Genomic DNA, 56,098 nt, shown 5'->3' on the forward strand with positions numbered 1-56,098 from the left:
CACTCCCGTGCGGCTTCCATCCCTTCCACTCGCCGGCGCAAAAGCGGCCGTCCACTTTTCAGTTCCAGGGCCTGCACCAGGACTTCCGCCCCGGGTTCTGCCTCTACCAGGAGGGCATATTTTTGTTGGCCGGCTTCGGAAAAACTGTAGGAGAGCAGACTGCCGCTGTACCAGGTGGGAACGCCGTGGCGACCGACTTGGTGCATGCGGTGAAGGTGACCCAGGGCGGCGTATTGCACCTGGGGCGGAATGTTTTCGGTATAAATGGCCTGCGCGCCTCCGACATGCAGAATGGGTTTTTCGTCCAGGGGCTCATCGGGCAGCGGAGTGCCTTTTTCTACGACAAAGAGGTGACTCAACAGGATGTTGACCCCGGCAGCATCGCAGTATTGGTCGACCAGTCCGGCCCAATGGGCTTGCAGCACTTGGCGAAGCTCTTCCTCTTGCTGCTGGCCCAAATAGGTCTTTAAGCGGTATTCGTTGGCGTAGGGGGTGAGCAGCAGGCGAAGGGGGGCGGACTGCCGGGGCAGGCGCAGCTCTAAAAAGCCGGGGGCACTCTGGAGGACTTCCAAACCGCTGTCGAGTTTAAAGGGCTGGGGCTGCGAATGGGGATAGCCGGCGAAAACGATGCCACACTCCCGGGCTAAGGGGTCGGGGGCCTCAATGCGGTCGGGCGAATCGTGGTTGCCCGCAATGGCTATGACGGGCCGGCGTCCGTCGCCGCTCAGCTTTTTCAGGGACTTATAAAACAATTCGACCGCCTCGGCGGGCGGATTAAAAGTATCGAACAAATCGCCGGCGACCAGCACGGCGTCTACATCGTGTGCTTCAACCAGACCAATAAGTTCTTCCAAGACCGCTTGCTGCTCCTCCAAACGTGAATAGTCGTCGAGCCGCTTCCCAAGGTGCCAGTCTCCCGTATGCAATAACCTCATCTGCAAAACTTTTTACATCCAACTCAGGCGGGACAACCCTCAGTCGTCCGCCAATTCAGCTTTAAAGATAGCACAAAACTACGGCCGAGGGGCGACAAAAAACGGCACAGCTGCAATGATGCAACTGTGCCGTTTCTATAAAGGGGATAGTTAAGCTTGTTGGTGTGGTGCCAGATGATAGTGTACGCCAATTTCTTGCAGCGACAGGGTGCTGTTGGGCAGGAGTTCTCCGGGACAGCAGCCGTAATACTCTTTAGCCATATAGCGCTTGCAGGCGGAGTATTTCTCATACCCGGCCTCGCAATACAAACGGCGGTACGACTTGGCCGTGATTTCTTTGCCGGCCAAAACACCATTAAAAATGGGGCATTTTTCGTGATTGGGACAGGTCATTTCCATAAGACTTGTTTTATTAATCCGAAGCTAAAAATAGACAACTAATGAGAATATGCTCAAAATAATTGACCGAGACCCGAAAACTTTTGACCAACAGCGACATCTCGTCGAATAAGGATTTTTAGCATTAGGAACTGCGGCCTCAGCGAAAGCTTTAGTAAATTTGCGGCATGAAATTTCAACTCGCCATTTTTGACTTAGACGGCACCTTGCTCGACTCGGTGGCAGACATTGCATCCAGCACCAATTATGCCCTGCAACATTTGGGTTTTCCCACGCACCCGGTTGCGGCCTACAAAAACTTTGTGGGCAATGGCATTGCCAAGCTCTTTGAGCGGGCCTTGCCTGAGCAGCACCGAAATACTGAAAATACAGCGCGGATGCGCCCGCTCTTCAAGGCCTGGTACGCCGACCACATGACCGAAGACACCCGCCCTTTTGAGGGACTCCCGGAGCTGCTGCGCGATTTGCACCGGAAAGGCATTAAGCTGGCCGTGGCTTCCAACAAATACCACGAGGCCACTTGTGCCTTGGTGACCCACTTTTTTCCGGAGCTGCCCTTTGTGGCTGTACTGGGCCATCGCGAGGGATACGCCCCCAAGCCCGACCCTTCGATTGTTAACGAAATTTTAGCGCTCAGCAAAGTGGCTGCCCGGGACACCCTCTACATTGGAGATTCCGGGGTAGATATGCAAACGGCGCTGAACAGCGGCACCACAGCATGCGGCGTAAGCTGGGGCTTACGCCCCCGCAGCGAACTCGAGAGTTTCCAACCTCAATTTCTGGTCGACACCATCGACCAGCTTCGGGAGGTGCTGGTGAACGAATAGGCCTCAGATACAGTGAGCTCGACCTACAATGGCGTCTGCTCCAAGGGCTCACTACCTGGTAAAACCGCCTTCGGAATGAATAATCTATCCGGTAATCCATTGGGCTTTTTCGCTGGCCAAAAATGCAATAAGTCATGCTGTGTCACGTGGCGTCCCCACCCTTCCCATCGGAGATTTACTGAGAATTAACGCGGTCAAATCTTCGTCCATCCAACCGGTGTCGGTTGGACCGGGGTTAACCGCTATGATCGTAATTCCCTTTTTTGCAATTTCCTGAGAGATGGTTTTTGTTAGGGTTTCAACTGCAGCCTTTGTAAGGGCATAAACTATTTCCTGGCTCATCTCCCCCAACGATTGACCCGAAGTCAAATTGATAATTCTTCCGCCCTCCCTATACTTAAATCTCCTAATAAACTCCATCGTCAGCATGGTGGTTCCCTTAAGGTTGACTGCATAATGTCGGTCCAGCTCATCCGCCGACAGATCGAATTCCATACGCTCACAACCGACGCCCAGTCGAACAATTTCCTCTTGAATTTGCTTGGGCTCGTCAGGTGCAACCTCCCAGGGCATTTGTCGGTCGCAGGGGGCTGGTTTCGTCATAATAAAATCAGACAAACCCTCAAATCCACTACTTGTGGCATAATTTAAAGCGTTTTAACCAGAGCATTATCATCCATTTTTTTGGAAATATCCATTGCTTCATCAATCAAATCCGATGGATAATCATTAATCTGGAGAATTCGAATGGCATTTCTACTTGCTAGTTTGCCTTTCTTTAATCTATAATCAAAATCGACCTTGCGGTCAATAACAACCTCGCTGAAATGGTATAAGTCATATTCATCGGTCAACATCTCTGTTAATTCAAGATCGTGGGTTGAAACAAAAACCCGATTTCCATTTTTTGAAAGTTTTGATAGCACCGCTTTACCGGCCGAAATCCGCTCAATGGTATTGGTCCCTTTAAACAACTCATCCAATAAAAATAAGCATGGCGCTCCCAGAGAACTGCTGTCAATCATTTCTTTGATGGTCAACACTTCTTCAAAATAGTAGCTTTTATCATTCATCAAATCATCACTGATTCTGATGGCTGAGTGGATCCGTAATCTGGGTATTGATATGGCCTCTGCAAAACAGGTGTTAATGGTCAACCCGGTAATCACATTTATTCCTATAGCGCGAATAAATGTGGTTTTACCTGACATATTGGAACCGGTCAATAAAACTGATTTATCAGAAACAGTGATAGAATTAGGAACACAATTAGATATTAATGGATGATAAACCTTCTGTGCGGAGAATTCCGAATCACCAATTTCTGGCAGACAATACATCGCCACCCCTTTCCTAAGCGAGGCGATGGAAATCAACAAGTCAATTTCTCCAACGAAACGGAAAACCCTTTCTATTTCTTTTCTCTTTGAATCCAATCGCTTTAATACACCGAATAAAAGCAGGGGCTCTAATAAAAAGGTGATTTTCAGCAACTCCAGAATGCCCCACAATACAGCTTCCGCGTCTCCTTGAATCCGGGCCTCCAGCCGAAAAAAAGACATTCTGTTTCGCACCTGATTAATCATTCGAATAGCTATTGGCAGCTCTGGATCTATAGGCTGGAACAATTCCTCTTTGAAAAGATGCTGAGCGATACTATTTAGTTGCAAAAGCTGCGGGATGGAACCAACATATCGATACAGATTTTTTTTATTCCAATAATGAATGCCCATATTCAGGAGCATTACACCAAGAAAAACCAAAAACAACTGAGGATAGAGGGGCAGCATTAATAGGGATAACAAACCAGCGGCTGAAAGTAAATAGACAAGAAAGAACCATCTTGGGGGCTTTTGATGCTCTTCCTGAAATAGCGATGCGATATAATACGCATCACCTTTATCAAGTTTCTTAAGAAGCAACTGAGTCTTGATTCTGAGGTCAATATCGGTTGTCAGTCTCTCAACTAAGTGTTCTTTTTGATCTATTCTGACCAAGGCATTAGGGATGACTCTTAGGTGATTGTACAGATATTGTTGCCCTACTTTTGAGCATGTTTTATCGAGAAACATGAACAATTCTTCAAAATCAATATCGTGGCAAGTTTTGTCAGAAAGAACTTGAAATGAATCAGAATTTTCCTTGTTCAGAAAATATCTCTCTATCAAATCGAATTGGAATCCTTCACGCTTAACCTGCCCAAAGGATGCTTTTAATTGCTCAACGACTTTTCTCTTTCGCATTAGGGTGGTATTTGTTGCAAACACGGACTCCCAACTTTCAAAAGTCCCTTTTTAGATAAACCATATCAACCAGTTGTACATCCCCTTCAAACATTGGGTGGTCGTAATTATCGGTAAAGAAATCTTCCTGCTCATCGGCCAACAACAATAAGTCAAGAAACCGTTTCTTGTCATTTGCGATTTTTTCAATTCGAACCATGGCAGGGGTGATTTATAAAATAAGACTTCACTTAATACATAGGAATAATCGCTGGGTTCCCGAAAAGCGGGACAAGTCGTGCCGACCTCGAATATTTCTATATATTTTTTAGTAATCTAAAAGGGAGTTAATTTCTTGCTGAAGTTGCCCAAGGTCTCTTGTCACAATGGCCCAGATTATATCCTCGGATACGGAGTCATAGCCATGAATTATTCGGTTACGAGTATCAACAATTTTTCGAGCATGGCTTATTTGTATCTCAGGGTCAAATTGCAATATCCTATTTACCGCTTCCCCAATTATTTCGATGTTTCTTTCAATAGCTTTTCTTGTTTTCAAATCTTTCCGGAACTCGAAGAAATTTCTTGTTTCGGGCAGAAAGCTCTCAATTTCTTCAATTGACTGCTTTATGTCTTCAAGCCAGGTTTGGATTTCTTTCTGCATAGATCTGAATTTTGGTTCTTTCAATTTCGCTCTTCAGGTATTTGTTTCTAATTGCCTTTTGTTCTAACAGGTCGATTTCTCTCCTTAGAATTTCCTTTAGTTGAAACTTCAGGTTAAAGTACTTATCAGCATAAGATACAGGATCATTATCATCAATGTCTACCAATAAATCGATATCGCTGTCGGAATTAAAGCTGTCATTCGTTACAGAGCCAAATGCAAACAGAGCTCGGACTTTGTTTATTTCACAAAGCCTGTTGATCTGCTCAATATGTTGATCTATTATTTTCATCATAAACCAAAAATACAACTTTTTTCAGTATAATGCTTTAGAGGGAAATTGGCTTCTCTTATTTTTGCATTCGCTGCAATACAAATATTTCGATCACAAACTGCAGTTTTCTTAACCAACCTCCTGCACTCCATAAAAAATTGCTTAGGTAGACCAAAAGATTAACACCCAGAGGAGATCAATGCTTCAATATAAGTACGGGATTTTTGTGCTTTTATAAACTGCTCACGGGAGTAGGCGGCAGATTTTTCAAGAAAGACTTCGGAATAGCACAATTCCCAGGGAATACCTCTATCGGTAAACTTTCCTTTGGGGCGATTATGCTCTGACAATCGGCGTTCTAAATCATTGGTATAGCCAACATAGTAGCGGTCAACACGCTGACTGTATAAGATGTAAACGGTGTACATTTCAGCAGGCAGGATTTGGGTTAAGGGCAAAAAAAAAGAGACCATCGCTTTGATGATCTCTTTGGTGGTGACTCAGCTGGGGTTCGAACCCAGGACCCCATCCTTAAAAGGGATGTGCTCTACCAACTGAGCTACTGAGTCATCCTATTGTACTTTCCGTACCTTTGTACGTTTAATTCTTTCTGTGAGGACCCAGGACCACTCCCGCAAGGCGGGATGCTCTACCAACTGAGCTACTGAGTCATCCTATTGTACTTTCCGTACCTTTGTACGTTTAATTCTTTCTGTGAGGACCCAGGACCACTCCCGCAAGGCGGGATGCTCTACCAACTGAGCTACTGAGTCATCCTATTTACGCGGCTTTTCGCGTGTTTGCCTGAGTGGTGTGTTTTCCTCTCAAATGCGTTGCAAAAATAGGGGCTTATTTTTAAACCTGCAACAAAACAAAACTAAAAAAATGACTTTTTTTCTTTCTCCCTGCCTCCTTTCAGAGATAACCGGATAAAAACCAGAAAATTGAAGGAATGCATTTTTTTCGCCATTCGCTCCAATATTTTGTACATTTAAGTTTGAACCCCTGAAAAAGGAGGAAAAATGGATGCAATTAGACCACCAGCCGTAGCCGGAATGTTCTACGAAACCAACCCTGCCGCCCTTCAGGAGCAATTACGCGGGCTCTTTGAAGATGCACTGAAACGACAAATACCGGAAGAACGAGACACGCGGGCCATAATTCTACCACACGCAGCTTATGTTTTCAGTGGAAAAGTTGCGGCATCTGGGGTTAAACAGGTTCCAGCTGATGCCAGGTTCTCAACCATCTTTTTAATTGGCGCCAGTCACCGCTACAGTTTTGAGGGAGCGGCACTGTACCGGGGCAAGGGATTTGAAACCCCACTGGGCGTGGTTGAAACAGATCATGAGGTATGTGATCAACTGTTAGAAGCTTCGTCCCTATTCACAGCCAATGAAGATGTGCACGAAAAGGAGCACGGGCTGGAGGTGCAGCTGCCCTTATTGCAACATCACCTAAAACAGTCCTTCAAAATAGTGCCGCTATTGCTTGGTGCCCGCCAGGCGGCCACCTGTCGTGAGCTCGCAAAGGTTTTGCAGCCATGGTTCCATCACGACAACCTTTTTGTAGTGAGTACCGACTTCTCGCACTATCCGGATGATGTGAGCGCGCGAAGAATAGATGCCGCCACCACAGGGGCTATTCTAAGCAAACAGCCTACGCAACTGCTTAGCACCTTACAGCAGAACCAACACGACTGTAACAACCGACTGGGGACTTCGCTGTGTGGCTGGCCTGCTGTTCTTACACTCATGTACATGTGCGAGCACAACGACGATTGTCGGTTTCATCAAATACTCTATGAAAACTCGGGGGACTCCCCACTGGGCGACAAGAAAAAAGTGGTGGGTTACGACGCCATTGCCGTCAGCAGCTCGCCAAAATTGTCCTTTCAGCTGAACCAAAAAGAAAAAGATTTACTGCTAGAAGTAGCCAGAGAGAGCATAGCATCCATTTTCAGCAGTCGAAAAAGGCCTTTGGATCCCGCCGACCTCCCTATGGTGCTTAAAGTCCACACCGGCGCCTTTGTTTCCATCTATCGAAAAGGACACCTGGCCGGTTGCATTGGACATATTGGTCAGGATGAACCCCTGTGGCAGGTGGTTCAGCGGGTGGCCAGGGCTGCGGCAACCGAAGACACGCGCTTTAGCCCCTTGGAGCACCACGAACAGAGGGACATTCGAATAGAAATATCGGTACTTACGCCTGCGCATAAAATCGAAGACATAGGCGAAATTGAACCTGGAAGGCATGGAATTATTATTAAACAGGGCGACCGACAGGGCACATTCTTGCCGCAAGTAGCGGCGCGCATGAATTGGAACGCCCTGGAAATGTTGGAGCATTGCGCTCGTGACAAGGCCAAAATTGGGAAAGATGGCTGGAAGGATGCGGAACTGTACATATACGAAGCCTTGGTTTTCGCCAGTGCGCCGGAAAAAGAATGACGGCATGCCTCACGATGCGCTATGTCACCTGTCTCCCACTCCGCTTACACTCATCCGAACGGCCCTTACTCTGGCCCATCAAAACAGCCTCCGCTTTGTTTATCCTGGTAATGTGCCCCCATCCTTTTAAATCCATTTTGTATCCAGGGGTTTGACTTTTAGAATATTTAGGTATTTTAGTGCCAACCTAAATACTAAAATTATGATCAACCTGGACCTTTGCAAGAAATGCAAAAAACGAGGCTTTGATCCCCATAAGGGAATCATTTGTAGCCTGACCAATGAAAGACCGGCTTATGAGGGCGATGTATGCCCCGACTTCGACAACGACGAAAAAGCCAAACCCAATCGAATTTTCTCTCAGAAACTTCGTCCGAACAGCGACCGGTCCACAACCGCTGTGGTCCTTATTTGGGCTGTTCTGTTTATGGAGGGGGTCACCCTCTTGTCCAGCATCATGCAATACAATCTCCTGAAGACCATACAGTCGGGAGGCGAGTATTCTGCAAACGCTCTGACAACAAACGACATGCGCGAAGGCCTTGTAGCCATTCTGTATCTCCTGGTTTACATCATTTCAGGCATCACCTTTATCCGCTGGTTCCGACGGGCTTACTTTAATCTGCATTTAAGGACCTCACCGCTGACGTACGATGAAGGCTGGGCGGCAGGCAGCTGGTTTGTACCCATTATCAATTTGTACCGCCCCTTTCAAATTATGCAGGAGCTTTACGAGGAGACAAAAAAAATCTTGCGTAATGGTACGGAAGCCCCCGGCTGTAATTTGGAAACGAGCTCTCTCGGCATTTGGTGGGCACTTTGGCTGATCAACGGCGTCCTCGGCAACATCGTCTTCCGAGTGTTTAAAGATGCCGACACGGTAGACCAGCTGCTTACAAGCACTGTCCTGGAAATGATAACCTCCATTATTGGTATCCCACTGGCACTGTTAACCATTAAAGTCATCAGAGATTACGCCAAGGCCGAAAAGCAGCTTAAGTAAACAGGGATATCCGAATAAAACAAACCCCTTCATTCCTGAATTTTCACTAATTTTAGGGCTTTGTATTATTTGAATTGACCAACCTTGCGACAACGACTGCGCGTCTTTTTTATGAGCCTTGTACTCTTAACTGTCCCCGGGCTTGCCCGGGGACAGACCAGTGATCCTGTGCTCAACAGCAGGGCAGCCGACAAACAAATACGCAGGCTCAGGTTTGAGGGCAACGATTATTTTTCCGACAAGGAACTGACCGAGGCCATTTCTTTTTCGTCCAACCGCTGGTTGGGCCAAAAACTCCTGGGGAAGGAGGCGGTTTGGTTTTCAAGGGACGCCTACCAAATGAACGTGCGCGAACTGCAGCACTTTTACCAATCGGAGGGCTTTCTGAATGTGGAGATTGGCGAACCCCAAATTCGCCTTAAACGTAAGGGGCGCAAGATCGAACTCACTTTTCGCCTTACTGAAAATGAAGCCGTTCGCATCGACTCCCTTCGTTTCGTGGGGCCCAATGCCGCCATCAATGAGGAGGAGCAAAACCTGCTTCAAGATGGCCAAAAAAGTCTGGAAGCCCTCCCCGGATCTCGATTTAGGGATGCTTTGATATGGAACGATCAGGAAACCCTGACGATGGACCTCATCAACAAAGGCCACGCTTATGCCGCCGCCAGGCCACTTATTGAACTCGACACCGCTCACCACCAGGCAAATATCGACTGGGAACTGGAACCGGGACCCTTGTGCTATTTTGGTGACATCAGCATTGAGGGACAAGAGCGCACCCCGGAACATTTGATAAGGAAACAGTTGGCTTTGGAGAAAGGGCAAGTGTACAGTCGCGCTGCGCTGAATCGCTCCCAGCAGCAGATTTACCAGTTGGGCACCTTCCGTATAGCCTCCATTAAAGCCCAACTCAGTCGCAACCAAAAAGACAGCATTCCGGTGCGCATCAGTCTGACCGAAGCTCCGCGCACCTCCACACGTGTGGGCGTGGGCTATGGACGGGAGGACAAATTCCGGACTTTTGTGGATTTCCGAATTTTAAATTTCCCGGGAGGCGCCCGTCGCCTGAACCTCTACGCCAAACATTCGGCGCTGGAACCCTACCGTTTTGAAGCCCGCCTGACCCAACCGGCCGTCTTCAGTCCCAATTCCACACTGGAGCTGGCACCTTCGGTAAAGAAACAGAAGGAAGCCGGTTACGAACTCTTTGCCTACGGCAGCACCCTGGGGCTGCTGCAGCGCTTAAGTAATCAACTGAATGTTTCTCTAAGCCTTTACTACGAAAACGTAAATCTGGACACAACGTCGGTTGCCCGAACAGTGGAAGATGCTGAGGTACTGAAGAACTACTCAAAAGGAGGTTTGGCGGGGGGACTGCTTTTCGATTCGAGTCAACCCCGCTTTGATCCGGCACGGGGATGGGTCGTAGCCTTGAATGCCAAATCGAACAGTCAACTCTTGCCGGGAAAATATTCCTTTTTCAAGTACCAACTGGAAGTAAAACACTACCAGCAAATAGCGGAGCCCTTAATTATGGCCATGCGCGCCAGATATGGCGGCATCAGGCCCGGCCAAAGCAGAGGCCCTGTTCCGGTAGAGGAGCGTTTTTTTGCCGGAGGGAGTCGCTCCGTCAGGGGCTGGGCACGACAGCAACTGGGTCCGATTGACGACGAGGGGGTCCCGCTGGGAGGCAACACCCTCATCGAAGTCAGCCTGGAGCCGCGCCTCCGACTCTTTGGTCCCCTTAGTCTGGTCGTTTTTGCCGATGCGGGCAATGTATGGCCGCAGCTCAGCAATTTCAGCCTTCAGGACTTGCGCTTTTCTGCGGGTGGGGGACTCCGTTTCTCAACGCCCATTGGTCCGGTAGGCATCGACCTGGCACGACCGGTGGCCGACAGCGACAGCAAATGGCAATTGCATTTTAATATTGGTCACGCCTTTTAATATGAAGCGAGCAGCAAAAATAATCGGATGGATTTTCACCTGCCTGGCACTGCTGGTGTTGCTGCTGCTGACCCTCAGCCAAACGGACTGGTTCCGCTCATGGGTAAAGGACAAGGCCATACAAGTGGCCAATGAGCAGCTCGAAGGCGAGCTGCTCATTGGCCAGCTGAAGGGCAATTTTTTTACGCACCTGGACCTGCGGCACGTGGTGGTCTTGCTGGAAGATGGGGACACCTTGCTGGCGGCAGACCGCCTGCAAGTGCGTTACGACCTCTTGGCCCTGCTCAACAAGGAGATTTTCGTTGAGCACATTCGTCTGCAGCGACCCCATGTGTGGTTGGAGCAATTCAGCGACAGCACCTGGAATTTTGAAAGTCTTTTGTCGCCGTCCGACACCCCGGCCCCAGACGAGCCGGAAGATGACACGCCCTTCGGATTTAAGGTTTGGCTGCCCGAATTGTCGCTGCAAGACGGCAGTATTCAAATAGAAAGTCCCGACACCCTCCTGCCTGCCTATGTGGGCGACCTGCAATTGCTGTTGAGTGCAAGCTACCGTGCAAAAAAAGCGAAAGTCTCCGTGAAAAAGTTCGGCTTTTACACCAGGCAGCCCGACTTCCGCCTGAACAATATAGAATTATTGGCCCAAACCGATTTTGTTCTTCACCAGCTCGAAAAGCTGGAACTCAAAACCGAACATAACCAAATCAATGCCGAAGGACACTGGATGAATCTCGACCATTTTAGTTTGAAACTGGATTGGCCGAAGGTCCACCTCGACGAGTTTGCTTTTATTGTGCCCGAAACAGGTTGGCTGGCACAACCTAAATTGCACCTGAACAGCCAGTCGGAAAATGGCCATCTACAGCTTGATTTTTCAGCCGATTACGCCGGCGAAACCATCCGTCTTCAAGGCCAGGTGCCCGACTTTCAGAACTGGCTGAGCGACAGCCTTCGTCATTTGGGCAATATGGACCTGCATCTCAGCACTGTCGGACTGGAACCTCAGCACTGGCTGGCTATGGACACCTTGCCACTGGTGCTCAACACCTCCTTTCAAATCCAGGGCAACGGACTCTCTGCCGAAGCACGCCCCCTGAAAATAACAGGCCGTTTTGTTGACAGTCGTTTTGAATCCCATCAGCTGGAGGCTGGCCAAATGGTATTGGCGCTGCAACATCCTTTGGTAAGCACCCAGGTGGAGCTGGGGGGGACTTTTGGGCAGCTTGATGCAGCCGGTCGAATCGATTTGAGCGATGAGGGGCCGTTTGCCCTGGAAGCACAGCTGCGCCGACTGGCCCTTCACCAGCTGCTGCCCCAACAGGTAGACAGCACCCTCCTCAACTTCAACATTAAGGCAGCAGGAAAAGGGACACTGTCCGAACACCCCGAGGCCACCTTCTCAGGCATATTGCAAGCTTCCGTTCTCGAAAGCGTCCCCATCGACTCTATGGAATTCCGGGGCTTTTACCGCGACCAGGCCCTCCAGCTCGACACATTGTTTGTAAAAAACATTTCGTTGGAGGCGGGACTCTGGGCCCGGTATTTAAACAGCGGTAAGCTCGAAGCGAAATTGGCTGGCGAACTGTTCAACACAAAGGCTTTTACAGCCTATACGGACGAAGCGGTAGAGTGGGAGCAACTGGATTTTGGTGCTTCGGCCAGGGGCAGTGTCGACTCCCTGCTTTTCCAATTCAACACACAACTTGCCGCCCTGGAGTTTGACACCCTTCTTAATCTGAACCGGATGGACCTTTGGACAGACGGCCAACTTGTGAAAGGAGCTCCCACACTGGAAACCCAGCTCCGGGCCAGTGGCCTCAGCAGCGGGGACTACCTGGTGGACAGCTTGTCTCTGGATGCCGCCCTGCACGACGCCCTTTGGCAGGCAAAACTGGGCGTGCTACCGAGGGACTTGCCGGAGCTTCAACTGGCCGCCAGAGGCAACACCAGTGATTCGCTTTGGGTGGTACTCGAGCAACTCGACCTGAACGCTCAGGTGGCCCAATTGTATTTGCTCAACGATTCGGCCAAACTGCACTACCACGAGGGCAGGACCAGTCTGTCCCATTTTAAAATGGGCGATCGCCTGGACTCCCTGTTTTTAATGGAAGCAGATGCGCGTGCCGACCTGCCCGACAGTCTGGGTGCACAAATCAAGCTTCAAGGGTTTAACCTGGCCCTACTCTCAAAGTTAAAGCTCAGTCCCCAGGCAATAACCGGCAGGGCCCATCTGCAACTTAAGGCAGCAGGCAACTCCAAATCTTTTCGATTGACCGCAGGTACGCAGCTCGAACAACTCGAAATGGACCCGCTGACCATTGAACAAATCCGGGCCGACATCTCTTATGCGGGCGACACCCTGCACTTCAAATCTTCCTTACTCAGCCAACTGGGCGACGCCTTGGTCTTAGAGGGCAGCAGTCCACTCGACATCCGGCTCAGCGACAGCCTGCTGGTGCACTGGCCTGGCCTACTGGATGCCCGATTGCATACCAGGGAAGCCCAACTGCAAGGCTTCCTGGCCGAACAGGAAGGCCTGCCCAGTCCCCAAGCCCTGATGACCGTTGATCTCCAGTTGCAGGGACAAGCCCGGGATCCGCAGGTAAAAGGCTACATCGACCTGAGTGAAGGCGCCCTGCCCCTACCGCGTTGGGGCATCGACTACACCGGACTGCGACTCAAAGCCAGCATTGCGGAAACACGAATTAGTCTCGACTCACTTTTTGCGCGACACGGCAGCGGAACCCTCCTGGCACAGGGCTATGTAGATATGGACAGCAGTCTGACCAGCGGCCGCCTGTCCGACACCAACCTGAAATTAACAGCCCATGAATTTCACCTGTCGCGCCATCGCAACCACGAAATACAAATCAACGCCGACGCCTTTTTCCGGGACCAGAATCAACAACCGCGCTTTGGTGGAAACATTGAAGTGCTTCGTTCCAGTTTTAATTTACCGGCCCTGCTTGATATGACGGAGGAGGGCAGCGAACTCAACGACCCGCTTTTGGTACAGGCCCTCAAAAGCCAACAGACTGAATCGCTGCACACTGAAGAAGTGGCCCTTGCCGACAGCAGCCATAAACAGAGCATTGAGCAAAGGCCGACCTACAACCTTGTGGAACAGCTCACCGGTCGTATGCGTGTCGACATCCCCCGCAACACCTGGGTGCGCTCGCCCGATATGCAAATGGAGCTGTACGGACATTTGGATGTGGTAAAAAACAGTGATATTTTTGAACTCTTCGGTTCCCTTGGCATCCACCGGGGCTTTTATGCCCTGTACGGCAAAAAGTTGGTCATTCGTCGGGGCGAACTGACTTTTACGGGAGGGGAGGCCTTTAACCCTGCGGTTAACCTGGAGGCCGACTACACATTTAGAGATCCGGAACGCCGGAAAAGATTACTGACGCTGCTGGTGGGCGGAACAGCCATGGCGCCGGACATATCCTTTGACCTGGACGGCCAATCGGTCCCCGAAGCCGACGCGATGGCCTATCTGCTCTTTGGACAGTCCTTTGACCAACTCAGCTACGGCAACCAGGAAGGGGTTTCCAATGCCTTGCCCTCGCGCCTGATAAACAGCGTACTCTCGTCTCAGCTGAGCAAAACGCTGGGCTCGACCCTCAACCTGGATATGATTGAAATTGATGCCGGTGACGACTGGCAGAACACCAGCTTTATGGTAGGCAAATACATTACCAACGACTTGTTTGTCACCTACCAACGAAGTTTTGGCCAAACGGACGACGAATCCGTTTCGCCGCAAACCATCACCCTCGAATACGAAATCAGCCGCATCTTTTCGCTGCGGCTTTTGCAAGGCGCAGCCAAAGAATCGGGGGTTGATTTGATTATTAAATTTGAAACCGGACGAAAATCGACAGACTGATGCAAACAGCCCATTCACAACATAGCACAAACAGCATTAATGAATTGCTTCACCAAAAGCGGCTGAAAGAGGCGCTGGACGCCTTAAACACCATGGTGCGGGAAACTCAGAACAGCACACTCATCGACACACTCTACAACCTGGAGATGACCTACAAGAGCCTCTTGCGCTACACGGTAGAGGGCTTCAGCGATCCGGAGCGACAAAGGATCTACAACCATCTGGTGGCCGATCTGTTTCGGATAAGTGATCAGATTTTTCGTGAAAAAATGATGAGAACTGAGCAGGGACGCTTTGCGGAGCTGTTGAGAAAACATCAACACAGCGACCTCGCTGTGCTGAACAAACAGATTGAAATCTGCCAAAAGGCCCTGGACCGAAGTCGTTTGATGGCCGAGCCACTGCCGGGAGAGGACTTCAATGCGGCAGTGGGACAGCTCTTCGAAATACTGATGACCCAGGGCTTGGTGTATCAACAAAAAAATGAAATTCAGGCGCTCTTTTCTGAAAACACCCTGCCCTGGCCCCAGCAGTGCCAAATGGTTAGTGCCATAAGCATCCACCTCCTGCAGTTTTTTAATGAGGATGCCTTGCTGCTCCTTTTCCAACTGAGTCAACATGAGCACCTTGAACTGCGCCAACGCGCCCTTACCGGCCTGCTCCTGGTGTTGTTTCACCACGACCAGCGGCTGCACTATTTCCCCGAGGTGCTGCGCCAAGCGCAAAAGCTGGGCGAACGTTTCGCAGGCAAAGAGAGCCTCCAGAATATTGTTATACAACTGATGCGTACGCGGGAGACCGAAAAGCTGGCCCGTAAACTCACCGATGAAATTCTGCCCGAAGTGGCCCGCATTCACCCCAACCTACGCGACCGGCTCGACCTGGAAAACATCATTGGCGATAGTTTTAAGGAAGGCAAGAACCCCGACTGGGAGGATATTTTTTCCGACTCTCCGGAGTTAATGGGAAAACTCGAAGAGTTTTCACGACTGCAGATGGAAGGAGCCGATCTGTTTTTATCGACCTTTCGCATGCTCAAGCACTTCCCCTTCTTTAACCATCTTGAAAACTGGTTTCTGCCCTTTCCCTGGCCCAATCCCATTGCCGAGGACATCCTGAAAAACGAAAGTGGCCTGTTTAAAAACCCCGACCTTTTGCAAGGCGTTGCCCAATCGGGCATTATTTGCAACTCCGACAAATACTCGCTTTTGCTGAGCATCCCACAAATGCCCTCGGCACAAAAGGAAATGATGGGACAAATGTTTATGGCCGAACTCAGCGCCCTCAGCGAAGTAGAAAAAAGCGACCAGCTGGTTGATGCCCACAAAAAAGAACTGGCCATCTCCAACCAATACATCCAGGACCTGTACCGCTTTTACAAAGTACATCCGGCACACCAGGGATTCAGCGACCCCTTTGCCGGAAAAATGGATTTCCACCACCGCTCCTTCCTGGAGGTCTTGTTTCCCGAAGGCGACTTTCTCAAAAAGCTGAGCGCCTACCTTTTCGAGAAGGACCGTTACCAGGAGGCCTTAGAAGTCTTTGCCCTGCGCCTGAAACAAGAGGAACCCGACAGGCAGCTATTGCAAAAGCAGGCTTATTGCCTGCAACAACAGGGCGCCTACGAGGCCGCCTTGCAAAGCTATTTACAGGCCGATTTGTTCGACCATGAACAAGTATGGAATTTGAAGAAAATAGCCCTATGCTACCGCTACCTTAAGCAGCCCGAAAAGGCACTCGAATACTACCAGAAAGCTGAAAAGGTGCAACCCGACAATCTGCACACCCAGGTGAGCATCGGCCACTGTCTGCTGGAGCTGAAAGATTACGAACAGGCACTCAAATACTATTTTAAAGTAGAATACCTCGATCCGGGCAACCAAAAAGTCTGGCGCCCCATTGTATGGTGTGCCTTGGCACTGGGTAAATTTGAACAAGCCGAAAAGTATGCGCGACAATTGATCGATAAAAAGCCCACCCAGCACGATTACCTGAACATGGGACACCTGTTTTGGTGTATGGGCAAGCGCCAGGATGCCTTGCAATGGTACCAAAAGTGCGTCACCTTTCCGGGACAATCCGTGCAGGCCTTTTTAGAATCCTTCAACAACGACAAGGATATGCTGCTGAAGCATGGCGTTGATGAAACAGACATTCCCATTATGCTGGACCAGTTAAGATACCATTTAGAGTAAACCAAACATGCCCAAGAAGAGACCTGAAATTGAAATTTACAGTCACGGACTTTATGAACCCTGGGACAGAAAATCTAAAGAGCTGCCCCGCTTAAAGGCTATAACCACGCAAATTCCGGTTGAGCCCGATGTTGAATTTGGCTATGTGCTAAAAATCAAAAAGGCCAAGGGTGCCCGACTTACTTTCACCATATTTCATCCGCCCTTTTTAAACGATGCGGGAGAAACCGCTCCGCCCTTTGAAGGAAGCGAGGTGGTAGGCAGCAACGACTGGTCTTTTTTTCTGGGCGACACCGTTTGGCCGCCTTATGAAGACAAGGCCGGAGCCTGGGAGCTGGTTACCTGGTTAGATGGAAAAGAAATTGCCCGTAAACAATTTGAATTATTTATACGCTAACTTTTAACACAAAAAAAAGACATACAGAAACTGTGAATGACTCACAGACTGTATGTCAATATGATTGAAGACACCTAAGTGCCCAATACTTTTCAGGCTACGAAAGAGTGATACTGAACAAGAAGGTGCCAAACGCAATCAGCACCAGCACAATGATCACTTCCACCACCGAATAGATAAAAATCTTCCGCTTCAACCTTGCGATGGCCTCGGTCTCATTTTCCTCGGCTTTTAACACATTGAATCTCACTTTGCGCTTATTTTTTTTCAATTCTACTTACTTTTGTCTTTTTATCTAAGCACAAAGAAAACCATTAATTCCCAATCGACCAATGAAGAGTCCCGGCGCATTAGGAATATTTAACTATTTTTTTATAGCATTTAATTCCCTCTGCATCAAATGATACAAAACCGACAAAAACCGATACTATTATTTACACATTAAATCGGAAGTGCATGATATCGCCATCCTGAACCACATATTCCTTGCCTTCAACGCTCATTTTGCCGGCCTCTTTGCAAGCCTGTTCCGATTTATATTGCAGAAAATTAGCATACTTAATGACCTCTGCACGTATAAAACCCTTCTCAAAATCGGTATGAATAACCCCCGCAGCCTGCGGCGCCAAAGCTCCTTGCGGGAAAGTCCATGCACGCACTTCTTTTACACCTGCAGTGAAATAGGTTTGCAGATTCAACAAACGATAAGCGGAACGAATAAGTTTGGCCACGCCCGACTCCTTTAAACCCAAGTCCTCCAAAAACATCTGACGCTCCTCAAAAGACTCAAGTTCCGCAATCTCGGCCTCGGTTTGTGCAGCAATAACCAGCACCTCGGCCTGCTCCTCTTTCACGGCTTCTTTTACCGCTTCAACATGCTTATTGCCTTCAACCACCGAAGCCTCATCAACATTACACACATACATCACCGGTTTATTGGTAAGTAAAAACAAGTCCTTGGCTACTTTGGCTTCAGGTTCGGTCAGTTCCACAGTACGCGCCGACTTTCCTTCCATCAGGGCGTCCCGGTACTTCACCAAAACCTCAAACAATTTCTTCGAATCTGCATCCTTGGCAGTTTTAGCAATCTTTTCCACTTTAGGTAATCTTGCCTCAACCGTTTCCAAATCTTTCAACTGCAACTCTATATCGATAACCTCTTTATCCCGAACCGGGTCAACGCTCCCGTCCACATGGGTTACATTGTCGTCTTCAAAACAACGCAGCACATGAATAATGGCATCCGTCTCCCTGATATTGGCCAGGAACTTATTTCCCAATCCCTCTCCCTTACTGGCGCCCTTAACAAGACCTGCAATATCAACAATTTCAACGGTTGTAGGAACAACGCGCTGGGGCTTTACCAAACGCTCCAACTCGGTAAGCCGTTCGTCGGGCACAGTAATAACACCTACGTTGGGCTCAATGGTACAGAAGGGAAAATTGGCCGACTGCGCCTTGGCGTTCGACAAACAGTTAAACAGAGTAGATTTACCAACATTGGGCAAGCCCACGATACCACACTTTAATGCCATCTTTATGATTTAAATATTATTGTACTGTATTTTAGCAGTTAAAAGCTTATCTTTTAATTTTTTGCACTGCGCAAAATTAGCGGGTGCAAAAGTAAGCCTTTTTTTTGGAAAGGAGAATTATTTAACTTCACAGCCCCAAAACATTTTATGTCGGTTAGCGATCAGGAAATATTGGCCTTGGCGTGTATTCCGGAAGAAAAGGAGCAAGCCTTTAGCCTGTTGGTGAAAAAGCACCAACAGCGCCTGTATTGGCATTTACGCAAAATGCTCATTGTACACGAAGATGCCGATGACGTACTGCAAAACACCTTTGTAAAGGCGTGGCAAAACCTGGAGCAGTTCCGGGGCGATTCCTCGATTTACACTTGGTTGTACCGCATCGCCACCAACGAAGCGCTCAATTTTTTAAATAAGAAACGCGCCGAACTCATCAACAACCCCGAAGATCTTGAAGTATTACTGAGCAAGCAACTCGATAATGATCCTCTTTATACGGGCGATGAAATTGAAAAGAGACTTCAAAAAAGTGTACTCTCATTACCCGACAAGCAGCGCCTGGTTTTTAACATGAAATATTTCGACAATATGAAATACGAAGAAATGGCCCGCATTTTAGACACTTCTGTCGGCGCCCTTAAAGCCTCCTATTTTCATGCTGTACGAAAAATAGAAGCGCTAATTAATCAAGAGCTCTTTTAAACTGCATTATTCACAAATTGTCTCCTACGAAAACTTATGAATAAAAGCAGGTTAAAGGGAGAGCCTTAACCTTTAAACCTTTTACATGTTGGCGTGTCCAAAAGCCAAAGTGCGCCTGTCGCACCAGAACAAAATACTGTGGTATGAAAAAACTGAACAAAATAGATGAACAAGCCTCCTTTCAAGTCCCTGCCGGGTACTTTGAAGACTTTGAGCATCGGCTGACTCAGCGCATTAAAGGTACAAATGATGCAACGCTGCCCGTAAAAAAATCAAGTTTATTTAAACCATGGATGACCATGGCGGCCAGCTTTGCCCTTATTGCACTTATCTATACGCTTGTACCGGAAAAGTTCACGCAAAAACAAACCCAGGAAAGAACCAGCGAGCTCTTTCTTTTAGAACAACAAAGTGAACTCCTCAATGAATACGAGTTGATTGACTGGCTGACCACAATGAGTAGCGAAGAAATTGACTTGTATCCCGACAGTCTTCTTTTTCAGGATCTCAATGAAGAAGAGTTACTCTATTTGAGCTATATCGATTAAAACCTTTAATACCATAAGTCATGACACGCCTAACAACCATCCTCCTATTTTTCTTATTTACGCACTCACTTGTGGCTCAGGGAGACCGTGAAAAAGACAAGCGCATTGAGCAGCTCAAGGCCCAAAAAGCAGCCTTCTTTACCGAGAAAATAGGTCTTTCGTCGGCAGATGCCCAACACTTCTGGCCGGTGTACAACGAATTTTCTGCGCAAAAGGACAGCCTCAATCACTTACGCTGGAGAATAAGAAAAGATTTGCAACACAACATGGACGAGCTTTCGCAGAGTGAAAAAACAAAGCTGATGAACCAACAAATGGACATCAAATGGAAGGAGGCAGAATTGGATCGGCATTACCATCAGAAATTCATAAAAATACTTTCAATCGACCAGGTTATCAAGCTGTATGAAGCAGAGCATGAATTTAAGATGCGTATCATTCGCCAGATTCGCGAGATTAAAGCAGAAGCCAATCAAAAATCCGGCCCCTCAGAAGAGACCGGATTAACCAGTTGACAAGCGCATATAGTCAACGATATTACAGGTGGCTTAGCGCTGAAGCAGGCGCTGCACTTCTTCCGGCTTCACTGTTTTCTGCTCCCCACTCTGCATATCCTTTAAAGTCAGCACGCCCTCTTTCAATTCAGATTCACCCATAATGGCCACGTATCTGATGCCCTTTTTATCGGCATAGGTCATTTGCTTTTTCATTTTGGCGGTGTCCGGGTACAGCTCGCAACGAATGCCTTCTTTACGTAAACGCTTGGCCAATATCAGGGCGTGAGCCGCTTCCTGCTCCCCAAAATTGACAAAGAGCAACTGACTGGCTGTTTCCACTTCCTCGGGATAAAGCTCAAGCTGATTCAGCACATCAAAAATGCGATCGGCACCAAAGGAAATCCCCACCCCGGAAACGCCTTTGAGTCCAAAGATACCTGTCAAATCGTCGTAGCGCCCACCACCTGTGATGCTTCCGATGGCAACATCCAGGGCCTTCACTTCAAAAATAGCACCCGTATAGTAGTTAAGTCCTCGTGCTAAAGTCAAATCCAGCTCCACTTGGGACTGCAGGGCCAGGTCCTTGCAATGATCCAATACCGTTTTCACTTCTTCAATGCCCTTGCATCCAACTTCGGATTCGGCCAAAAGGCCCGAAAGCAATTCCAACTTTTCTTCATTGCTCCCCTGAAGGGCCAATACCGGCTGAAGCTTTTCAATGGCGGCGGCAGACAAACCGCGCTCGCTGAGCTCCATATTCACTTTTTCTGCGCCAATTTTATCCAGCTTGTCGATGGCTACAGTAATATCTACCAAACGATCTCCGGCACCAATGTACTCGGCAATACCAGCCAAAATTTTTCGGTTGTTCAGTTTCACAACAACCCGAATATTGAGTCTTTGGTAAACCTCATCAACAATCTGAATCAACTCTACCTCGTTGAGCAGACTGTCGCTGCCAACAACATCCACATCACACTGAAAAAACTCGCGATAACGACCACGCTGGGGCCGATCGGCCCGCCATACCGGCTGAATCTGATATCGCTTAAAGGGAAAATTCAATTCGCTTTGATGTTGCACCACAAAGCGGGCAAAGGGCACCGTCAGGTCGTAGCGCAAACCCTTCTCGCTGATTTGCCCGGTCAGTTTCGCAGAATCCCCGGCAGCCAGCATATCCGGCTGGGCCTTGGACAGGAAATCGCCCGAATTTAAAATCTTAAACAACAGCTTATCGCCCTCTTCCCCATACTTACCCAACAAGGTATCCAGGTTTTCCATAGCCGGTGTTTCAATGGGCAAATAGCCGTACAACTGAAACACCCCTTTAATGGTATCAAATATATAATTGCGTCGCAGCATTTCTGCTGGTGAAAAATCCCTTGTTCCCTTAGGAATGGATGGTTTCTGAGCCATGTAAATCTTAATTTGTGCGTAAGTAAGTCGCCGTTATCAAAGCTGCAAAGTTAAAAAAGAATCGCAAATTATCATCGCAGCACACGCCCTCCCCATTTATGGGGATATTACAAGGCATTTGTTTTTATTTAGAATGATTCTAATTAACTTTGCCGACACACAAAGCAACTACACATGAAAAACACAGTAATTATAGGTCTCTTTGCCTTTGGCGCGTTCATGACTGCCTGTAAGCCGACTGCCGAAGAAGTCAATGTATACTCAGCCCGACATTACCGGGCCGATGAACAACTGTTTGAAAAATTCACCGAAGCAACAGGCATACGGGTTAATGTGGTCAAGGCCAACGCCGACCAATTGATTAACCGCCTCGAAATGGAAGGGGATATGAGTCCCGCCGACCTCCTGATTGCAGCCGATGCAGGTCGCCTGGTGTTGGCCCGTGAAAAAGGCCTGCTTCAAAGTTTGCAATCGCCAATAATTAAGGAACGGGTGCCCGAACACTTGCGCGACCGCCAGGGGTACTGGACCGGATTTACGCGCCGTGCCAGGGTTATCGCCTACCACAAAGAACGGGTAAACCCCTCTGAACTATCGACCTACGAAGCCCTGGCTGAGCCAGCCTGGGAAGGCCGTGTTCTGGTGCGCTCGTCGCAGGCGCACTACAACCAAACGCTTATGGCCTCCATTGTAGCCGCTCTTGGCAAGGACGAGGCCAGCGCCTGGGCCGGTCAATTGGTAAAAAACATGGCCAGGAAGCCCAGCGGAAACGATCGCGACCAGGTAAAAGCCATTGTCGCTGGCGAAGGCGATGTGGCCATTATCAACACCTATTACATGGGTTTGCTGCTTAATTCTGCCAATGAAGAGGAACGCGCGGTGGCAAATGAAGTAGCCTTGTTCTTCCCCAACCAGAATGAGCGAGGAGCCCACGTTAATGTGAGTGCCATTGGTCTTACAGCCCACGCCCCCAACGCAAAAAATGCCCAAAAACTCATCGAATTCCTCCTGAGCGAAGAAGCCCAAAAAACAATTGCTGAAGTCAACCACGAATACCCGGTTAATCCGACCGTAGAATGGCCCGCTCTGCTAAAAAGCTGGGGACGTTTTGAAATGGACCTCTTGCCGCTCGACGAACTGGGCCAACACTTGGAGACTGCGCAAATAGTATTTCACGAAGCAGGCTGGGAATAAATCCCTTCTTATGCAACAAGGCAGAAAATCCACATCAATCGGTCCGGCCGTTCGTTTTTACCATTGGGTAAAACACGGATGGGCCGACTTCCGTTTCAACGCTTGGGTATCCTTTACCTGGATGCTGGCTCTTGTTGTGGCCTTTCCCCTACTCAGCATATTAACGGCCTTTCTTGGAGAAGCGGATGTTGCCTGGGCACACATCACAAAAAACCTCTTGTCGACCTATGTTGGCAACACGCTGTGGCTGCTGTTGGGGACGGGCACGCTTACCCTATTCATAGGCACGCTGAGTGCCTGGGTGGTGAGCGTATACGAATTCCCGGGACGCCGCCTTCTGGAAGGTGCCCTAACGCTGCCCATTGCCATACCTGGCTACATTCTGGGTTTTACCTGGGCCGGCATGCTCGATTACACCTCTCCGCTCTACACTTTCTTGCGCAACACCTGGGACATTAATACCGGGGCCTACCTGTTTTTTGATCTGCTTTCCCTGCCGGGAGCCATCTTCATCCTCAGTCTGGCCCTCTACCCCTATGTTTACCTGGCGGCTCGGGCCTGGTTTGGCAGACAATCGGCGGGCCTTTTTGAGGCAGCCGCGGCTTTGGGGCACAGTAAAACGAGGGTTTTCTGGACCCTGACACTGCCTCTGGCCCGTCCGGCTCTGGTGGGGGGACTGGCGCTGGTGTTGATGGAGGTTTTGAACGATTACGGAGTGGTGAGCTACTTTGGTGTAGACACCTTTACAACGGGCATCTTTTCGGCATGGTTTGCCTTTGGCAGCAAAACCTCTGCCGTAAAACTGAGCGCCTGGCTATTATTGCTGGTTTTTGCCCTTTTACTGGGTGAGCGTATGCAGCGGGGCCAAAGGCGTTACGACACATTACGGGGCAGCAGTCGCCCCCTTTTACGCACACCTCTGAACGGCCTGCGCAGCCTGGGCGCACAAGCCATCACCGCCCTGCCCGTGTTAATGGGCTTTGTACTTCCGGTGTTCATGCTTTTGTATTGGAGCTGGCTCACCGGTACCGAAACCCTGGTCCATCGCTTTTTACCCCTATTAACCAACAGCTTTATGCTGGCAGCCCTGGCCACTTTGCTGGTGGTTACTGCCGCCTTGCTGTCGGCCTTTACAGCACGCAGTTTCCCCTCCCCCAAAACGCGCTTCTTGGTCCGATTCAGCACCATGGGCTATGCCATACCGGGGGCCGTAGTAGCCATTGGTGTATTGGTCCCCTTTATCTGGCTCGATCGCCAAATGAATACCCTGGGGGCCACGGGAGGCTTGTGGCTCACCGGAACCTGGCTGGCCTTAATATTTGCGTACCTGGTACGCTTTTTAGCCGTAGCCTACAACAACATCGAAAGCAGTCTCACCCGCACCAGCACCAGCCTCGATGAGGCCGCTCAATCACTGGGCCACCCAAGAGCCCGCATCCTACGCAACATTCTGCTGCCCCTCATCCAGCCGGGCATTTTGGCAGCCGCCCTTTTGGTCTTCATTGATGTACTCAAAGAATTGCCCCTCACCCTTATCCTGCGTCCTTTCAACTTTGACACCCTGGCCATCAGAGCTTTTGAATACGCCAGTGACGAACGGGTGGCCGAAGCAGCACCCGCCTCTCTGGTCATCATTGGCCTGGGACTTGTGGCTGCAGTAGTCTTAAACAAGATTTCAAAAACCAAAGAAAATGAACCTACTAAAGACTGAAGGCTTAAGCAAGACCTATGCCGGCAGCAAGCACGCGGCGCTGAAGGACTTTTCCCTCCGGGTTGAAAAAGGTGAAATAGTGGCGCTTTTGGGTGAAAGCGGTTGTGGGAAAACAACCGCCTTGCGGGTAATGGCGGGCTTTGAGCGTGCCGACAGCGGCACGCTGCATTTGCAGCATCGAATAATCATAGGCCCCGGGGTGTTTACCGCACCGGCAGCCCGGGGGATGGGCATTGTGTTTCAGGACTATGCCCTGTTCCCGCATAAAACGGTAGCCCAAAACATAGCCTACGGTCTGCAAAAGCTCCCGACAAGAGAGCGTGAACAACGCCTGAACGAAATGCTTAATTTGGTGGAGCTCTCCGCCTATGCCCAGCGCTTTCCCCATCAACTATCCGGTGGTCAGCAACAAAGAGTCGCCCTGGCCCGAGCCATGGCGCCACAGCCGGAGGTACTCCTGCTGGATGAGCCCTTTTCAAACATCGACACCCTTAAAAAAAACCACCTGCGCGAAGAATTGCACGCCCTTTTAAAGAAAACAGGAACTACTGCCATTTTCGTAACCCACGACACCCGGGATGTAATGGCCATTGCCGACCGGGTGGCGGTTATGCGTAAAGGGGAAATATTGCAAACCGGAACACCACGTGAACTCTATGAAAAACCACGTATTCCCTACTTAGCCCGATTTTTCGGAAACAGCAACATCATTCCCGCAAAGTGGGAGGCCGACCAACTGAAAACGCCCCTGGGAACGCTTCCGGCCCAAACTATCAACACCGGAAAGGCCCGGAATGTGCTCTTGTCCATTCGGCCCACGGCCTTCAAACCTGGCAGCTCGGCCACTGCGACAAACATTCGCGTAAAACTGAAACAACAGCGTTTTATGGGCGAACATCAGGAAGCAGAGTTTCTTCCACTGGATGCCCATGAAAACGAACTTCCTTTGCTGGTGCATTTAACGGAGGACCGCTTGCTGCAAAATGGCATCAGCCAATTGCACCTGCGCCCGGAAGCCATACATATTATGGACATCCCGGAAAACAGCTGAACAGTCCACCAAAAACAACCGCTTAAGCAAAACCATTTTAAATAAAGAATCGCACAATCAAAAGTCGTCAACAAACGCAAAAAAAAGCTAATTTTACCGGCAAGAAAGAAGGAGCTGATGGAGAATCCTAAGATTCTGATTGCCGACGATGTTGACTACCTGGTGGAGTTTATGAAAAGCCACCTGGAACAATTGTTGCCCGACGCCACCTATTTCAGAGCTGCCAATGGTTATGAAGTATTTACCCTGGCCATGCGCAAACAACCCGACCTGATACTGCTCGATTGGGAGATGCCCGAAATATCAGGTATGGAGGCCCTGCAGACCCTCCAAGCACACCCGCAAACGAAGGACATTCCCGTCATCATGGTTTCTGGTTTTACACAGGCCGACCATGTGCGAAAAGCGCTGGAGGCAGGAGCTATGGACTACCTAAAGAAACCCATTGCTCCGGATGAATTGTTGGCCCGGGTAAGAACGGCAATGACACTGGCCGACTCTATGCGCCAACTGCGCCAACAAAAACAGCAACTGGAGGAGGAGAAACGCAGAAGCGACCGCATTCTAAAAGGCCTCTTGCCTGCCGAAGTGTTGCAAACCATGAAGGAGCAAAGCGAAATTGCGCCGCGTCGTTTTCGTAATGTTTCGGTGATAATGGCCGACCTGGTTGACTTCACACCCAAATCACAAAAGATGTCGCCCAAGCGTTTACTGGATGAACTTCAAACCATCTTCACCGCCTTCGACCAAATTTGCCAAAAGCACAATTGCACCCGCATAAAGACCATTGGAGATGCCTATCTGGCTGTCAGCGGCATGTGGAATCACAGCCATAACCACGCTTTGGTTGCAGCCAAAATGGCCGAACGCATGCGACAATATATCATTGAACACAACGAGCGCTATAAAATCGACTGGGAAATTCGTATTGGCATCAATTCAGGAGACATTATAGCCGGAATCATCAGTGAGAGCAATTTGAGCTACGACATTTTCGGAGATACTGTTAACACTGCCGCACGCATGCAAAGCTACTGCAATCCTATGCAGATAAACGTATCCCAGACGACCTACGACCACCTGAAGGACTATTACTTCATGATTAAGCGCATCAGCCGGAAAGTAAAAGGCAAGGGCGCCCTTAACATGTATTACCTGCACCGCCCCATTCAATCGAGACAACAGCTTCGTCAGCAGCAATCTCACCCTCAATACGCGTTGTAAAAAAGGTGCCCCAAGCTTTTGAGACACCCCCTTTTAACTCCCGGTATATTTGCGATTGACTCCATGGGTCAATTCAGGCTGGATTAACTGTCTTTCACCAGCTTGCGGTAACGAATACGTTGGGGACCGGCATTACCGAGACGCTTTTTCCGGTTCTCCTCGTAATCGGAATAACTGCCCTCAAAATAATAAACCGTTGAGTTGCCCTCAAAAGCCAGAATATGAGTGGCAATCCGGTCAAGAAACCAGCGGTCGTGAGAGACCACTACCGCGCAGCCGGCAAAATCCTCCAAGCCCTCTTCAAGCGCCCTGAGCGTATTAACATCAATGTCGTTGGTGGGCTCATCCAGGAGCAGGACGTTCGCCTCCTCCTTAAGCGTCATAGCCAAATGGAGCCGATTGCGCTCTCCGCCCGACAAGGTGCCACACTTCTTTTCCTGGTCGGCACCGGCAAAATTAAAGCGGGACAGAAAAGCGCGAACATTGATCTCACGCCCCCCCATTCGGATCGTTTCATTACCGCCCGACACCACCTGATAAACAGATTTTTCCGGATCTATATCGGCATGAGTCTGATCTACATAACCAATCTTAACGGTTTCGCCCACCTTAAAGGTTCCCTTGTCCACTTCCTCCTGCCCCATAATCATGCGGAACAGGGTGGTTTTTCCTGCCCCATTGGGACCAATGACCCCAACAATTCCGTTGGGAGGTAAGGTGAATTCCAAACCTTCAAACAGCAGGCGTTCCCCAAAAGCCTTGGAAACATCATGCGCCTCAATCACTTTATCGCCCAAACGTGGACCGTTGGGAATAAAAATCTCCAGCTTCTCTTCCTTTTGTTTAACATCTTCCTTCAAGAGACTTTCATAAGCAGCCAAACGGGCTTTGGACTTGGCCTGACGGGCCTTCGGAGCCATGCGCACCCATTCGAGCTCACGCTCCAGGGTTTGACGACGCTTCGAAGCCTGCTTCTCTTCCTGCGCCAAACGCTTCGCCTTCTGATCCAGCCACGAAGAATAATTGCCCTTCCAGGGAATGCCTTCTCCACGATCCAGCTCTAAAATCCACCCGGCTACATTATCCAAAAAGTACCGGTCGTGGGTAATTGCGATAACGGTACCCTTGTATTGCTGCAAGTGCATCTCCAGCCACTGTACCGATTCGGCATCAAGGTGGTTGGTAGGCTCATCCAGCAAAAGAATATCGGGCTCCTGAAGCAACAAGCGACACAGAGCAACACGCCTGCGCTCTCCTCCGGATAGTTCCTTAATCATTTGATCTTCGGGCGGACAACGCAAGGCATCCATCGCTCTTTCAAGCCGGCTGTCCAGATTCCAGGCATCAAACTGATCAATCTTCTCCTGCAACTTGGCCTGCTCATCCATCAAGGCCTGCATCTTATCCGGATTCTCTAAAATTTCCGGCTCAGCAAAACGCTCATTGATGGCCTCATAAGCTTTCAGCACATCAACCACCTCCTGTACACCCTCCTCAACAACCTGGCGTACCGTTTTCTGGTCGTCAAGCTTTGGCTCCTGCTCCAGATAGCCCACCGAATAACCAGGCGAAAACGCCACCTCACCCTGGTAATTCTTCTCCAATCCGGCAATGATTTTGAGAAGCGTAGATTTACCGGAGCCGTTAAGACCAATCACCCCAATCTTAGCCCCGTAAAAAAAGGACAAATAAATATTGCTCAGCACTTTCTTTTGCGGAGGATAAACCTTGCTCACCCCCACCATACTGAAAATAATCTTCTTATCGTCGGACATAGTTCAAATAATTTTGGGACAAAATTAACCAAAAGCCTTTGGCAAACAAGGCCTGCACTAAATTGTCCCTGCCATAAATGCGGCTTATTTTAAGCGTTTAAAATCACGCAGCTGAAAAGCATCATCACTTAAATGCTTAATCATCCCATAATCCCAATAGTACAATTTGGAGTCGGCAGCACCTACCAGCATCTTATACACCCTTGCACGAATGCGCGTTCCCTCGGGGCCCACTTTATGCAAAAACACAGCATCGGAATCCTGGCGCTTAATGGCCTCTGCAACCTCTTCACGCGACACAATTTTAAAGGCATAAGGATAAACAGCGGCAATGGCTTCAGGCGTTTGTACATCACTGGCCAAGTCCTCCTTGGTCAACAATAAAGTCTTGTCGGCCAGGGAACTTTTGCCCTGGTACTGCTTAAAGCCGTTTTCTCCAATTAATTTTGGATTCTGAAGCACATTTTGAACATGCCGCTGGATAAAAAGCACAAAAGCCTCCAGTTTGTAGTGGTAACTGGCTTCCTCTACCCTCAGGTAAGCAAGCGGCAAGGAGCACAAATCCGGCATATTACGCACACTGGCCCCCGGCTCGCCCATCAACAAACTGATAAAATTGTAACGGGCTTTGGTCCGGTCCTTGGCAAAAGTCACCGTACTGGTCATCAAAAAAGACAATTCAGGATCATCCTTAAGCTCCTCAAATTGTTTAAAAGAAATTACTTCAAAAGGGGTCAGGCTCCATGAGCGTTCCATAATTTCTCGAATAACCATATTGAACTCGCTCATAAGCACATCGTCCATAACCACCATAGTCTTACTCTTCAAAAAGCGCTCATAATCTTCCAGCTCAGGCAAGTGTTCCTGAGCCAGCCCCCAATGAAAGCAAGGGAGCAAAAACAATAAAACCAACAACTTCTTCATTGCTATTATTTTTTAGTAAAAAAAATCCGCATGGGCCAAAACCCCAAACAAAGATAAACCACCCAAGTGTGATACCCTTACATTATGACCAATAAAATATCCTTAAAGTCTGAACCCGAAAACAATAATTTTAACTAATTTGCAACAAAAACATAACCCTCTGACTTATTGAAAAATGCTTACCAAACTATTGAACCGACTCATGGGCCTTTTTATTTCTGAGCAAAGTGAAAAAGCCGATATGGATACCAAAGTGAAATCACTCACCATCAACCTGGCCAGCATCACTTTTACGCTGATTGTTTTGTCCGAAGGCGTTTGGTCTCTGGTTGTTGAGCGGGTAGAATTGGCCATTCCATTTCTGTTCTTAAGCTTTTTGCTGGCGCTCAGCCATCTCTTCCTAAAAAAGTTCAACGAAGATTTACATCAAAACTACCTGCTTTTTATTCTCTTGCTTACCTGCAGCTTTTTCGTTCTCTTTGGCGGAAATGTCGGGACCGGTGCCGCCTGGACCCTCTTGTTTCCTTTTTTCGCAACCGCACTGCAGGGACGCCGAAATGGCCTGCGTTGGTCGCTCCTTCTCTTCCTGGTTATGCTCCTGCATTTAAGTCTGCTCCAAAACAGCCAAGCTTTCTTCCAAATCTACAGCACCGCACAGGGCATTTATTTACTGGCAATATACGCAGTAGCCACACTAATTGCCTTTGCCTTCCAGTTTATTCGCTCTGAAGTTTTGCTCGAAAAAGAGGGTTTGTTGCTCGACTCCCAAAACAGAAACAAAGCCCAGGAAGACCTGCTTTCCCGGCTTTCACACCAAATACGCACCCCCTTAAGCAATATCACAGGTGTTCTGGATATGTTGACCAATACCGACCTTGATCCGCAACAAAAAGAATACATCAGTACCATTCACGCTTCGGCCAACAATTTGGTTGGGGTCGTAAATCACCTGGTGTTGACCTCCCATTCCGATGCCTCCGAGGACAAAGACATTACCACTTTCAATTTGTACAACACCCTCAACAATGTCTTACGGCTCTTTCCCTACGAAAAATATAAAGTCCGCTTCAACCTATTGCTTGCGCCCGACATTCCCGGACAACTGACCGGCAACAGCGTTAAAATCAAGCAAATCCTATTGAATTTAATCAACAGCATTGCCGCCCAAAACAAAGCAGAACAGAAACAGATTACACTGGAAGTGCGCAACCGCGACTTAATGCCGGGAAAAACAGAACTTACCTTTTCACTCACCTCTGATTTTGTTTTTCAAAACCCCGACGACCGGCACTCCGGAGAAGGCTTTTTCAACAATCAGGATTTGGCGCGGCTCAATGCCGGACGCATCATTCATTTTCTGGACCTGGGCCTCACCCAAAAGATGATTGAAGTTGACGGACACAACCTCAGCATCATCCCTCACCCCGACCGCACTGTTTTCGAATTTGGCGCTGGCTTCATCACACAGGCAGGTAACTTTTCAGTCCCCTCCACAAAGCCCAACACATCAAGCAGCAGCGGATTCAAGCGCAAAGTTGAATTAAAAGACGCCTCCATCCTGCTGGTCGAAGACAATTTCAGCAACCAGCAAATCATGAACCTGTACATCAAAAACGATGTTAAAAAGGTGGAAACGGCTTCCAACGGAAAGGAAGCACTTGAGAAATTTGGAATGGCCCGTTTCGACCTCATATTAATGGATGTGCAAATGCCCATTATGGACGGGTTTAAGGCCACCCAGAAAATTCGGGAACTGGAAAGAAGCACCAATACCCACGTCCCCATAATTGCCGTAACCGCCAACGCCTTTCCCGAAGACAAGGAACGCTGTCTGACATCCGGTATGGACGACTACATAAGTAAACCCTTCCAACCCGAAGAACTGCTCGAAAAAATCAAACAACACCTTCATGGTTAAGGGGCTTAAAACCCAGCACCAGTACATCATCTACCTGCTCTGCAGCACCACGCCACTCTTCAAACTTCTGGTGCAGAATGGCCTTTTGGTCCTCCGGAGCCAGCGTATGGATATTTAACAGCAAATGTCTAAAACGGCGATACTTAAACTTCTTGTGATCTGGTCCGCCAAACTGATCCACATAACCATCGCTGAACAAATAAATAAAGTCCTCATCCTGCAATACCAGGCGGGTTGTTTTATAAATGGGGACACTGCCCCCGGGATGCCGGCCGATGGACAAACGATCGCCCTTAATCGTTTGTAATTCGTTGTTTCGCACCAAATACATTCCATTAACCGCCCCTGCAAAATCCAGGGTGCGGGCCGACTGGTCGAGCACACACAGACTGACATCCATACCATCCTTGATTCCTTCCGCGTAGGCTGTTCCCGCATTCTCCCGAAGGGTGGCGTCCAACTCAAGACTCATCTGCTCCAAAATTTTTGCAGGATCATAGATGTTCTGAACCCCCACGATACTTTTGAGCAAATCCATACCAATAATTGACATAAAAGCACCAGGCACCCCATGCCCTGTACAATCTACCACCGCCACCACCAATTTTCCGTCCTGCTTAAAAAGCCAATAAAAGTCGCCACTTACCATATCCCTGGGCCTGAAATACACAAAGCAAGACTTCAAATAATCGTGCAAGCGCTCTTCGGTAGGAAGCATGGCGGTTTGAATTCTGGTGGCGTAGTGAATGCTGTCTGTGAGATTTTGATGAACCCTTGAAAGCGCCCTGCGTTGTTCATCCACCCTACGCTGATCTTCGGTCTGTTCAGCCAGAGACCGATTGGCCCTTCGATAATGGCGCAAGCGATAATTCACCAGCATTTGAATAAAGAAGATCAGCAGAAGAAAATAAAAGGCATAGGCATAATTGGTCATCCAAAGCGGCGGAGTCACCTCAAAAGTCCATTCCTGAATCTGAGTATTCCAGGTAAAATCATTATTGGCTGCCCTGATTCGCAGCGTATACTTTCCTGGCATCAGATTAGAGAAACTCACGCTGTTTTCCCGGCTTACCGGGCGCCAGTCCTTATCATAGCCTTCGAGCATGATTTGATAGCTGTTCTTATGAGGTTGTGTAAATTCAAGCGCCGCATACGTAATATTAAACAGCATTCCCGGCCGGTATTTAACACGAACTCCTTCCAAACCAAAATGGGCCAACTCATGACAATCACCACGATGGCATACCGAAACTCCGGTAACAGCAACAGGGGGCCGATGCATATTTATGTGCAAGGAATCGGGATGCCCCCAAACCAGCCCACTTACGGCTCCGAAATATAAGGTCCCATCCAAGGCCTGGGCAGCACTGCCTACATTAAACAAATCGGAAGGCAATCCATCGGCGCCATCGTAGTTGTGCACGACCCCATCGGCGCCGTAAACCGATAAGCCTTTCCCCGAACTGAACCACAGCTGATGTTCGTTCAGAGGCAAAACTGCAGTCACCATCTCATCAGCCAAATGCGCAATCTTTGTAACGACCAGACTGTCGTTGTCGGCATACGCCAGGGAAAAAAGCCCCGTTCGTGTACCGGCCCACACCCTTTCATTGCCATCAAAGGCCAAATCCAACACCTGAAGCCCCAAGGGCAGACCGTCCCCCGGGTTCAATATGGAACGTAATCGCCCTGTGTGGCAATCATAATGAGCCATCCCTTGGTTGGTGCCTACCCAAAGATCTCCCTGCGCATCCTTACTGAGGGCAGAAATTTCATCTGCCGGAAGCTGTTGCCTTAAGGGGTCACTGAAGAACGACTGGAGATGCCCGTTCCGATACCTATAAAGACCAAAATGGGTCCCAAGCCACAAATTCCCCATCCCATCCTTTTCAATAGCGGACACCAGGTTATTTCTCAACAAGTTTCTGTAACGCGCGCTATTGCCATAATCAAATTCAGAGAAGCGTCGCTCCCAGGGCTCCTTATAATAAATTCCCGTATTGCTGCCAACCCAAATGCGACCATTTTCCTCTTCAAACACAGCCCCAACCCGGTCGTTATGATTCCGGTAAGCCTGCTCATTAAGGAGGAATTGCTGAACCTGACCCGAAACCGGATCCAGGCGGTAAAGCCCACTGGTAAGCGTCCCCAGCCATACTTGGCCACCTAAATCAGCATGTAGGGCCGTAATATTATAAGTCCTTAAATTGCAGGACGAGGACTCCTCCTCACCCACAAAAGAAAACCGGGTAGGACGAGTGTTTATTTTAAAGAGTCCCTTATACCGCGTTCCGACCCACAACAGGCCCGAAGCATCCTCAAACAAAGCACTTACCTCATAGGGTAACAAGGGGGAGCTTCCTGCTCCGTCATCAACCACCAATCTATGTTGGTTTCGGCCTGCCACCAAGCGTTCCAAACCGCGGGAGCTGCCTATCCAAACATCTTCCTCCCTGCCCACACAAAGCGCATTAACTGCCACTTTACTGCCCAATGCCATATAAGCAGAAACGGGCTCTAAAGCAGCGCCCTCTTTATGAACAAACAAACCGGTGTGACTTCCGACGAGTAATTTTTGATCCTTCCATGGCGCTAGGGCTGCAACGGCATCCTGAAAAAACAGGGAGTCTCCATCATCACCCTGTAAGCGGCGAAAAGATTTCCCTCCACAGGAAAAACGACTTAAACCATCTCTGGTCCCAACTAAAAGGGTGGTGTCGCTGTCCTGAAAAACAACCTTACCCACCACCATCTCATGTTTAAAAATATTGGCGTAATGCACATAAGATTCAAATGCGTCCTCCTCTTCAAGATAGCGACTCAGATGGTTCTCCAGCTTTACCCATAGCTCCCCGCGAGGCGACAAATACAGATCCAGAATCCGATTTCCCGGAATACCGCCGGAATGCTCTGGAGTGTACTGGAAACTCCTGCTGGCACCTGTAGCCAAATTCAGCACGGTCAGTCCTTTATCCTTGGTGCCAATCCATAAATTACCATACCGGTCCTCAGCCAGAGCCGAAATCCTGTTTCCTGCCAATGAAGGCCCAAAAGCACTGCCCGACCGATAAATCTGAAACTCATACCCATCGTAACGGTTCAATCCATCTTCCGTCCCAATCCAAATAAACCCTCGGCTGTCCTGAAAAACAACGTTCACCGAATTGTTGGAAAGGCCTCCGGCTATGGAGAAATGCGCTATGGAAATCCCGCTTTGAAACTTTGCCCCCAAAGTATGCAAAGCAGAAAAACAGAGGAGAAGCAATACTAAAATCTTTTGTTTCATTGCAACAAAATGAGCCAAAAATAAACAATCCGTACTTATACGGCAGTCGGGGTAAAACGTTGGGAGCGCAGCAAACAAAGCGACCGGAACTGGATTTTTTTTGACGAAAAGCCTTCTCCGTTGTGTCAACCAACAAATCCTAAAGATAACAGAATCATCCAAAAAGAAAACCCTCACACTTTAAAAAGTATGAGGGCGAACTGTTCATGTTAAAAACATCAGCTTTTGAAACCCACCTTGTCCTGAAACCACTCTAAAGTATGGGAAGTAGGCCTTTCGAGCGGCATCCCATAAATCCGATCCCACACCAGCGAAGACAACACCCCAAGCGCACGGGAAACACCAAATAAAACAGTGTAAATAGGATACTCCTTAATGCCGTAACTGGAAAGCAGACTGCCCGATATGGCATCCACATTAGGCCAGGGGTTTTTAACCTTGCCGGTGGCACGCAACACTTCCGGCACCACCTCATAGATATTACGGACCAATTCAATCAATGGAGCATCAGGAATATACTTATTGGCAAAATCAAGCTGTTCACTAAAACGAGGATCTGTTTTCCGTAACACGGCATGACCATAGCCGGGTATAACCCGACCTTGCTTCAAGGTCTCTTCAGCGTAATCACGAATTTGCGTTTTACTGGGTCGATCGGTCCCTATCTCTTTGATAAGATGCTCCAACCAGCTCATTACTTCCTGATTGGCCATCCCGTGGAGCGGACCGGCCAATCCATTCATCCCGGCAGCAAAACTGTAATAAGGATTGGAGAGTGCGGTGCCTACCAGGTGTGTGGTATGAGCAGAAACATTGCCGCCTTCATGGTCAGCGTGCAATACCATATACAAACGCATCAACCGCTTTACTTCCTCACTCTCAAATCCCATCATATGTGCCATATTACCAGCCCAATCCAAAGATGGATCCATCTCTATTTGTTTTCCATCGTGAAAAACCCTGCGGTAAATATAGGCAGCAATAACCGGCAGACGGCTGATAAGATCCATAACGCCCTCATACATCGGATCCCAATAATCCTTCTTATCCATACCATCCATATAGGCCTTTCTGAAATGAGATTGTGTGCTCATAGCCAGAATGGCGGTATTGAACTGAATCATCGGGTGGGCCGATTTGGGCAAGGCGTCAATTACCCTAAAGGCGTGCTCAGGAATGTTTTGCGCTCTACGAGCCCAGTCCTGCGAAATATAATCAACATCTTTCTGGGAGGGCAACTCTCCAATCAACATCAGATAAAACAGACCCTCGGGCAAGGGTTCTCCGTCCTTACTGATCTTAGGAAGATGACTCCGAAGTTCAGGGATGGAATATCCCCTAAAACGAATACCCTCGGCGGGATCCAACTTTGAAGTATCGGTCAATAAGGCCACAATTCCCTTCATACCTGAAATGACCTGTTCAAGGGTAACTTCCTGGATGACCTTGGTCCCATGTTCCTGCACCATCTTTTTCAAGCTTTCAGCACGTGGAAAGGCCACTTCTTTGAGCCTCTGTTTTATGTGATCCATAACAATAGCAGATTATATCGGTTAGATTAACAATTTATAACAATGTTCGCACATTTTAAACAGGAAACTACTCTTTTTGTTTTACTGACACAAAAAAAGGGATCCCCAAGGATCCCCTTTCCACATTATCAAAGTTGGCATTGTAGCCTCTAAAGGCTTACAAACGCTTACTTCTTAACAACTTTTTTATAACCATAAATAGCAGAAGCACCCAATTCTTCTTCAATACGAAGCAACTGGTTGTACTTAGCCATACGATCAGAACGGCTCAAGGAACCGGTTTTGATCTGACCACTGTTGGTAGCTACCGCAATATCGGCGATGGTAGCGTCTTCAGTTTCTCCCGAACGGTGAGAAGTTACTGAAGTATAACCGGCACGGTGGGCCATTTCAATGGCGTCCAAGGTCTCGGTAAGTGTACCAATCTGGTTCACCTTGATCAGGATAGAATTGGCCGCATCCAACTCAATACCTTTTTTCAGGTACTCAACGTTGGTAACGAACAAGTCGTCGCCCACCAACTGGCACTTGTCGCCAATGGTTTTATTCAGCAACACCCAACCGTCCCAATCGCCTTCGTCGCAACCATCTTCAATGCTGTCGATGGGGAATTTCTCAACGAGCTCAGCCAAAAAGGCCACCTGCTCCTCACGGCTGCGCTTAACACCGGTTGCTCCTTCAAACTTGGAGTAATCATAAATGCCATCCTTATAAAATTCAGAGGCAGCACAGTCCAAAGCAATAGACACCTGACCGCCATCAGCCAAACGACCTGGCTTGTAACCGGCAGCTTCGATGGCCTTAATGATGCTCTTAAGGGCATCCTCGGTACCATCCAGGGCGGGAGCAAAACCGCCCTCATCGCCAACAGCAGTACTCAAATTGCGATCGTGCAGCACTTTCTTCAAAGCATGAAAAATTTCGGCACCCATGCGCAAGCCTTCACGGAAACTGCTTGCACCAACGGGACGAATCATAAACTCCTGAAACGCAATGGGCGCATCGGAGTGAGACCCACCATTGATGATGTTCATCATGGGCACAGGCAGAGTCTTGGCATTGGTTCCACCAATATAACGGTACAAAGGCATACCAGAATACTCAGCGGCTGCTTTTGCTACAGCCAGAGAAACACCAAGCATGGCGTTGGCACCCAGCTTGCTCTTGGTTTTGGTACCGTCCATTTCGAGCATCTTATGGTCAACACCTACCTGATCCAAAGCATTAAAACCAATCAATGCCGGAGCAATCACGTTGTTTACATTCTCAACAGCCTTAAGCACACCCTTACCCAGGTATCGCTTTTTATCTCCATCGCGCAATTCAAGCGCCTCATTTTCGCCGGTAGAGGCACCGGAGGGCACAGCGGCACGACCAATGATTCCACTTTCTAATGTCACCTCAACTTCTACAGTCGGGTTTCCGCGAGAATCCAAGATCTCACGTCCATGGATGTTTGCAATTAATCCCATAATGATAATTGTTTATAAAAACATAAATAATAATTTCAAAAAAAAAGGATAAAGCCATAATGCCTTTATCCCCTTTTTCAAGAACGTTATGTCTGATTCGACACTGTAAGGTCTGTACAGATTTACTCCTCAGTCTTATCAGCTTCAGGGGCCTGCTCCTCCTTTTGAGGTTCAGCCTTAGGAGCCGCTTCCTTAGCCACAGGGGCTTTTTCGGCAGCAACTTCAGCAGAAGCCTTTTTTGATCCACGACGACTGCGTCGTGTTTTCTTCTCTGCACTTGCAGCAGAACCGGCGGCATTCAACATATTTTCGTTGAAATCAACCAATTCGATGTAGCACATTTCAGCAGCATCACCCAAACGATTACCCAATTTTAGAATACGGGTATAACCACCGGGGCGGTTCGCCACCTTTTGAGCTACTTCACGAAAGAGCTCAGAAACTGCATCTTTATTCTGCAAATAACTAAAAACAATACGACGTGAGTGTGTGGTATCTTCCTTTGACCGATTGATCAGAGGTTCTACATACATTCTCAACGCCTTAGCTTTGGCCACGGTGGTCTTGATACGCTTGTGCACGATCAGAGAAGCAGCCATATTGGACAACATCGCCTTTCTGTGTGAGCTGGTACGGCCCAGGTGGTTGAATTTTTTTCTATGTCTCATCGTTACTTATTCCTTGTCTAATTTATACTTCTGAATGTCCATTCCGAAATTAAGATTCAGATTCACCAACAAGTCGTCCAATTCTGTAAGGGACTTCTTACCAAAGTTTCTGAATTTAAGCAGGTCATTCCGGTTGTACTGAACCAATTCACCCAGCGACTCCACATCTGCAGCCTTTAGGCAGTTCAATGCACGTACCGACAAATCAAGGTCTACGAGTTTGGTTTTAAGAAGCTGGCGCATGTGCAATACTTCTTCATCAAACTCCTCATTTCCAAATTTCTCATCTGAATCCAGTGTAATCTTTTCGTCAGAAAACAACATGAAGTGATAAATGAGAATTTTTGAAGCTTCCTTAAGCGCATCCTTGGGATGAATAGACCCATCGGTAGAGATCTCAAATAAGAGCTTCTCGTAGTCGGTTTTCTGCTCTACCCGGAAGTTCTCTATTTCGTACTTAACATTCCGAATGGGGGTGAATATGGAATCTATAGCTATAGTTCCAAACTCCTGATCGGCGGTACGGTTTTCTTCTGCAGGAACATAGCCACGCCCCTTACCAATGGTAAGCGTAAGCTGTAAATTTACGTCGGGACTCATACGGGCGATTACCAACTCGGGGTTCAGTACCTTGAAATTACTCAAAGAACTGTTCATATCACCTGCAGTGAAAGCTTCTTTGCCGGTAATGGTAAGAGAAATACGTTCATTCTCACCTTCCTCAACAACTTTCTTGAAACGTACCTGCTTCAGATTCAGAATAATTTCAGTAACATCATCAACCACACCGGGGATGCTGGAAAACTCATGATCAACACCTTCAATCTTGACGGTGGTGATTGCAAAACCCTCCAAAGATGACAGTAAGATTCTTCTTAAGGCATTTCCAACAGTAATACCATATCCTGGCTCAAGAGGACGAAATTCGAATCGACCGAACTTGTCATCAGCATCAAGCATGATAACTTTATCAGGTTTTTGGAACGCTAATATTGCCATAAGAAAAAATTATTTAGAGTACAATTCAACAATCAACTGTTCTTTGATGTTCTCAGGAATTTCTGAGCGCTCAGGAGCATTCAGGAATTTACCCGTCATGCTTTGCTGATCCCACTCCAACCAAGAGTATTTGTGAACACTTGAATTAGCCATTGCACTGTTAATGGATTCCAGGGATTTAGATTTTTCTCTTACGCCAACCAATTGTCCGGCTTTAAGCGAATAAGAAGGAATGTTCACCACAGAACCGTCAACGGTGATATGACGGTGCGACACCAACTGACGAGCAGCAGCTCTGGTAGGCGCCAAGCCCATGCGATAAACCACGTTATCGAGACGGGACTCCAACAGAATCAACAAAACTTCACCGGTAATACCGGGCTGACTGTTGGCTTTTTCAAACATGTTACGGAATTGCTTTTCCAAAACGCCATAAGTATACTTTACTTTCTGCTTTTCTTTAAGCTGAACACCGTATTCGCTGGTCTTACGACGACGATTGTTACCGTGCTGACCAGGGGGATAGTTCTTCTTCTCGAAGTACTTGTCGGGACCATATATGGCCTCACCGAATTTACGTGAAATTTTAGTCTTTGGACCTATGTATCTAGCCATTCTACTAAATTTTTGATTTTAAATTTTTGATTTTAAAGATTGAATATGACAGCCGCAAGATTATAGAAGGAAGGTTTGTGTATAACCCACCAGTATTCAAAATTAAAATCAAAAACTTATGGTTAATAACTAGTAATAAAATTAAACCCTACGTCTTTTGGGCGGACGACAGCCATTGTGAGGCATTGGTGTCACATCCACAATTTCGTTCACCTCAATACCGGTAGCATGGATGGAACGAATTGCTGACTCACGACCATTGCCGGGACCCTTAACGTAAACTTTAACTTTTCTCAAACCCAGGTCGTAAGCAACTTTAGCACAGTCGGCTGCAGCTGTTTGTGCGGCGTAGGGAGTGTTCTTTTTGGAACCTCTGAATCCCATTTTACCGGCACTAGACCAGGAAATAACCTGACCATTTGCATTGGTGAGGCAAACGATAATGTTATTGAACGACGAATGAATGTGGGCCTGTCCTAAGGCTTCCACTTTCACAACTCTTTTCTTTTGTGATCCTGCCTTTTTTGCCATGTTTCAATGATTATTTAGTAGCTTTCTTCTTGTTCGCAACCGTTTTCTTTCTTCCTTTACGGGTACGGGCATTGTTCTTGGTTGATTGACCACGAACCGGTAAACCAATACGGTGACGAATACCTCGGTAACAACCAATATCCATCAATCGCTTGATGTTTAATTGTACCTCAGAACGCAATTCACCTTCGGTTTTAATGGTTGAACCAATTAACTCACGAACGGCAGTTATCTGGTCATCGTTCCAATCTTTGACTTTCATATTCACATCAATGCCGACCTCGTTCAATAATGAGCTGGCTTTGCTACGGCCAATGCCATAGATGTAAGTCAAAGCAATTTCACCCCGCTTATTAGCCGGGATGTCTACTCCTGCAATTCTTGCCATATTCTATAATTTATCCTTGACGTTGTTTAAACTTGGGATTCTTCTTGTTTATCACGTACAAGCGACCCTTGCGCCGAACAATTTTACAATCGGCGCTGCGCTTCTTGATTGATGCTCTTACCTTCATTGTCTTATGTATTGAGTCTGTTATTTATACCTGTAACTGATTCGGCCTTTGGTCAGGTCGTAGGGAGACATCTCCACTTTAACCTTGTCACCAGGCAAAATCTTAATGTAATGCATACGCATTTTACCGGAAATGTGCGCTGTAATCACATGACCGTTTTCCAACTCCACGCGAAACATGGCGTTGGAAAGAGCTTCGATAATGGTACCGTCCTGTTCTATAGAGGCTTGCTTAGCCATAAGTTGTTTCTTTATTTTTTAAGACTGCAAAGTTAATACTTCTTCCACAAATTTAAAACTGGAAAGTATATCTGATTGATTTTTACCTACTGCAACAGCATGTTCAAAATGAGCAGAAACACTTTTATCAACGGTTCTGATGGTCCATTGGTCCTCCTCCATCAATATTTGCCGTTTACCCAAATTAATCATCGGTTCAATACAAATGACCATTCCTTTCCTTAATTTGCTTCCATTGCCCCTTCGTCCATAATTCGGAATTTCCGGAGCCTCATGAAGAGAACGGCCCAAACCGTGTCCCACCATTTCCCGAACTACAGAGTAGCCACGTGTTTCACAGTACTCTTGAACAGCATACCCGATGTCTCCGATCCGATTCCCCTCAATGGCCATTTCCACGCCCTTGTAAAGAGCAGCTTTGGTGGCCTCGAGAAGGGCTTTGATTTCCGGCTTAACCTCGCCCACTTCAAAAGTATAGGCACTGTCGCCGTAAAAATCATTCAACAGCACACCGCAATCCACAGAAACAATGTCTCCTTCTTGCAAGGGCTTTTTATTCGGGATGCCATGAACCACCTGCTCGTTAACAGAGGTGCAAAGGGTATTGGGAAATCCCTGGTAATCCAGAAACCCGGGTATGCCTTTATGGTCACGAATAAATGTCTCTGCGATTTTATCCAATTCCAAAGTGCTCACCCCGGGCTTTACAGCCCGGGCTACCTCTGCAAGGGTTTTCCCTACCAGGAGATTACTCTCCCGCATCAGTTCAATTTCTTCGTCAGTCTTTAAATAAACCATTGACTACCTCAACTATTAATAAACAGCAGCACCACCGCCAGTTCTACCCTTAATACGTCCGGACTTCAACAAGCCATCGTAGTGACGCATCAGCAGATGACTCTCAATTTGCTGCAAAGTATCCAGCACCACACCTACCAAAATCAGCAGAGAGGTACCCCCAAAGAATTGCGCAAAATTCTGATCTACTCCGGCCAACATAGCAAAAGCAGGCAAAATCGCCACAAATGCAAGGAAAAAAGAGCCGGGCAACGTAATTTTGGACATCACTGAATCTAAAAATTCTGCTGTTTTTTTACCGGGTTTAACTCCGGGAATAAAACCTCCGTTGCGCTTCATATCATCAGCCATCTGTGTTGGATTGATGGTAATCGCTGTATAGAAGTACGTGAAGAGAATGATCAGAAAAGCAAATACAAAATTATACCAGAATCCGGTAAAATTGGAGAACACAGCTGCAAAACCTGTAGCAGCATCACTGTCAACAAAACCCGCGAGTGTAATCGGAATAAACATAATGGCCTGAGCAAAAATGATGGGCATAACACCAGCAGCATTCACCTTAAGAGGAATGTACTGACGAACACCACCATACTGCTTGTTGCCAACTATGCGCTTTGCATACTGAACGGGAACCCGACGGGTACCCTGAACCAAAAGGATGGCACCTTCAAACACAAAGAAAAGGACTACAAACTCGATTAGAAGCATAACCAAACCACCACCCTCTTCAAGTCTGGAAACAAACTCAGCAAATAGTGAGAAGGGCAACATGGCAATAATACCAATCATAATGATCAGGGAAATACCATTTCCTATACCTTTATCGGTAATCCGTTCTCCCAACCACATGACAAACATACTGCCGGCAGTAAGAATTATTGTTGACATAACAGTGAAACTCCATCCGGTAGTTACAAAGGCCGATTCGGGCAACTGGGCATAGAGGTTAGCGATATAACCGGGGGCTTGAAACAACAAAATAACCACAGTTAAATAACGGGTTATCTGATTGATCTTACGACGGCCACTTTCACCTTCACGCTGCAGTCGCTGAAAATAAGGAACTGCAATACCCATCAACTGGATAACAATGGATGCGGATATATAGGGCATAATCCCCAATGCCATAATCGAAGCATTGGCAAATGCACCTCCGGAAAACATGTTCAGCAGCCCCAGAACCCCATCACTGGTTTGAGCAGCAAGGTTCGAAAGCTGAGTTGGATCAATACCCGGAAGAACAACTTTGGATCCCAGACGATAAATCAGGATAAGACCCAAAGTGGTCAGTATCCTGCTTCTAAGGTCATCGATCTTCCAGATATTACGGATGGTTTCGAAAAGTTTCATATCTTAAAATAGATTTATAGGTCATCTGTAATTCTGTCCGCCCCGGGGGCGGACAGAACTGCAAATTACAGTTTCACAACAGTTCCCTGTGCAGCTTCGATGGCGGCTTCAGCTGATTTAGAAAAGGCATGCGCCTTAACTTCAACTTTGGCACTGATAGAACCATTGCCCAAAATCTTTACCAGGTCATTCTTATTAATAAGACCGGCTTCAATAAGATTTTCGGGAGCAATAACGCTCCATTTGTTCTTTTCTGCCAAGTTTTGCAAAACATCAATGTTAATGGACTTAAACTCCTTTCGGTTGATGTTCTTAAAACCAAACTTGGGAACACGGCGCTGAAGGGGCATCTGACCACCTTCAAAACCAATCTTTCTGGAATAACCCGAGCGAGATTTGGCCCCTTTATGACCACGGGTAGAGGTACCTCCCAGACCTGAACCGGCACCACGGCCAATTCGTTTCTGGTGATGGGTTGCTCCCGCTGCAGGTTTTAACTGATTCAGTTTCATATCTGATATTGATAACTTCGTTAAAACAATTATTTTTCAACACGCACTAGGTGTTTCACTTTATCCACCATTCCCAGAATTACCGGGGTATCCTCATGTTCAACGGTGGCGTTGATTTTCTTCAAACCAAGTGCTTCCAGTGTCCTTTTTTGACTAATGGTGCACTTAATTTTACTACGAACCTGAGTTACTTTTATCTGAGCCATAAACTTTGTTGCTTAACCATTAAACACTTTGTCCAAAGTAACACCGCGGTGCTGAGCAATGGTAGCTGCATCACGCATCTCGCACAAGGCTTCGATGGTTGCTTTAACCAGGTTGTGCGGGTTAGATGAACCTTTGGACTTAGCCAAAACATCCACCACACCGGCACTCTCCAATACAGCACGCATCGCACCACCAGCCACAAGGCCGGTACCGTGAGAAGCGGGCTTCATGAATACCCGGGCGCCGCCAAAACGAGCCACTTGAGCATGCGGAATGGTTCCATTCACGATGGGCACCTTAATCAAATTCTTTTTAGCGGCCTCTACACCTTTGGCAATAGCAGTAGTAACTTCATTGGCTTTACCCAGGCCCCAGCCTACAATGCCATTTTCGTTACCTACAACTACAATGGCTGAGAAGCTAAAGGTTCTACCCCCTTTGGTAACCTTGGTAACGCGGTTAATCGCTACCAGCCTGTCTTTCAGTTCCAGGTCGTTTGTTGTACGAACTCTTTTTGTATTTCCTGCCATAATAATCTAAAATTTAAGACCTGCCTCACGAGCAGCGTCCGCTAATTGTTTTACTCTACCATGATACAGATAACCGTTCCGGTCGAAAACCACAGCAGAAACTCCGGCAGCCAGGGCCTTCTCTGCAATAGCTTTGCCCACCTTGGCAGCCATTTCTGTTTTGGTACCTTTTTCTGCAGCAATATCTTTGGCCAGTGAAGACGCAGCTACCAGAGTTTTTCCGGCATTGTCATCAATCAGCTGAACAGAAATTTGCTTATTGCTTCTGTAAACAGTCATCCGTGGGCGATCGGCAGTACCGAGCACCTTACTGCGGATGCGTGTTTTTATTTTGAATCGTCTTTCTAACTTTGAAAAAGCCATAACACTTTCGAATTAAATCAATTAAACTTTAGCACTCTTACCCGCCTTCCGACGAACAACTTCGCCCACAAAACGAATACCTTTACCTTTATAGGGCTCAGGCTTACGAAACGAGCGAATCTTGGCGCAAACCTGCCCTAAGAGTTGCTTGTCAATAGACTCCAGTGTTATAATCGGGTTGCTTTTCCGGTCGGTTACTGCTTCCACCTTAATTTCTTTGGGCAACTGCATATGAATCGCATGTGAATAACCCAACGAGAGCTCAAGAACTTGACCAGTAGAAGTAGCACGATAGCCCACTCCGACCAGTTCCATTTTCTTCACATAACCTTCTGAAACACCAACCACCATGTTGTTAATAAGGGAACGGTAAAGACCGTGCAAGCCCCGATGGTTCTTATCGTCACTGGGACGGCTGAGCTTAACTTCACCGTCCTCGACCTCCACAGTAATGTCGGGATTAATGTTTTGTACAAGTTCTCCCTTGGGCCCTTTTACGGTAACCAATTGATCTTTAACAGTTACGCTTACTCCGGCCGGTATGCTAATGGGTGATTTTCCTATCCTAGACATGACTTACCTCCTTTTTAATAAACGTAACACAATACTTCTCCACCAACTTTGGCATTCCGGGCTTCCTTATCGGTCATTACACCTCTGGAAGTTGAAAGAATGGCCACACCCAATCCGTTCAATACCCGCGGAACATTTCTGTAACCGGTATATCGACGCAAACCTGGGGATGACACCCGGCTTAAATGCTTGATAGCTGGGGTTTTGGATACGGGGTCGTACTTAAGAGCGATTTTGATCATGCCCTGTTTGCCGTCATCCATAAATTTGTAATTAAGGATATAACCTTTCTCCAAAAGAATTTTGGTCATCTCCTTCTTAAGGTTGGAGGCGGGAATCTCAACAACCTTGTGGCGTGCCATGATGGCATTCCTGATACGGGTCAGGAAATCCGAAATAGGATCTGTCATATTTATAAAAGTTTAAATTGATCCCGACAAGTCGGGACAATATTTAATACTTACCAGTTGGTGGTTACCAACTGGCCTTTCTAACTCCTGGGATCAAACCTGCTGCAGCCATCTCACGGAAAGAGATACGACTAATGCCGAACTGACGCATATAACCCTTGGGACGTCCAGTCAGCTTGCAACGGTTGTGCATACGCACAGGGGAAGCATTCTTTGGAAGCTTCTGCAAACCTTCGTAGTCGCCCTCAGCCTTAAGCCGGGCCCGCTTCTCAGCATATCTGGCAACAAGCTTGGCCCGCTTTACTTCGCGGGCTTTCATTGATTCTTTTGCCATATAACTAGTTCTTTTTTAAGTTTTTAAACGGTAATCCAAACTCACGCAAAAGTGCATAAGCCTCCTCATCACTGTTTCCTGAGGTCACAAAGGTAATATTCATACCCATAATCTTGCTTACATTATCGATATTTATTTCAGGAAAGATGATTTGCTCTGTAATACCCAGGGTGTAATTACCCCTTCCGTCGAGTTTGCTTTCAATTCCCTTAAAGTCACGAATACGCGGTAAGGCTACACGAACCAGTCGCTCGAGGAACTCATACATTTTATCGTGTCGCAAGGTCACCTTTACCCCAATAGGCATTTTCTTCCTCAATTTAAAGTTAGAAATGTCTTTCTTGGAATAACAGGGAACGGCTTGCTGACCGGTAATGTTGGTCAACTCCTTAACCGAATTTTCGATCAACTTTTTGTCGGCCACAGCGGCACCAACACCCTGGTTGATGACGATCTTTTCCAAACGTGGCACCTGCATAACGCTTTTGTAGCTGAATTCCTTCTTAAGGTTGGCTACAATTTCGTCGTTGTACTTGGTTTTTAAACTAGGTGTATAGCTCATTACTTGATCTCCTCTCCTGACTTTTTAGAATAACGAACCAATTTACCATTCTCCCCTTCTCTACGACCGATACGGGTAGCCTTACCTGTGGAAGGATCCTTGAGGTTAAGATTAGAGATATGGATGGGGGCTTCCTTTTTAAGGATGCCGCCCTGTGGATTTTCGGCGTTGGGTTTGGTATGCTTGCTTACCATGTTAACCCCCTCCACAATAGCACGTTGTTTTTCAGGAAAAACCTCCAGCACTTTGCCTTCCTGGCCTTTGCTGGTTCCTGCATTTACAACCACTATATCGCCTTTTTTAATATGTAATTTTCCCATTGCTGTTTGAATCAGTATAGATTAAAGCACTTCAGGCGCCAGAGATACAATTTTCATATATCCTTCGCGCAATTCACGGGGTACGGGCCCAAAAATACGGGTTCCGCGCATTTCACCGGCATTGTTCAGCAATACACAAGCGTTGTCGTCGAAACGAATGTATGAACCATCCGCCCTTCTGACTTCTTTCTTGGTACGCACCACAACGGCCTTACTTACTGTACCCTTTTTCATATCAGAAGAGGGGACAGCGCTTTTAATAGTTACCACAATACGGTCGCCCACAGAAGCATATCTGCGTCCGGTACCGCCTAATACACGGATGCAAAGGACTTCCCTGGCTCCGCTGTTGTCGGCAACATTTAATCTGGATTCCTGCTGTATCATGTTTACTTAGCTCTTTCAATGATTTCAACTAATCTCCAACGTTTGGACTTACTCAGAGGACGGGTCTCCATAATCTTAACGGTATCCCCCTCATGGCCGTTGTTCTGCTCATCGTGCGCGTAAAACTTCTTGGTCTTTTTCATAAACTTCCCATAAATGGGGTGTTTCTCACGAACCACAACACTCACGACGATGGTTTTATCCATCTTTTCGCTCACCACAACGCCTATACGTTCTTTTCTCAAATTTCTTGTTTCCATCTGCTTAATTATTTTTCATTAAGTTGCTTCTGACGCAGAATGGTCAGCATACGCGCAATGTTCCTACGTGTTTGTCTGATCTTCATTGGGTTTTCCAACGGAGAAATGTGGTGGTTGAGATTCATACGAACGAGCTCCTGCTTTTCAGCATCAAGACGCTCCTCGATCTCACTAATGGTCATTTCTATTATCTCGGAAGTTTTCATCGCTTACGCATTTGTAGATTCAACAAAATCCCTTCTCACAACAAACTTGGTGGTAACGGGCAACTTCTGAGCAGCAAGACGCAAAGCCTCTTTGGCCACTTCGAAGGGTACACCATCACACTCAATAAGAATGCGTCCGGGCGTAACTGGAGCAACAAAGCCTTCCGGGCTACCTTTACCTTTACCCATACGTACTTCGGCGGGTTTCTTGGTAATGGGCTTATCGGGGAAGATACGAATCCATATCTGACCTTGACGCTGCATATAACGGGTAACGGCAACCCTTGCCGCTTCTATTTGACGGCCGGTAATCCACTTGCTTTGGAGCGACTTGATACCGAATGAGCCAAAGGCCAGTTCGTGACCTCTCTGCGCATTCCCCTTCATCCGTCCTTTTTGCTGCCGTCTAAACTTAACTTTTTTTGGTTGTAACATCTTTCCTGAGTCTATTAAAGGTTAACAGATGATTACTTTCTTTTCCTCTTGAAGCCACCACCCTGGGGACCTTTACGGTTTCCGCCGGCTGTTTCTTTGGCATTGAAGTTGGGTGACAAATCCGGTTTCCCGTAAATCTCACCTTTACAAATCCAAACCTTAATACCAATCAAGCCGGTTTTAGTAAGGGCTTCTGCCTGAGCGTAATCAATATCGGCACGGAAGGTGTGCAAAGGAGTACGTCCTTCCTTGTACATTTCTGAACGGGCCATTTCTGCACCATTCAAACGACCAGAAACCTGAATTTTGATACCTTCAGCACCCATTCTCATGGTTGAAGCAATGGCCATTTTAGTAGCACGGCGGTAGGCGATACGACCTTCCAGCTGACGTGCAATGTTGTTGGCCACAATAAGGGCATCCAACTCAGGACGTTTCACCTCAAAGATATTGATTTGAACTTCCTTGTCAGTAATCTTCTTAAGCTCTTCCTTCAGCTTATCAACCTCAGCTCCACCTTTCCCGATAATGATACCGGGACGTGCAGTATAAACTGTAATGGTAATTAACTTAAGTGTTCGTTCTATAATAATGCGCGAAATACTGGCTTTGGCCAGACGAGCATTCAAATACTTACGGATTTTGGAATCTTCCAGCAATTTATCGCCGTAGTTTTTCCCACCGAACCAGTTGGAATCCCATCCGCGGATGATCCCCAACCTGTTGCTTATTGGATTTACTTTTTGTCCCATCTGCCTGTTAGTTTTCCTGGTTTTCGTTAGTTACTTTGCTGTCCACGAGTATGGTCACGTGGTTGGATCTTTTGCGAATTCTGTGTGCACGGCCCTGGGGAGCAGGACGCAAACGCTTCAAAATTCGACCCGAATCAACATAAGCTTCTTTCACAAAAAGGTTGGCATCTTCCAGACGCTGACCTTCATTCTTCTCTTTCCAGTTGGCAACTGCAGACAATAAGAGCTTTTCTACACTGCGTGAAGCTTCCTTTGTAGAAAATTTGAGGATATCGAGGGCCAGATTCACCTCTTTACCACGTATCAGGTCCACCACCAGCCGCATTTTACGGGGCGAGGTGGGCACATTGCGCAGCTTGGCATAAGCCTGGTTCTTTCTGGCTTCTTTCAGTTGTTCTGCTTTTATTCTTTTTCTTGCACCCATTTTTATTGCATTAAAGGTATTAACACTATCAGGCTATTAACGTTTCTTATTGCCTGAATGACCACGGTAGGTCCGTGTTGGCGCAAATTCGCCCAGTTTATGTCCCACCATATTCTCAGTGACATAAACAGGAATGAATTTGTTCCCATTGTGTACAGCTATGGTATGTCCCACAAATTCAGGGGAAATCATAGAAGCCCTGGCCCATGTCTTAATCACTGTTTTCTTGCCGGAGTCGTTCAAGGCTAAAACTTTCCGCTCCAGCTTATAGTTGATATAAGGCCCTTTTTTTAATGATCTGCTCATAATCTCAATGAATTAACCGGTTACTTTTTTCTCTTTTCAAGAATGTACTTGCTGGAAGCTTTCTTGGGCGCACGGGTTTTGTAACCCTTGGCCAAAAGTCCCTTTCTTGAGCGTGGGTGACCACCGGAAGAACGACCTTCACCACCACCCATCGGGTGATCTACGGGGTTCATAACCACACCGCGAACACGGGGACGACGACCAAGCCATCTGCTTCGACCTGCCTTACCAGATTGTTCCAGTGCGTGGTCTGAATTACCAACAGCACCGATGGTGGCACGACAAGTTGTCAAGACCATTCGGGATTCACCGGAGGGAAGACGTAAAACTACGTACTTTCCTTCACGAGCAGCCAATTGGGCAAATGTACCGGCACTACGAGCCATAGCTCCTCCTTTGCCAGGTTGCAGTTCAATATTATGAACGATGGTACCAAGCGGAATCTCGCCCAAGGGCAAAGTGTTTCCGATTTCGGGAGCAGTTCCGCTGCCCGAAGCCAGTTCCATACCTACCTGCAAACCGTTAGGTGCAAGGATGTAGCGTTTTTCTCCATCTGCATATACCAGCAAAGCAATCCGAGCACTCCTGTTGGGGTCATACTGAATGGATTCTACCTTTGCCAGAACACCGTCTTTATTTCTCTTGAAATCGATTACCCGGTATTTCCTTTTGTGTCCACCTCCAAGGTAGCGCATGGTCATTTTACCTGTGTTGTTACGACCACCGCTCTTCTTTAAAGGCTTCAGCAAGGATTTTTCTGGTACACTTGAGGTAATCGCATCAAATGCACCAATAATTTTGTGTCTCTGCCCCGGTGTTGTGGGCTTTAGCTTTCTTACTGCCATTTTACTTAGATATTGCTATAAAAATCAATTTTATCTCCATCTACCAATGTTACAACAGCCTTCTTGTAAGCAGCAGTTCGTCCGGCAATTACACCACTCTTAGTGTAACGCGACTTGCTTTTACCTGCATAACGCATGGTATTAACTGAAGCCACAGTAACATTGTACATCTCTTCAACAGCTTTCTTGATCTGCAACTTATTAACGTCGCGCTTAACAACAAAGCCATAGCTATTCAGGGTTTCCCCCTGGTGGGTCATCTTCTCAGTGACGATTGGTTTTACGATTACATCCATGACTGACCTCCTTATTCGTTAAAAAGTTTTCCGATTTGCTCTACAGAGCTTTCAGTAAGCAGCAAATACTGAGCTTTCATGATGCTGTAAGTATTCAATCCGGAAGCCACGGAAACCTCAGTTCTGGGAAGATTACGGGCAGAAAGCAAAACATTGCGATTTTCAGTTCCCAATACCACCAGAGACCTTTTCCCGTCGAGTTGCAAACTCTTGCGAATGGCATTGAACTCCTTCGTTTTGGGGGCTTCGAAAGAAAAATCTTCCACCACCAAAATCTCATTGTTCTTAGCCTTATGCGCTAAAGCGGAAAAGCGGGCCAGCTGCTTCACTTTCTTATTCAGCTTAAAGCTGTAATTGCGGGGACGGGGACCAAAAACGCGACCTCCTCCACGAAAAACAGGACTCTTAATGCTGCCTGCACGTGCTGTACCGGTTCCCTTCTGCTTCTTAATCTTACGTGTACTACCAGAAACCTCATTACGCTCCTTGGCCTTATGGGTTCCCTGACGATTGTTGGCCAAATACTGTTTTACATCCAGATAAATGGCATGATCGTTGGGCTCTATGGCAAAAATTGAATCAGGTAACTCAATTTTGCGTCCGGTATCTTCTCCTTTTATATTTACTATGTTCAGTTCCATTACATTTCAATAATTAGATATGAACCATTTGCGCCCGGTACCGATCCTTTAACTAAAATCAGATTGTTTTCGGGAATCACTTTTAACACTCTCAGGTTTTCCACTTTCACACGGTCTCCACCGGTACGTCCGGCCATCCGCATTCCCTTAAACACACGTGAGGGAAATGAAGAGGCACCCAAAGAACCTGGTGCCCTGCCCCGGTTGTGCTGACCGTGGGTTTGTCCACCTACACCACCAAAGCCGTGACGCTTTACAACCCCTTGAAAACCCTTACCTTTTGATAAGCCGGTAACGTCTACAAAAGTGTCTTCTTCAATGATGTCGACAGAAACTACATCGCCCAGTTTGAACTCATTCTCAAAATCCTTGAATTCAACCAGCTTGGCCTTTGGAGTGGTACCTGCTTTCTGAAAATGGCCCTGTTGGGGCTTGGTGGTACTCTTCTCACGTTTTTCGTCGAACGCCAGCTGAACAGCAGCATACCCATCGGTTTCTGCTGTTTTTACCTGAGTCACGACGCAAGGACCAGCTTCGATAACAGTGCATGGTACATTTTTACCCTCGGCACTGAAAACGGAAGTCATTCCGATTTTTTTTCCAATTAATCCTGGCATTGCTTGTGATTTTTAATTAATTATCAAACTTTGATTTCAACTTCCACACCGCTGGGAAGTTCAAGTTTCATTAGCGCGTCAATGGTCTTCGCAGTAGAGCTGTAAATGTCGATCAAACGCTTGTATGACGACAATTGAAACTGCTCTCTGGACTTCTTATTAACGAAGGTGGAACGCAATACAGTGAAAACCCTTTTGTGGGTAGGCAACGGAATGGGACCGCTAACAACAGCCCCGGTGCTCTTCACTGTTTTTACGATCTTCTCGGCAGACTTGTCTACCAAATTGTGATCGTAGGATTTCAGCTTAATTCTTATTTTTTGATTCATAGCTATTTATGCGAACGAGTTCTTACAATAATTCGACTTTACCTTTGGCTTCTTTAACCACTTCCACTGCGATGGATTTAGACACCTCTTCGTAGTGAGAAAACTCCATGGATGAAGTGGCACGACCCGATGAAATGGTACGCAAGGCAGTAACATATCCAAACATCTCAGCCAAAGGCACACGGGCTTTAACCACGCGGGCACCAGCTTTGGATTCCATACCCTCGACCTGACCACGACGCTTGTTGAAGTCACCAATAATGTCACCCATATACTCTTCGGGAGTTACTACTTCCACCTTCATAATGGGCTCAAGCAATACCGGCTTGGCTTTGGCACAAGCCGCCTTGAAGGCCTGACGAGCAGCAATTTCAAAAGAAAGCTGATCGGAGTCAACCGGGTGGAAAGATCCATCCAGAAGTTCCACTTTCAGGTTTTCAACGGTAAATCCAGCCAAAACACCATTCTGCATAGCGTTCTTGAAACCTTTTTCTACAGAAGGGATGTATTCCTTAGGCACATTACCACCCTTAACCAGGTCAACAAACTGCAAGCCCGTCTTTCCTTCGTCGATGGGACCAACTTTTACAATGATGTCGGCAAACTTACCACGACCACCGGTCTGCTTCTTAAACACTTCACGGTGTTCTACAGTAGCGCCAATGGCTTCCTTGTAATTTACCTGAGGACGTCCCTGGTTACACTCTACTTTGAACTCGCGCTTCAAACGATCGATAATAACCTCCAGGTGCAACTCACCCATACCGCTGATTACTGTCTGACCAGTCTCTTCATCGGTCTGAACACGGAAGGTGGGATCTTCCTCAGCCAACTTGGCCAAACCAGTACCCAGCTTGTCGATGTCCTTCTGACTCTTGGGCTCCACAGATACACCAATCACGGGATCGGGGAATTCCATAGATTCCAAAGCGATGGGATGCTTCTCGTCGCACAAGGTATCTCCGGTACGCACGTCTTTGAAACCAACACCGGCACAAATATCTCCGGCAGAAATGCTGTCAATAGGCATCTGCTTGTTTGATTTCATCCGGTAAAGGCGAGAAATACGTTCTTTTTTACCACTGCGGGTATTCAGAACATAGGAACCTGCATCGAGCGTTCCGGCATATACACGAATAAAAGCCAATCGACCCACAAAAGGATCGGTGGCGATTTTAAAAGCCAAGGCAGTGAACGGAGCTTCGGGCACCTGCTTACGACTCTCTTCCTCCTCGGTATTGGGATTCACCCCAACAACATCTGCAATATCGGTGGGAGCTGGCAAATAACGTACAATACCATCGATCAAACGCTGAACACCCTTGTTCTTGAAAGAAGCGCCACACATCATAGGTACAATTTTCATATCGATGGCAGCCTGACGGATGACATTGATCAGCTGATCACCGGTAATGGAATCGGGATCCTCAAAGAATTTCTCCATCAACTCATCGTCGTACTCGGCTACTGCCTCTACAAGCTTTCCACGCCACTCAGCGACTTCGTCAGCCATATCGGCGGGCACATCTTCTACTTCATAGCGCTGGCCCAATGTATCGTCATCGTACCATACAATCGCTTTGTTCTCAATCAGGTCAACAACTCCTTTGAAAGTCTCTTCCGCTCCGATTGGAATCTGAATGGGCACCGGATTGGCTCCCAAAACTTCACGAACCTGGCGTACCACCTCATAGAAGTTGGCACCGGAACGGTCCATTTTGTTCACAAATCCAATACGCGGTACGTGGTATTTGTTGGCCTGACGCCAAACAGTCTCCGACTGAGGTTCTACACCTCCTACTGCACAAAACAAGGCCACAGCACCATCCAAAACCCGCAGCGAACGCTCCACCTCAACGGTAAAGTCAACGTGACCTGGGGTGTCAATAATGTTGATCTTATATTCCTCGTCTCTGTACATCCATTGGGTACTGATGGCTGCAGAAGTGATGGTAATACCACGCTCCTGCTCCTGTTCCATCCAGTCCATAGTTGCCGAACCATCGTGGGTTTCGCCAATCTTATGGGTAATACCGGTGAAAAACAGGATACGCTCGGTAGTAGTCGTCTTACCGGCGTCAATGTGAGCCATAATCCCAATATTCCTTGTATATTTTAAGTCTTTTGCCATTAGTTTACTAAAATCAAAGGATTAAAATCTAAAGTGGGCAAACGCACGGTTGGCTTCCGCCATTCTATGCATGTCTTCTTTCTTCTTGTAGGCGCCGCCCTCCTGGTTGTATGCAGCAACAATTTCAGCAGCCAACTTGTCGGCCATGGATTTACCGCTCCGCTTACGTGCAAAAAGAATCAAGTTCTTCATACTGTAAGAAACTTTACGCTCAGCGCGGATTTCGGTAGGTACCTGGAAGGTAGCACCACCTACACGGCGGCTTTTCACCTCTACGTTGGGAGTAACGTTTTCCAGGGCTTTTTTCCAGATTTCGAGTACAGACTTGCCTTCTTTCTCGGCTTTGTCCTTAATCTGATCGAGTGCAGAATAGAAAATGCTGTAGGAAATAGACTTCTTTCCATCCAACATCAGGTTATTCACAAACTGGGTAACCAAAGTGTCGTTAAACTTTGGATCGGGTAGAATCACCCTCTTTTTTGGTTTACTCTTTCTCATTTCTTCTTTTGTTTATCAGTTTTTCAAAATTTACTGGCTGTATTTTTGACTCTTCAACGGTCCTTTGACCATTTACTCAACCTAAACACGAACCAATAAACAAAAACTCCGGTCAAAAAAATTACTTCTTAGCTTTCGCTGCTTTCGGACGCTTGGTTCCATACTTTGAACGACGCTGTGTACGACCCTCAACACCAGAGGCATCCAAGGCGCCACGAACAAGGTGATAACGAACACCTGGCAAGTCTTTAACCCTACCGCCGCGCACCAAAACAATGGAGTGCTCCTGCAAGTTGTGACCTTCCCCGGGAATGTAGGCGTTCACCTCTTTTCCATTGGTCAGACGTACCCTGGCTACCTTACGCATAGCTGAGTTCGGCTTCTTAGGAGTAGTGGTGTACACACGCACACAAACCCCGCGACGTTGCGGACATGAATCCAACGCAGGCGATTTACTC

The 56,098-nt window shown here is 47.5% G+C and carries 64 protein-coding genes and 1 tRNA gene (2 of these 65 only partly in view); 15 read left to right on the plus strand and 50 right to left on the minus strand.

Annotation, left to right across the window (positions count from 1 at the left end):
• Together B4W65_RS11620 and B4W65_RS11625 are read right to left on the minus strand one after the other, a co-directional pair.
• Positions 1-935: the 5' portion of a metallophosphoesterase family protein gene (locus tag B4W65_RS11620; RefSeq protein WP_088655337.1), read on the minus strand. It extends 286 nt beyond the left edge of the window; the window shows 935 of its 1,221 coding nt (coding positions 1-935); it begins with the start codon at positions 933-935; its stop codon lies beyond the left edge, outside the window.
• Positions 936-1,085: 150 nt separating this feature from the next.
• Positions 1,086-1,334, minus strand: coding sequence for a hypothetical protein (locus B4W65_RS11625; RefSeq protein ID WP_088655338.1), 249 nt, complete (start codon positions 1,332-1,334; stop codon positions 1,086-1,088).
• Positions 1,335-1,501: 167 nt separating this feature from the next.
• Here B4W65_RS11625 and B4W65_RS11630 point away from each other — a divergent pair, with 167 nt between their 5' ends.
• Entirely contained in the window at positions 1,502-2,161 is a 660-nt protein-coding gene (locus B4W65_RS11630) for an HAD family hydrolase (protein WP_088655339.1), read from the plus strand.
• A 132-nt stretch (positions 2,162-2,293) separates the two neighbouring features.
• Here the strand turns inward: B4W65_RS11630 and B4W65_RS11635 are convergent, their stop codons facing one another.
• The 7 genes from B4W65_RS11635 to B4W65_RS11665 form a co-directional block, all read right to left on the minus strand.
• Positions 2,294-2,764 carry an SDR family NAD(P)-dependent oxidoreductase gene (locus tag B4W65_RS11635; protein ID WP_205741263.1) on the minus strand — a complete coding sequence of 157 codons (471 nt, stop codon included), beginning with the start codon at positions 2,762-2,764 and terminating at the stop codon, positions 2,294-2,296.
• 44 nt (positions 2,765-2,808) lie between these two features.
• On the minus strand, positions 2,809-4,404 hold the full coding sequence (locus B4W65_RS11640; RefSeq protein WP_088655340.1) for a MutS-related protein: 1,596 nt from the start codon (positions 4,402-4,404) through the stop codon (positions 2,809-2,811).
• 37 nt (positions 4,405-4,441) lie between these two features.
• Positions 4,442-4,603 carry a hypothetical protein gene (locus tag B4W65_RS17390; RefSeq protein WP_169713478.1) on the minus strand — a complete coding sequence of 54 codons (162 nt, stop codon included), beginning with the start codon at positions 4,601-4,603 and terminating at the stop codon, positions 4,442-4,444.
• 108 nt (positions 4,604-4,711) lie between these two features.
• Complete coding sequence (locus B4W65_RS11650; RefSeq protein ID WP_088655341.1) at positions 4,712-5,047, minus strand: HepT-like ribonuclease domain-containing protein; 336 nt, start codon at positions 5,045-5,047, stop codon at positions 4,712-4,714.
• On the minus strand, positions 5,019-5,342 hold the full coding sequence (locus B4W65_RS11655) for a nucleotidyltransferase domain-containing protein (RefSeq protein WP_088655342.1): 324 nt from the start codon (positions 5,340-5,342) through the stop codon (positions 5,019-5,021). Before B4W65_RS11655 ends, B4W65_RS11650 begins: the two co-directional genes overlap by 29 nt.
• Before the next feature lie 158 nt (positions 5,343-5,500).
• Positions 5,501-5,749 carry a GIY-YIG nuclease family protein gene (locus B4W65_RS11660; RefSeq protein ID WP_088655399.1) on the minus strand — a complete coding sequence of 83 codons (249 nt, stop codon included), beginning with the start codon at positions 5,747-5,749 and terminating at the stop codon, positions 5,501-5,503.
• A gap of 65 nt (positions 5,750-5,814) precedes the next feature.
• A tRNA-Lys gene (locus tag B4W65_RS11665) sits at positions 5,815-5,890 on the minus strand.
• Between the two features lie 453 nt (positions 5,891-6,343).
• Here B4W65_RS11665 and amrB point away from each other — a divergent pair.
• From amrB to B4W65_RS11695, 6 genes are all read left to right on the plus strand, one after another.
• Positions 6,344-7,771 (plus strand): AmmeMemoRadiSam system protein B, encoded by a 1,428-nt coding sequence (gene amrB / locus B4W65_RS11670; protein WP_088655343.1) that lies wholly within the window; start codon positions 6,344-6,346, stop codon positions 7,769-7,771.
• Between the two features lie 202 nt (positions 7,772-7,973).
• The gene (locus B4W65_RS11675; protein WP_088655344.1) at positions 7,974-8,774 is read left to right on the plus strand and encodes a DUF4328 domain-containing protein; all 801 of its coding nucleotides are present in this window, start codon (positions 7,974-7,976) and stop codon (positions 8,772-8,774) included.
• A gap of 111 nt (positions 8,775-8,885) precedes the next feature.
• Positions 8,886-10,718, plus strand: a complete 1,833-nt coding sequence (locus B4W65_RS11680) for a BamA/OMP85 family outer membrane protein (protein WP_088655345.1) — start codon at positions 8,886-8,888, stop codon at positions 10,716-10,718.
• 1 nt (position 10,719) lies between these two features.
• Positions 10,720-14,610: a translocation/assembly module TamB domain-containing protein gene (locus tag B4W65_RS11685; RefSeq protein WP_088655346.1), complete on the plus strand. Its 3,891-nt coding sequence runs from the start codon at positions 10,720-10,722 to the stop codon at positions 14,608-14,610.
• Positions 14,610-16,805: a tetratricopeptide repeat protein gene (locus B4W65_RS11690; protein WP_088655347.1), complete on the plus strand. Its 2,196-nt coding sequence runs from the start codon at positions 14,610-14,612 to the stop codon at positions 16,803-16,805. The genes B4W65_RS11685 and B4W65_RS11690 overlap by 1 nt, the downstream gene beginning before the upstream one ends.
• A gap of 7 nt (positions 16,806-16,812) precedes the next feature.
• Positions 16,813-17,202 carry a DUF3859 domain-containing protein gene (locus tag B4W65_RS11695; protein ID WP_088655348.1) on the plus strand — a complete coding sequence of 130 codons (390 nt, stop codon included), beginning with the start codon at positions 16,813-16,815 and terminating at the stop codon, positions 17,200-17,202.
• A gap of 97 nt (positions 17,203-17,299) precedes the next feature.
• On the opposite strand, the gene B4W65_RS17315 is transcribed toward B4W65_RS11695, so the two are convergent.
• On the minus strand, positions 17,300-17,473 hold the full coding sequence (locus B4W65_RS17315; protein WP_158522844.1) for a hypothetical protein: 174 nt from the start codon (positions 17,471-17,473) through the stop codon (positions 17,300-17,302).
• Positions 17,474-17,636: 163 nt separating this feature from the next.
• Positions 17,637-18,737, minus strand: a complete 1,101-nt coding sequence (ychF, locus tag B4W65_RS11700) for a redox-regulated ATPase YchF (RefSeq protein ID WP_088655349.1) — start codon at positions 18,735-18,737, stop codon at positions 17,637-17,639.
• A gap of 147 nt (positions 18,738-18,884) precedes the next feature.
• Between ychF and B4W65_RS11705 the strand changes: the two genes are divergently transcribed.
• From B4W65_RS11705 to B4W65_RS11715, 3 genes are all read left to right on the plus strand, one after another.
• Complete coding sequence (locus tag B4W65_RS11705) at positions 18,885-19,436, plus strand: RNA polymerase sigma factor (RefSeq protein ID WP_088655350.1); 552 nt, start codon at positions 18,885-18,887, stop codon at positions 19,434-19,436.
• Between the two features lie 143 nt (positions 19,437-19,579).
• Positions 19,580-19,984 carry a hypothetical protein gene (locus tag B4W65_RS11710; RefSeq protein ID WP_088655351.1) on the plus strand — a complete coding sequence of 135 codons (405 nt, stop codon included), beginning with the start codon at positions 19,580-19,582 and terminating at the stop codon, positions 19,982-19,984.
• 20 nt (positions 19,985-20,004) lie between these two features.
• Positions 20,005-20,499: a hypothetical protein gene (locus B4W65_RS11715; RefSeq protein WP_146697778.1), complete on the plus strand. Its 495-nt coding sequence runs from the start codon at positions 20,005-20,007 to the stop codon at positions 20,497-20,499.
• Positions 20,500-20,532: 33 nt separating this feature from the next.
• Here B4W65_RS11715 and hisS read toward each other — a convergent pair whose 3' ends face one another.
• Entirely contained in the window at positions 20,533-21,897 is a 1,365-nt protein-coding gene (gene hisS / locus B4W65_RS11720; RefSeq protein WP_088655353.1) for a histidine--tRNA ligase, read from the minus strand.
• Positions 21,898-22,071: 174 nt separating this feature from the next.
• On the opposite strand from hisS, the gene B4W65_RS11725 reads away from it, so the two are divergent.
• The 4 genes from B4W65_RS11725 to B4W65_RS11740 all read left to right on the plus strand — a co-directional run bounded on the left by B4W65_RS11725 (position 22,072) and on the right by B4W65_RS11740 (position 27,077).
• A complete protein-coding gene (locus B4W65_RS11725) occupies positions 22,072-23,091 on the plus strand; it encodes a Fe(3+) ABC transporter substrate-binding protein (protein ID WP_088655354.1) in 1,020 nt (339 codons plus the stop codon).
• A gap of 10 nt (positions 23,092-23,101) precedes the next feature.
• Positions 23,102-24,802, plus strand: coding sequence for an ABC transporter permease (locus tag B4W65_RS11730; protein ID WP_088655355.1), 1,701 nt, complete (start codon positions 23,102-23,104; stop codon positions 24,800-24,802).
• The gene (locus B4W65_RS11735) at positions 24,783-25,853 is read left to right on the plus strand and encodes an ABC transporter ATP-binding protein (protein ID WP_088655356.1); all 1,071 of its coding nucleotides are present in this window, start codon (positions 24,783-24,785) and stop codon (positions 25,851-25,853) included. The genes B4W65_RS11730 and B4W65_RS11735 overlap by 20 nt, the downstream gene beginning before the upstream one ends.
• Positions 25,854-25,970: 117 nt before the next feature.
• Positions 25,971-27,077 (plus strand): adenylate/guanylate cyclase domain-containing protein, encoded by a 1,107-nt coding sequence (locus B4W65_RS11740; RefSeq protein WP_088655357.1) that lies wholly within the window; start codon positions 25,971-25,973, stop codon positions 27,075-27,077.
• Positions 27,078-27,160: 83 nt separating this feature from the next.
• Here the strand turns inward: B4W65_RS11740 and ettA are convergent, their stop codons facing one another.
• Positions 27,161-28,852, minus strand: a complete 1,692-nt coding sequence (gene ettA / locus B4W65_RS11745; RefSeq protein WP_088655358.1) for an energy-dependent translational throttle protein EttA — start codon at positions 28,850-28,852, stop codon at positions 27,161-27,163.
• Between the two features lie 84 nt (positions 28,853-28,936).
• On the minus strand, positions 28,937-29,776 hold the full coding sequence (locus B4W65_RS11750) for a hypothetical protein (protein ID WP_088655359.1): 840 nt from the start codon (positions 29,774-29,776) through the stop codon (positions 28,937-28,939).
• A 175-nt stretch (positions 29,777-29,951) separates the two neighbouring features.
• Here B4W65_RS11750 and B4W65_RS11755 point away from each other — a divergent pair, with 175 nt between their 5' ends.
• Positions 29,952-31,694, plus strand: a complete 1,743-nt coding sequence (locus B4W65_RS11755; RefSeq protein WP_088655360.1) for a response regulator — start codon at positions 29,952-29,954, stop codon at positions 31,692-31,694.
• Here the strand turns inward: B4W65_RS11755 and B4W65_RS11760 are convergent.
• The 36 genes from B4W65_RS11760 to rpsL all read right to left on the minus strand — a co-directional run.
• Positions 31,672-34,980 (minus strand): two-component regulator propeller domain-containing protein, encoded by a 3,309-nt coding sequence (locus B4W65_RS11760; RefSeq protein WP_088655361.1) that lies wholly within the window; start codon positions 34,978-34,980, stop codon positions 31,672-31,674. The genes B4W65_RS11755 and B4W65_RS11760 overlap by 23 nt on opposite strands.
• A gap of 218 nt (positions 34,981-35,198) precedes the next feature.
• Positions 35,199-36,512 carry a citrate (Si)-synthase gene (locus tag B4W65_RS11765; RefSeq protein ID WP_088655362.1) on the minus strand — a complete coding sequence of 438 codons (1,314 nt, stop codon included), beginning with the start codon at positions 36,510-36,512 and terminating at the stop codon, positions 35,199-35,201.
• 167 nt (positions 36,513-36,679) lie between these two features.
• Positions 36,680-37,984, minus strand: a complete 1,305-nt coding sequence (gene eno / locus B4W65_RS11770) for a phosphopyruvate hydratase (RefSeq protein WP_088655363.1) — start codon at positions 37,982-37,984, stop codon at positions 36,680-36,682.
• A gap of 122 nt (positions 37,985-38,106) precedes the next feature.
• Positions 38,107-38,652, minus strand: a complete 546-nt coding sequence (gene rplQ, locus B4W65_RS17785; protein WP_088655364.1) for a 50S ribosomal protein L17 — start codon at positions 38,650-38,652, stop codon at positions 38,107-38,109.
• A 6-nt stretch (positions 38,653-38,658) separates the two neighbouring features.
• Positions 38,659-39,651: a DNA-directed RNA polymerase subunit alpha gene (locus B4W65_RS11780; RefSeq protein WP_088655365.1), complete on the minus strand. Its 993-nt coding sequence runs from the start codon at positions 39,649-39,651 to the stop codon at positions 38,659-38,661.
• A 9-nt stretch (positions 39,652-39,660) separates the two neighbouring features.
• Positions 39,661-40,266: a 30S ribosomal protein S4 gene (rpsD, locus tag B4W65_RS11785; protein WP_088655366.1), complete on the minus strand. Its 606-nt coding sequence runs from the start codon at positions 40,264-40,266 to the stop codon at positions 39,661-39,663.
• Positions 40,267-40,407: 141 nt separating this feature from the next.
• Positions 40,408-40,797, minus strand: a complete 390-nt coding sequence (gene rpsK, locus B4W65_RS11790) for a 30S ribosomal protein S11 (protein WP_088655367.1) — start codon at positions 40,795-40,797, stop codon at positions 40,408-40,410.
• Between the two features lie 10 nt (positions 40,798-40,807).
• Positions 40,808-41,185, minus strand: a complete 378-nt coding sequence (gene rpsM / locus B4W65_RS11795; protein ID WP_088655368.1) for a 30S ribosomal protein S13 — start codon at positions 41,183-41,185, stop codon at positions 40,808-40,810.
• 10 nt (positions 41,186-41,195) lie between these two features.
• On the minus strand, positions 41,196-41,312 hold the full coding sequence (gene ykgO, locus B4W65_RS11800; protein ID WP_015361145.1) for a type B 50S ribosomal protein L36: 117 nt from the start codon (positions 41,310-41,312) through the stop codon (positions 41,196-41,198).
• A 20-nt stretch (positions 41,313-41,332) separates the two neighbouring features.
• Positions 41,333-41,551: a translation initiation factor IF-1 gene (gene infA / locus B4W65_RS11805; protein ID WP_026474784.1), complete on the minus strand. Its 219-nt coding sequence runs from the start codon at positions 41,549-41,551 to the stop codon at positions 41,333-41,335.
• 18 nt (positions 41,552-41,569) lie between these two features.
• Positions 41,570-42,349, minus strand: a complete 780-nt coding sequence (map, locus tag B4W65_RS11810) for a type I methionyl aminopeptidase (protein ID WP_088655369.1) — start codon at positions 42,347-42,349, stop codon at positions 41,570-41,572.
• A 15-nt stretch (positions 42,350-42,364) separates the two neighbouring features.
• Complete coding sequence (gene secY / locus B4W65_RS11815) at positions 42,365-43,702, minus strand: preprotein translocase subunit SecY (protein ID WP_088655370.1); 1,338 nt, start codon at positions 43,700-43,702, stop codon at positions 42,365-42,367.
• Between the two features lie 65 nt (positions 43,703-43,767).
• The gene (rplO, locus tag B4W65_RS11820; RefSeq protein WP_088655371.1) at positions 43,768-44,214 is read right to left on the minus strand and encodes a 50S ribosomal protein L15; all 447 of its coding nucleotides are present in this window, start codon (positions 44,212-44,214) and stop codon (positions 43,768-43,770) included.
• Positions 44,215-44,243: 29 nt separating this feature from the next.
• Entirely contained in the window at positions 44,244-44,420 is a 177-nt protein-coding gene (gene rpmD / locus B4W65_RS11825; RefSeq protein ID WP_088655372.1) for a 50S ribosomal protein L30, read from the minus strand.
• Between the two features lie 12 nt (positions 44,421-44,432).
• A complete protein-coding gene (rpsE, locus tag B4W65_RS11830; protein ID WP_088655373.1) occupies positions 44,433-44,951 on the minus strand; it encodes a 30S ribosomal protein S5 in 519 nt (172 codons plus the stop codon).
• Positions 44,952-44,957: 6 nt separating this feature from the next.
• Positions 44,958-45,314 (minus strand): 50S ribosomal protein L18, encoded by a 357-nt coding sequence (gene rplR, locus B4W65_RS11835; protein WP_088655374.1) that lies wholly within the window; start codon positions 45,312-45,314, stop codon positions 44,958-44,960.
• Between the two features lie 21 nt (positions 45,315-45,335).
• Complete coding sequence (gene rplF / locus B4W65_RS11840) at positions 45,336-45,887, minus strand: 50S ribosomal protein L6 (protein WP_088655375.1); 552 nt, start codon at positions 45,885-45,887, stop codon at positions 45,336-45,338.
• Positions 45,888-45,901: 14 nt separating this feature from the next.
• Complete coding sequence (gene rpsH / locus B4W65_RS11845) at positions 45,902-46,297, minus strand: 30S ribosomal protein S8 (protein ID WP_088655376.1); 396 nt, start codon at positions 46,295-46,297, stop codon at positions 45,902-45,904.
• A gap of 64 nt (positions 46,298-46,361) precedes the next feature.
• Entirely contained in the window at positions 46,362-46,631 is a 270-nt protein-coding gene (gene rpsN / locus B4W65_RS11850) for a 30S ribosomal protein S14 (RefSeq protein ID WP_088655377.1), read from the minus strand.
• 4 nt (positions 46,632-46,635) lie between these two features.
• Entirely contained in the window at positions 46,636-47,193 is a 558-nt protein-coding gene (gene rplE, locus B4W65_RS11855; protein WP_088655378.1) for a 50S ribosomal protein L5, read from the minus strand.
• Complete coding sequence (rplX, locus tag B4W65_RS11860) at positions 47,193-47,513, minus strand: 50S ribosomal protein L24 (protein ID WP_088655379.1); 321 nt, start codon at positions 47,511-47,513, stop codon at positions 47,193-47,195. Before rplX ends, rplE begins: the two co-directional genes overlap by 1 nt.
• A gap of 21 nt (positions 47,514-47,534) precedes the next feature.
• Positions 47,535-47,900 carry a 50S ribosomal protein L14 gene (rplN, locus tag B4W65_RS11865; protein WP_088655380.1) on the minus strand — a complete coding sequence of 122 codons (366 nt, stop codon included), beginning with the start codon at positions 47,898-47,900 and terminating at the stop codon, positions 47,535-47,537.
• A 2-nt stretch (positions 47,901-47,902) separates the two neighbouring features.
• Positions 47,903-48,160 carry a 30S ribosomal protein S17 gene (gene rpsQ, locus B4W65_RS11870; RefSeq protein ID WP_088655381.1) on the minus strand — a complete coding sequence of 86 codons (258 nt, stop codon included), beginning with the start codon at positions 48,158-48,160 and terminating at the stop codon, positions 47,903-47,905.
• An 8-nt stretch (positions 48,161-48,168) separates the two neighbouring features.
• Positions 48,169-48,366, minus strand: coding sequence for a 50S ribosomal protein L29 (gene rpmC / locus B4W65_RS11875; protein WP_088655382.1), 198 nt, complete (start codon positions 48,364-48,366; stop codon positions 48,169-48,171).
• A 3-nt stretch (positions 48,367-48,369) separates the two neighbouring features.
• Positions 48,370-48,801: a 50S ribosomal protein L16 gene (gene rplP, locus B4W65_RS11880; protein ID WP_088655383.1), complete on the minus strand. Its 432-nt coding sequence runs from the start codon at positions 48,799-48,801 to the stop codon at positions 48,370-48,372.
• Between the two features lie 32 nt (positions 48,802-48,833).
• Entirely contained in the window at positions 48,834-49,553 is a 720-nt protein-coding gene (gene rpsC, locus B4W65_RS11885) for a 30S ribosomal protein S3 (RefSeq protein WP_088655384.1), read from the minus strand.
• 7 nt (positions 49,554-49,560) lie between these two features.
• Positions 49,561-49,977 (minus strand): 50S ribosomal protein L22, encoded by a 417-nt coding sequence (rplV, locus tag B4W65_RS11890; protein WP_088655385.1) that lies wholly within the window; start codon positions 49,975-49,977, stop codon positions 49,561-49,563.
• Between the two features lie 36 nt (positions 49,978-50,013).
• A complete protein-coding gene (gene rpsS / locus B4W65_RS11895) occupies positions 50,014-50,283 on the minus strand; it encodes a 30S ribosomal protein S19 (protein WP_088655386.1) in 270 nt (89 codons plus the stop codon).
• 20 nt (positions 50,284-50,303) lie between these two features.
• Entirely contained in the window at positions 50,304-51,128 is an 825-nt protein-coding gene (rplB, locus tag B4W65_RS11900) for a 50S ribosomal protein L2 (RefSeq protein ID WP_088655387.1), read from the minus strand.
• 5 nt (positions 51,129-51,133) lie between these two features.
• The gene (gene rplW, locus B4W65_RS11905) at positions 51,134-51,424 is read right to left on the minus strand and encodes a 50S ribosomal protein L23 (RefSeq protein ID WP_088655388.1); all 291 of its coding nucleotides are present in this window, start codon (positions 51,422-51,424) and stop codon (positions 51,134-51,136) included.
• An 11-nt stretch (positions 51,425-51,435) separates the two neighbouring features.
• Positions 51,436-52,065, minus strand: a complete 630-nt coding sequence (rplD, locus tag B4W65_RS11910) for a 50S ribosomal protein L4 (RefSeq protein WP_088655389.1) — start codon at positions 52,063-52,065, stop codon at positions 51,436-51,438.
• A complete protein-coding gene (rplC, locus tag B4W65_RS11915) occupies positions 52,065-52,682 on the minus strand; it encodes a 50S ribosomal protein L3 (RefSeq protein WP_088655390.1) in 618 nt (205 codons plus the stop codon). The genes rplD and rplC overlap by 1 nt, the downstream gene beginning before the upstream one ends.
• A gap of 23 nt (positions 52,683-52,705) precedes the next feature.
• Positions 52,706-53,011, minus strand: coding sequence for a 30S ribosomal protein S10 (gene rpsJ, locus B4W65_RS11920; protein WP_026474761.1), 306 nt, complete (start codon positions 53,009-53,011; stop codon positions 52,706-52,708).
• A 22-nt stretch (positions 53,012-53,033) separates the two neighbouring features.
• A complete protein-coding gene (gene fusA, locus B4W65_RS11925) occupies positions 53,034-55,142 on the minus strand; it encodes an elongation factor G (RefSeq protein ID WP_088655391.1) in 2,109 nt (702 codons plus the stop codon).
• Positions 55,143-55,163: 21 nt separating this feature from the next.
• Positions 55,164-55,640 carry a 30S ribosomal protein S7 gene (gene rpsG, locus B4W65_RS11930; protein WP_088655392.1) on the minus strand — a complete coding sequence of 159 codons (477 nt, stop codon included), beginning with the start codon at positions 55,638-55,640 and terminating at the stop codon, positions 55,164-55,166.
• A gap of 121 nt (positions 55,641-55,761) precedes the next feature.
• Positions 55,762-56,098, minus strand: the 3' portion of a protein-coding gene (rpsL, locus tag B4W65_RS11935) for a 30S ribosomal protein S12 (RefSeq protein ID WP_088655393.1). The gene runs 53 nt beyond the window's last position; the window shows 337 of its 390 coding nt (coding positions 54-390); its start codon lies beyond the right edge, outside the window; the stop codon is at positions 55,762-55,764.

Source organism: Geofilum rhodophaeum (assembly GCF_002210225.1).
In the GTDB taxonomy this organism is placed as follows: Bacteria; Bacteroidota; Bacteroidia; order Bacteroidales; family Marinilabiliaceae; genus Geofilum; species Geofilum rhodophaeum.

Bases quoted from the DNA above. Each gene is read 5' to 3' on its own strand.
- B4W65_RS11625 (WP_088655338.1), bottom strand. From the start codon at position 1,334: ATGGAAATGACCTGTCCCAATCACGAAAAATGCCCCATTTTTAATGGT.
- B4W65_RS11630 (WP_088655339.1), top strand. From the start codon at position 1,502: ATGAAATTTCAACTCGCCATTTTTGACTTAGACGGCACCTTGCTCGAC.
- B4W65_RS11635 (WP_205741263.1), bottom strand. From the start codon at position 2,764: ATGACGAAACCAGCCCCCTGCGACCGACAAATGCCCTGGGAGGTTGCA.
- B4W65_RS11640 (WP_088655340.1), bottom strand. From the start codon at position 4,404: ATGCGAAAGAGAAAAGTCGTTGAGCAATTAAAAGCATCCTTTGGGCAG.
- B4W65_RS17390 (WP_169713478.1), bottom strand. From the start codon at position 4,603: ATGGTTCGAATTGAAAAAATCGCAAATGACAAGAAACGGTTTCTTGAC.
- B4W65_RS11650 (WP_088655341.1), bottom strand. From the start codon at position 5,047: ATGCAGAAAGAAATCCAAACCTGGCTTGAAGACATAAAGCAGTCAATT.
- B4W65_RS11655 (WP_088655342.1), bottom strand. From the start codon at position 5,342: ATGATGAAAATAATAGATCAACATATTGAGCAGATCAACAGGCTTTGT.
- B4W65_RS11660 (WP_088655399.1), bottom strand. From the start codon at position 5,749: ATGTACACCGTTTACATCTTATACAGTCAGCGTGTTGACCGCTACTAT.
- amrB (WP_088655343.1), top strand. From the start codon at position 6,344: ATGGATGCAATTAGACCACCAGCCGTAGCCGGAATGTTCTACGAAACC.
- B4W65_RS11675 (WP_088655344.1), top strand. From the start codon at position 7,974: ATGATCAACCTGGACCTTTGCAAGAAATGCAAAAAACGAGGCTTTGAT.
- B4W65_RS11680 (WP_088655345.1), top strand. From the start codon at position 8,886: ATGAGCCTTGTACTCTTAACTGTCCCCGGGCTTGCCCGGGGACAGACC.
- B4W65_RS11685 (WP_088655346.1), top strand. From the start codon at position 10,720: ATGAAGCGAGCAGCAAAAATAATCGGATGGATTTTCACCTGCCTGGCA.
- B4W65_RS11690 (WP_088655347.1), top strand. From the start codon at position 14,610: ATGCAAACAGCCCATTCACAACATAGCACAAACAGCATTAATGAATTG.
- B4W65_RS11695 (WP_088655348.1), top strand. From the start codon at position 16,813: ATGCCCAAGAAGAGACCTGAAATTGAAATTTACAGTCACGGACTTTAT.
- ychF (WP_088655349.1), bottom strand. From the start codon at position 18,737: ATGGCATTAAAGTGTGGTATCGTGGGCTTGCCCAATGTTGGTAAATCT.
- B4W65_RS11705 (WP_088655350.1), top strand. From the start codon at position 18,885: ATGTCGGTTAGCGATCAGGAAATATTGGCCTTGGCGTGTATTCCGGAA.
- B4W65_RS11710 (WP_088655351.1), top strand. From the start codon at position 19,580: ATGAAAAAACTGAACAAAATAGATGAACAAGCCTCCTTTCAAGTCCCT.
- B4W65_RS11715 (WP_146697778.1), top strand. From the start codon at position 20,005: ATGACACGCCTAACAACCATCCTCCTATTTTTCTTATTTACGCACTCA.
- hisS (WP_088655353.1), bottom strand. From the start codon at position 21,897: ATGGCTCAGAAACCATCCATTCCTAAGGGAACAAGGGATTTTTCACCA.
- B4W65_RS11725 (WP_088655354.1), top strand. From the start codon at position 22,072: ATGAAAAACACAGTAATTATAGGTCTCTTTGCCTTTGGCGCGTTCATG.
- B4W65_RS11730 (WP_088655355.1), top strand. From the start codon at position 23,102: ATGCAACAAGGCAGAAAATCCACATCAATCGGTCCGGCCGTTCGTTTT.
- B4W65_RS11735 (WP_088655356.1), top strand. From the start codon at position 24,783: ATGAACCTACTAAAGACTGAAGGCTTAAGCAAGACCTATGCCGGCAGC.
- B4W65_RS11740 (WP_088655357.1), top strand. From the start codon at position 25,971: ATGGAGAATCCTAAGATTCTGATTGCCGACGATGTTGACTACCTGGTG.
- ettA (WP_088655358.1), bottom strand. From the start codon at position 28,852: ATGTCCGACGATAAGAAGATTATTTTCAGTATGGTGGGGGTGAGCAAG.
- B4W65_RS11750 (WP_088655359.1), bottom strand. From the start codon at position 29,776: ATGAAGAAGTTGTTGGTTTTATTGTTTTTGCTCCCTTGCTTTCATTGG.
- B4W65_RS11755 (WP_088655360.1), top strand. From the start codon at position 29,952: ATGCTTACCAAACTATTGAACCGACTCATGGGCCTTTTTATTTCTGAG.
- B4W65_RS11760 (WP_088655361.1), bottom strand. From the start codon at position 34,980: ATGAAACAAAAGATTTTAGTATTGCTTCTCCTCTGTTTTTCTGCTTTG.
- B4W65_RS11765 (WP_088655362.1), bottom strand. From the start codon at position 36,512: ATGGATCACATAAAACAGAGGCTCAAAGAAGTGGCCTTTCCACGTGCT.
- eno (WP_088655363.1), bottom strand. From the start codon at position 37,984: ATGGGATTAATTGCAAACATCCATGGACGTGAGATCTTGGATTCTCGC.
- rplQ (WP_088655364.1), bottom strand. From the start codon at position 38,652: ATGAGACATAGAAAAAAATTCAACCACCTGGGCCGTACCAGCTCACAC.
- B4W65_RS11780 (WP_088655365.1), bottom strand. From the start codon at position 39,651: ATGGCAATATTAGCGTTCCAAAAACCTGATAAAGTTATCATGCTTGAT.
- rpsD (WP_088655366.1), bottom strand. From the start codon at position 40,266: ATGGCTAGATACATAGGTCCAAAGACTAAAATTTCACGTAAATTCGGT.
- rpsK (WP_088655367.1), bottom strand. From the start codon at position 40,797: ATGGCAAAAAAGGCAGGATCACAAAAGAAAAGAGTTGTGAAAGTGGAA.
- rpsM (WP_088655368.1), bottom strand. From the start codon at position 41,185: ATGGCAAGAATTGCAGGAGTAGACATCCCGGCTAATAAGCGGGGTGAA.
- ykgO (WP_015361145.1), bottom strand. From the start codon at position 41,312: ATGAAGGTAAGAGCATCAATCAAGAAGCGCAGCGCCGATTGTAAAATT.
- infA (WP_026474784.1), bottom strand. From the start codon at position 41,551: ATGGCTAAGCAAGCCTCTATAGAACAGGACGGTACCATTATCGAAGCT.
- map (WP_088655369.1), bottom strand. From the start codon at position 42,349: ATGGTTTATTTAAAGACTGACGAAGAAATTGAACTGATGCGGGAGAGT.
- secY (WP_088655370.1), bottom strand. From the start codon at position 43,702: ATGAAACTTTTCGAAACCATCCGTAATATCTGGAAGATCGATGACCTT.
- rplO (WP_088655371.1), bottom strand. From the start codon at position 44,214: ATGAAACTGAATCAGTTAAAACCTGCAGCGGGAGCAACCCATCACCAG.
- rpmD (WP_088655372.1), bottom strand. From the start codon at position 44,420: ATGGCTCAGATAAAAGTAACTCAGGTTCGTAGTAAAATTAAGTGCACC.
- rpsE (WP_088655373.1), bottom strand. From the start codon at position 44,951: ATGGCAGGAAATACAAAAAGAGTTCGTACAACAAACGACCTGGAACTG.
- rplR (WP_088655374.1), bottom strand. From the start codon at position 45,314: ATGGCTTTTTCAAAGTTAGAAAGACGATTCAAAATAAAAACACGCATC.
- rplF (WP_088655375.1), bottom strand. From the start codon at position 45,887: ATGTCTAGGATAGGAAAATCACCCATTAGCATACCGGCCGGAGTAAGC.
- rpsH (WP_088655376.1), bottom strand. From the start codon at position 46,297: ATGACAGATCCTATTTCGGATTTCCTGACCCGTATCAGGAATGCCATC.
- rpsN (WP_088655377.1), bottom strand. From the start codon at position 46,631: ATGGCAAAAGAATCAATGAAAGCCCGCGAAGTAAAGCGGGCCAAGCTT.
- rplE (WP_088655378.1), bottom strand. From the start codon at position 47,193: ATGAGCTATACACCTAGTTTAAAAACCAAGTACAACGACGAAATTGTA.
- rplX (WP_088655379.1), bottom strand. From the start codon at position 47,513: ATGGGAAAATTACATATTAAAAAAGGCGATATAGTGGTTGTAAATGCA.
- rplN (WP_088655380.1), bottom strand. From the start codon at position 47,900: ATGATACAGCAGGAATCCAGATTAAATGTTGCCGACAACAGCGGAGCC.
- rpsQ (WP_088655381.1), bottom strand. From the start codon at position 48,160: ATGGAAACAAGAAATTTGAGAAAAGAACGTATAGGCGTTGTGGTGAGC.
- rpmC (WP_088655382.1), bottom strand. From the start codon at position 48,366: ATGAAAACTTCCGAGATAATAGAAATGACCATTAGTGAGATCGAGGAG.
- rplP (WP_088655383.1), bottom strand. From the start codon at position 48,801: ATGTTACAACCAAAAAAAGTTAAGTTTAGACGGCAGCAAAAAGGACGG.
- rpsC (WP_088655384.1), bottom strand. From the start codon at position 49,553: ATGGGACAAAAAGTAAATCCAATAAGCAACAGGTTGGGGATCATCCGC.
- rplV (WP_088655385.1), bottom strand. From the start codon at position 49,977: ATGGGTGCAAGAAAAAGAATAAAAGCAGAACAACTGAAAGAAGCCAGA.
- rpsS (WP_088655386.1), bottom strand. From the start codon at position 50,283: ATGAGCAGATCATTAAAAAAAGGGCCTTATATCAACTATAAGCTGGAG.
- rplB (WP_088655387.1), bottom strand. From the start codon at position 51,128: ATGGCAGTAAGAAAGCTAAAGCCCACAACACCGGGGCAGAGACACAAA.
- rplW (WP_088655388.1), bottom strand. From the start codon at position 51,424: ATGGATGTAATCGTAAAACCAATCGTCACTGAGAAGATGACCCACCAG.
- rplD (WP_088655389.1), bottom strand. From the start codon at position 52,065: ATGGAACTGAACATAGTAAATATAAAAGGAGAAGATACCGGACGCAAA.
- rplC (WP_088655390.1), bottom strand. From the start codon at position 52,682: ATGCCAGGATTAATTGGAAAAAAAATCGGAATGACTTCCGTTTTCAGT.
- rpsJ (WP_026474761.1), bottom strand. From the start codon at position 53,011: ATGAATCAAAAAATAAGAATTAAGCTGAAATCCTACGATCACAATTTG.
- fusA (WP_088655391.1), bottom strand. From the start codon at position 55,142: ATGGCAAAAGACTTAAAATATACAAGGAATATTGGGATTATGGCTCAC.
- rpsG (WP_088655392.1), bottom strand. From the start codon at position 55,640: ATGAGAAAGAGTAAACCAAAAAAGAGGGTGATTCTACCCGATCCAAAG.